This window comes from Micromonospora sp. BS32 (assembly GCF_059089345.1).
Genome location: NZ_JBSSHR010000005.1, coordinates 109,408 through 165,921, shown reverse-complemented (window position 1 = coordinate 165,921; position 56,514 = coordinate 109,408). Strand labels below are relative to the sequence as shown.

The window sequence follows — 56,514 nt, the reverse complement described above, 5'->3', positions numbered from 1 at the left end:
CCTCGGCGGTCGTGCTGCCCCGCGCGCACGGCGGGGCGGCCGGGGCGGCCGGATCGGGGGAGCACCCGACGGTGGTCATGATCGTCCTGGACGAGCTGCCGCTGGTCTCGCTGCTCGGCCCGAACGGCCGGATCGACGCCACCCGGTACCCGCACTTCGCCGAGCTGGCCGCCGGCTCGACCTGGTACCGCAACGCGACCGGGGTGAGCGGTTGGACGCCGTACGCGCTGCCGGCGATGCTCACCGGTCGCTACCCCGCGAAGCCGTACGCCCCGCACTACTCCCAGTACCCCGACAACCTCTTCACCGCCCTCGGCGGGCTCTACGACGTCCGGGCCGAGGAGAGCATCACCCGGCTCTGCCCGCCCAGCCGCTGCGAGCAGCGGGCCGCCCCGCGGCAGGGGCTCGGGGTGCTGGTGCGGGAGACGGGCCGGCTGCTCGGCCAGGTCGCCGCGCCGGTGGACGGCCGGGTCGACCCGGAGGAGTCGTACCGGGAGCGCACCCGGACCGAGGTGGGGCTGGACGCCGCCGAGCCCGTCCCGGCCGACCCGAGATTCCGCTTCGACAGCCTGGACGACAACCAGCCGGCCCGGTTCACCAGCTTCCTCGCCGCGCTGCGCCCGTCCGGCCGGCCCACGCTGCACTTCCTGCACCTGCTGATGCCGCACCCGCCGTGGGCGTACCTGCCGTCCGGGGCGCGCTACGACGCCCCGGAGGACCTGCCCAACGACGGGGCCGGCTGGGTGGACCTGGCCCGGGCCCGACACCTGGCCCAGCTGCAGTACACCGACCGGCTGATCGGCGAGACGCTGCGCACCCTGCGCGCCGGCGGCCTGTACGACAAGGCCATGGTCCTGGTCACCGCCGACCACGGGGTGAGCTTCACCCGGGACTGGCAGGGCCGCGGGATGGACGCGATCGTCCACGCCGCCGGTGAGGTCGCCTGGGTGCCGATGTTCGTCAAGGAGCCCGGGCAGCGCGCCGGCCGGGTCGACGACCGCAACTGGGAGCACGTCGACCTGCTGCCCACCATCGCCGACGTGGCGCACGTGAAGATCCCGTGGCGGATGGACGGGCGCTCGGCCCGGCAGGCCCCGCGGGACCGGACGGAGAAGTGGTTCTACGACCGGCCGGGGGAGCGGGTCGCCTTCCCCGGTGGGGTGCCGGCCCGCCCGGCGGTCGCCGCCGCGCACCCGCTGGTCGGCAGCGCCGTCGGGGAGAAGCCGACCGGCGGCACGGCGACCGTGGCGAACCTGGCCGCGTTCCGCGACGTCGACCCGGCCGCCGGCGCGCTGCCGGCGCTGGTCTGGGGGACGGTGCCCCGCGACGTGCCCGACGGCACGCTGCTGGCGGTCGCGGTCAACGGCCGGGTGGGCGCGGTGGTGCCCGTGGTGCCCCGGGACAAGGGGGGCCGCCGCTTCGCCGCCCTCCTCCCCGACGACCATCTGTTCACCGCCGGCGCGAACCGGCTGGACATCTACCGGCTCGGCCCCGGCGGCGCGCTGCGCCGGCTGAACCTCTCCTGAACCTTTCCTCCCCGGCGTCCGTCTTCGCCGCGGCCCAGCCGGCCCACCAGGGTTTCCGATCCGCCGGGTCGGGAATCGGGTGACGCATACCTCACCGCCGAACCACGGCGGGCGGTGTCCCGCAGGCCGCGATTACGGTAAAAGCGAAGGCAATTCAACGAAGATTCGCCGGCGAAGCGAGGAACCACATGACGGAAGTCAAGCTGGATCACCCCGGTGGTCAGCTTTCGATGCCGGTGCACGACGCGGTCGAGGGCCCCGCGGGCATCGGGGTGAGCAAGCTGCTGAAGGAAACCGGGATGACCACGTACGACCCCGGTTTCGTGAACACCGCGTCCTGTTCGTCCGCGATCACCTATATCGACGGTGACGCGGGCATTCTGCGGTACCGCGGCTACCCGATCGAGCAGCTGGCCGAGAAGTCCTCCTTCCTGGAGGTCTCCTACCTGCTGATCTACGGCGAGCTGCCCACCCAGACGGAGCTGACCGAGTTCAGCGAGCGGATCCGCCGGCACTCGCTGCTGCACGAGGAGATGCGTCGGTTCTTCGACGGCTTCCCGCGCGACGCGCACCCGATGGCCGTGCTCTCCTCGGCCGTCAGCGCCATCTCCACCTTCTACCAGGACAGCCTGGACCCGTTCGACTCCAACCACGTGGAGATGTCGACGGTCCGGCTGATGGCGAAGGTCCCGACCATCGCCTCGTACGCCTACAAGAAGTCCATCGGGCAGCCGCTGCTGTACCCGGACAACTCGCTGGGCTACGTGGAGAACTTCCTCCGGATGACCTTCGGCGTGCCGGCCGAGGAGTACGAGGTCGACCCCGTCATGGCCCGCGTGCTGGACATGCTCTTCGTGCTGCACGCCGACCACGAGCAGAACTGCTCCACCTCCACCGTCCGACTGGTCGGCTCCAGCAACGCCAACCTTTTCGCCTCGGTCTCGGCCGGGGTGAACGCCCTCTTCGGTCCGCTGCACGGCGGCGCCAACCAGGCCGTGCTGGAGATGCTGGAGAAGATCAAGGCCGACGGCGGCGACGTCCGGTCCTTCGTCCGCAAGGTCAAGGACAAGCAGGACGGCGTGAAGCTGATGGGCTTCGGCCACCGGGTCTACAAGAACTACGACCCGCGCGCCGCCATCGTGAAGAAGGCCGCCCAGGACGTGCTCGGCCGGATGGCCAAGCCGGACCCGATGCTGGACATCGCGATGCAGTTGGAGGAGATCGCGCTCGCCGACGACTTCTTCGTCTCCCGCAAGCTCTACCCGAACGTGGACTTCTACACCGGCCTGATCTACAAGGCCATGGGCTTCCCGACGAAGATGTTCACGGTCCTGTTCGCGCTGGGCCGGCTCCCCGGCTGGATCGCCCAGTGGCGCGAGATGATCAACGACCCGGAGACCAAGATCGGCCGCCCGCGGCAGATCTACACCGGCTCCCCGGAGCGGGACTACACCGCGCTCACCGAGCGCTGAGCCACCCGTACGACGACGAAGGCCGCCGGCCCCGCGAGGGGTCGGCGGCCTTTCGCGTACGACTCAGCGCAGCCCGGCGGCGGCCAGCAGGTTCCCCTGCGGGGTGGGAGCGGTCATCCGGCCCAGCGTCATCCGCAGCTCGGCGCGCTGCGCGGTGAACGCCGTGTCCCCGGCGATCGCCGCCGCGTACGCCGACGCCGTCCGGTGCGCGATCGCCGACCAGCCGTACTGCTCGTGCACCATCAACCGGGCCCGGCGGGCGAGCACCCGGGCCCGATCCCGGTCCGACAGCAGCGCGTCGACGGCCTCGGTGAGCCCGTCGGGGTCCTGCGGGGCGAAGGTCATCCCGGTGACGCCCGGCTCGACGATCTCGGCGAGGCCGCCGGTGTGGGACACCGCCAGCGGCGCCCCGGCAGCGGCCCCTTCGAGCGCCACCATGCCGAACGGCTCGTAGATGCTCGGTACGGCGAAGCAGTCCGAGGCGGCCATCACGGCGGGCAGGTCGGTGCCGCCGAGGAAACCCGGCATGCTCACCGCCCCGCCGAGTCCGAGCCGGTGCACCTCGGCCTCCAGGGCCGCCTTGTACGGCCCGTCGCCCACGATCACCGCGCGCAGCCCGGGGTGCCGCTCGCGCAGCCGGGGCAGGCCGGCGAGCAGGTGCTGCACGCCCTTCTCGTAGACCAGCCGGCCGGCGAAGGTGACCAGCGGACCGTCCCCGGCGAACCGGGCCCGGGCCGAGGTGACCGCCGAGGCCGGCACCTTCCAGCGGTGCGGCTCGACGCCGTTGGGCACCACGTCGACCCGGCCGGCGGGCACCCCGAACAGCGCGCCCACCTCGTCGCGCATGTACCCGGAGCAGACGATCACCCGGCCGGACTCGCCGGCCAGCCAGTGCTCGACGCCGTGGATGGTGCGGTTCATCTCCTCCGGCAGCCAGCCCTGGTGCCGGCCGGCCTCGGTGGCGTGGATCGTGCTGACCAGCGGCACGTCCAGGTGGTCGCGCAGGGTCATCGCGGTGTGCGCGACCAGCCAGTCGTGGGCGTGGATCACGTCGTACGAGCCGGACTGGGCGGCCCGCAGCGCGGCCCGGGTCAGCGTGTGGTTGAACGCCATCGTCCAGGCCAGCAGCGACTCGGTGGCCAGCGGGAAGGCCACCGGGTCCTCGGCGGCGCGGACCACGCGCACCCCGTCGGCGTACTCCTCCAGCGGCGCACCCTCGGTGTGCCGGGTGACCACGGTGACCTCGTGCCCGGCGGCTGCCAGCGCGACCGACAGCGCGTGCACGTGCCGGCCGAGCCCGCCGACCAGCACCGGCGGGTACTCCCAGGACAGCATCAGGATGCGCCGGGTCTGCGGGGGCACCCCGGCGCCGCCGCCCTGCTGCGGTACCTGGGACCAGGAGGTGGGGGTGGGCCGGCAGGGCCGGTCCGGGGCGGTAGCGAGCTGATCGCCGACCCGCAGGGTGGTCACATCAATCTCCGTCCATGCACGAAGGATCGCGCCGGCAACGGTGGCGGCGGAAAGGAGGTGGTGGGGGTGGCCGAAGGCCGAGTGGGCCCGCCCGCGGGCGCGTCCGCATAAAGCAAAGGGCATCGCGCGCCGCGGCGCATCTCGAAACGGCCTATCGTGACGGAGGACACCCAAAGGTCCAGCGGGTCTCAGGTGGGTGGATATCGGATGTCCCCCGTTCGGATGGATTGGCCGCCACGGCCGCGGGGCATTAGCGGCGTGCGCACCGGCGGCCCGCCCGTCCGGTGCGCTCACGATCAGGTGCCGAAGGAGCGACATGCAGGTCTGGCCGGGTGAGCGTTACCCCCTCGGGGCCACCTACGACGGGATGGGCACCAACTTCGCCATCTTCTCCGAGGTGGCCGAGCGGATCGAGCTCTGCCTCTTCGACGAGTGGGACACCGGCGCCGAGCGGCGGGTCGAGTTGCGCGAGGTCGACGCGCACGTCTGGCACGCCTACATCCCCGGGGTCGAGCCGGGCCAGCGGTACGGCTACCGGGTGCACGGGCCGTGGGACCCGGCCAACGGGCTGCGCTGCAACCCGCACAAGCTGCTGCTCGACCCGTACGCCAAGGCGGTCGACGGGGACGTCACCTGGGACCCGGCGGTCTACGACTACGAGGTGGGCGGCGACCCGGACCGGATGAACGACACCGACTCGGCGCTGTTCATGCCGAAGTCGGTGGTGGTCAATCCCTACTTCGACTGGGGCAACGACCGGCCGCCGCGCACCCCGTACCACCACTCCGTGATCTACGAGACGCACGTGCGCGGGCTGACCATGCGGCACCCGGGCATCCCGGAGGAGCTGCGCGGGACGTACGCGGCCATCGGCTCGCCGGTGATGATCGAGCACTTCAAGACGCTCGGGGTGACCGCGGTCGAGCTGATGCCGGTGCACGAGTTCGTGCACGACCACCGCCTGGCCGACCTGGGGCTGCGCAACTACTGGGGCTACAACACCATCGGCTTCTTCGCCCCGCACCACGGCTACTCCGCGCTGGGCCGGCTCGGCCAGCAGGTGCAGGAGTTCCGCGGCATGGTCAAGGCGCTGCACGCCGCCGGCATCGAGGTGATCCTCGACGTGGTCTACAACCACACCGCGGAGGGCAACCACCTCGGCCCGACGCTGAGCTTCAAGGGCGTCGACGCGCCGAGCTACTACCGGCTGAGCGAGGAGGACCGGCGCTACTTCGTCGACTACACCGGCACCGGCAACAGCCTCAACGTGCGCAGCCCGCACTCGCTCCAGCTGATCATGGACTCGCTGCGCTACTGGGTGACCGAGATGCACGTCGACGGCTTCCGGTTCGACCTCGCGGCCACCCTGGCCCGCGAGTTCTACGAGGTCGACCGCCTCTCCACCTTCTTCGAGGTGGTCCAGCAGGACCCGGTGGTCAGCCAGGTCAAGCTGATCGCCGAGCCGTGGGACGTCGGCCCCGGCGGCTACCAGGTGGGCAACTTCCCGCCGCTGTGGACGGAGTGGAACGGCAAGTACCGCGACACCGTGCGGGACTTCTGGCGCGGCGAGCCCGCCACCCTGGCCGAGTTCGCCTCCCGGATCTCCGGCTCCGCCGACCTCTACCAGGACGACGGCCGCCGGCCGTTCCACAGCATCAACTTCGTCACCTGCCACGACGGGTTCACCCTCAACGACCTGGTGTCGTACAACGACAAGCACAACGAGGCCAACGGGGAGGAGAACCGCGACGGCGAGAGCCACAACCGGTCCTGGAACTGCGGCGTCGAGGGGGAGACCGACGACCCGGGCGTGCTGGCCCTGCGGGCCCGCCAGCGGCGCAACTTCCTGGCCACGCTGATTCTCTCCCAGGGCGTGCCGATGATCGGCCACGGCGACGAGCTGGGGCGCAGTCAGCGCGGCAACAACAACGCCTACTGCCAGGACAGCGAACTGGCCTGGGTCGACTGGGAGCACGCCGACACCGAGCTGCTCGACTTCGTCCGGCGGCTGACCGGGTTCCGGATGCGGCACCAGGTCTTCCGCCGCCGCCGCTTCTTCACCGGCCTGCCGGTGGGCGGCCGGGCCGCCGGGTCCGGCGTGCCCGACCTCGCCTGGTACACCCCGGACGGCCGGGAGATGACCGGCGAGGACTGGGGCAACGACTTCGGCCGGTCGGTGGCGCTGTTCGTCAACGGCGACGGCATCCCCGAGCGCGGCCAGTACGGCCAGCGCCACCAGGACAACTCCTTCCTGCTCTGCTTCAACGCCCACGACGCGGCGCTGGACTTCATCGTGCCCGGCGGCGAGTTCGGGCAGCGGTGGGAGCTGGTCATCAGCACCGCGGAACCGGAACCGGAGAAGACGGCGATCGTCGAGGCGGGCGGCGCGATCTGCGTGCCGGACCGCTCCCTGGTGGTCCTGGAGAGGACGATCTGAGATGCCCGAAGCCCCCCGACCCCACGTGACCGCGGAACCGACGACGCGGGTGGGGTCGACCTACCGCGTCCAGGTCCGGCCCGGGTTCGACCTGGACGCCACCGCCGGCCTCGCCGGCTACCTGGCGGACCTAGGCGCCACCCACCTCTACAGCGCGCCCCTGCTCACCGCCACGCCCGGCTCCGCGCACGGCTACGACGTGGTCGACCACCGCGCGGTCAACCCGGAGCTGGGCGGCGAGGCCGGCCGGCAGCGACTGGTCCGCGCGCTGCGCGCGGCCGGGCTCGGCCTGGTCGTCGACATCGTGCCCAACCACGCCGGGGTCGCCCAGCCGGCGGCCAACCCGGCCTGGTGGGACGTGCTGCGCCGGGGCCGCTCCTCGGCGTACGCGAACTGGTTCGACATCGACTGGGACCGCGGCCGGCTGCTGCTGCCGGTGCTCGCCGACACCCCCGACGCGCTGGACGACCTCAAGATCGTCGACGGGGAGCTGCGCTACCACGAGCACCGCTTCCCGATCGCCGACGGCACCGCCGACGGCAACCCGCGCGAGGTGCACGACCGGCAGCAGTACGAGCTGGTCTCCTGGCGGCGCGGCGACGCCGAGCTGACGTACCGCCGGTTCTTCGCCGTGTCGGACCTCGCCGGCCTGCGGGTGGAGGACCCGGAGGTGTTCCGGGCGACCCACGCGGAGATCCTGCGCTGGGCCGCCGAGGGTGAGCTCGACGGCATCCGGGTCGACCACCCGGACGGCCTGCGCGACCCCACCGGCTACCTGGCCCGGCTGCGCGCGGCCGCGCCCGACGCCTGGCTGGTGGTGGAGAAGATCCTGGAGTACGGCGAGGAGCTGCCGGACTGGCCGGTGCAGGGCACCACCGGGTACGACGCCCTCGCCGCGGTCTGCGGGCTCTTCGTCGACGGGCGCGCCGAGGGGGACTTCACCGCCCTGGACGCCCGGCTGACCGGCCACCACACCTCGTGGCAGGACCTCACCCACGACACCAAGCTGGCCGCCGCCACCCGGCTGCTCGCCGCCGAGCTGACCCGGCTCGCCGCCCTCGCCCCCGAGCTGGACCGGGAGTCCACCCGGGCGGCGCTGGCCGAGCTGGCCGCCTGCTTCCCGGTCTACCGGGGCTACCCGCCGCTGGGCGCCCGCCACCTGGCCGCCGCGCGCGCGGAGGCCGGCCGGCGCCGCCCCGACCTCGCCGGCACCCTGGACGCCGTCACCCGGCTGCTGCGAAACTCCGAGCACGAGCTGGCCAAGCGCTTCCCGCAGCTCACCGGGGCGGTGATGGCCAAGGGGGTGGAGGACACCGCCTACTACCGGTGGAGCCGGTTCGTCGCGCTCAACGAGGTCGGCGGCTCGCCGGCCCACTTCGGCGTGCCGTCGGCGGAGTTCCACCGGTTCGCCGCCGCCCGGCAGGTGCGCTGGCCGGCCTCGATGACCACCCTGTCCACCCACGACACCAAGCGCGGGGAGGACGTCCGGGCCCGGCTCGCGGTCCTCTCCGAGCTGCCCGACCGCTGGGCCGGGCAGGTCACCGACTGGATGTCCCGGGCGCCGCTGGCCGACCCGGCCTTCGCCCACCTGCTCTGGCAGACCGTCGTCGGGGCGTGGCCGGTCGAACGGGAGCGGCTGCACGCGTACGTGGAGAAGGCCGCCCGGGAGGCGGCCGACTCGACCAGCTGGTCCGACCCGGACCTGGCCTTCGAGCGGGAACTGCACGCCCTGGTCGACCGGATGTACGACGACCCGGAGCTGCACGCCGAGATCACCGCGTTCGCCGCGGAGATCACCCCGGCCGGCTGGTCCAACTCGCTCGGGCAGAAGCTGGTCCAGCTCGCCATGCCCGGGGTGCCCGACACCTACCAGGGCACCGAGCTGTGGGAGAACAGCCTGGTCGACCCGGACAACCGCCGGCCGGTCGACTTCGCCGTACGCCGGGAGCTGCTGGCCCGGCTCGACGGCGGCTGGCACCCTGCGGTCGCCGCCGACGGGGCCGCCAAGCTGCTGGTGGTCTCCCGCACCCTGCGGCTGCGCCGCGACCACCCCGAGCTGTTCACCGGCTACCGGCCGGTGCCGGTGCACGGGCCGGCCGGACCGCACGCGCTCACCTTCGACCGGGGCGGCGCGGTCGCCGTGGCGACCCGGCTGCCGCTGAACCTCATCCGTTCGGGTGGTTGGCGGGGGACCACTGCATCGATTTCCGGCAACAGTGTTACGGACGTGTTCACCGGTCGGGTCTACAGTGGCTCTGAGCTGCTCCTCGATGATCTGCTGAGCACCTATCCCGTCGCCCTGCTGGCTCCCACCGACTCCGTGGAGGCTGCCGCATGACCGAGTTCACGGTGTGGGCGCCCGACGTCGCCCGGGTCCGGCTGCGCCTGCCCGGCGTCGCCGACCACGAGATGCGCCCCGCCCCGGGTGGCTGGTGGCGGGTCGAGGTGCCCGGCGCCGGCCCCGGCACCGACTACGCCTTCCTCCTCGACGACAACGACCGGGCCCTGCCCGACCCCCGCTCGGCCTGGCAGCCGGCGGGCGTGCACGGCCCCAGCCGGGTCTACGACCACAGCGCCTTTGACTGGACCGACCAGGGCTGGACCGGCCGGCAGCTGCCCGGCAGCGTCCTCTACGAGCTGCACGTCGGCACCTTCACCCCGGAGGGCACCTTCGATGCGGCGATCGACCGCCTCGACCACCTGGTCTCCCTCGGTGTCGACCTGATCGAGCTGCTGCCGGTGAACGCCTTCAACGGCGAGTACAACTGGGGCTACGACGGGGTCTGCTGGTACGCACCGCACCAGCCGTACGGCGGCCCGGACGGCTTGAAACGCCTGGTCGACGCCGCCCACGCCAAGGGGCTGGGGGTGATCCTCGACGTCGTCTACAACCATTTCGGGCCCTCCGGGGCCTACGCGCCGATGTTCGCGCCATACCTCACCGAGCAGAGCAACACCTGGGGCCGCACGGTCAACCTCGACGGCCCGCACTCCGACGGGGTACGCCGCTACATCGTCGACAGCGTGCTGATGTGGCTGCGCGACTACCACGTCGACGGCCTGCGGCTCGACGCCGTGCACGCGATGCCGGACTCCCGGGCCACCCACTTCCTGGAGGAGATCGCGGTCGAGGTGGAGGCGCTCTCCACCCACCTGGGCCGGCCGCTGTCGCTGATCGCCGAGTCCGATCTCAACGACCCGAAGCTGATCACCCCGCGTGAGGCCGGCGGCTTCGGCCTGCACGCCCAGTGGAACGACGACGCCCATCACGCCCTGCACACCCTGCTCACCGGGGAGCGGCAGGGCTACTACGGCGACTTCGGCTCGCTGGAGTGCCTCACCGACGTGCTGACCGGCGCGTTCTTCCACGCCGGCGGCTGGTCCGGCTTCCGCAACCGCAGCCACGGCCGGCCGGTGGACCGCCAGCGCACCCCGGGGCACCGGTTCGTGGCGTACCTGCAGAACCACGACCAGATCGGCAACCGGGCCACCGGCGACCGGATCTCGGCCAGTCTCTCTGCCGCGCAGCTGCGAGTCGGGGCGGTGCTGCTGATGACCGCCCCGTTCACCCCGATGCTGTTCATGGGGGAGGAGTGGGCGGCCAGTACGCCCTGGCAGTTCTTCACCAGCCACCCGGAGCCGGAGTTGGCCACCGCGGTGGCGACCGGGCGTAAGCGGGAGTTCGCCGCGCACGGCTGGCCCGAGGGCGACGTGCCGGACCCGCAGGACCCGCAGACCTTCCTGCGCTCCCGACTGGACTGGGCCGAGCTGGACAAGCCCGAGCACCGCGAGATGTTCGAGTTCCACCGCCGGCTGATCGCGTTGCGCAAGAGCCGCCCGGATCTCTCCGACCCGCGGCTGAGCCAGGTGGAGGTCCGCCATGGAGACCAGTTCCTGATCATGCGGCGCGGCGAGACGCTGGTGGTGGCGAATCTGGCCGGGAAGGGGCAGCGGATCACCCTGCCCGGGGCGGTGCGCAGCGTGCTGCTGGCCACCAACACCGGGGTCACCGTGATGCGGGACCGGGTGGAGCTGCCCGCCGAGACCGCCGCCATCGTCGCCCTCTGAATCGCCGTTTCGGGGTTCATCGCCCGCCGGTGTGGCGGGTCAGGGGATCGGCCACTCGTGCACCGGGCGGTTGCTGTGCATCAGGTCCACGTAGTGCCGGACCACCTCGCGCAGCGCCTCCGGCCGATCCAGGTGGTCGGCGGACTCCAGCCGGTGCAGGGTCTCCACCTGCCAGGTCGCCCCGTTGCGCCCGGTCAGGCAGCGCTGCTCGATGATGCCGAGCAGTCGGTCCCGCTCGGCCGGGTCCACCCCCCACCGATCCAGCCCGTGGTACGCCAGCGGCAGCAGCCGGCGCAGCACCAGCTCGGTCGCCGGCAGATAGCCCAGGCCGGGCCAGAAGACCTGCGCGTCGATGCCGTGCCGGGCGCAGCTGTTGAAGTTTTCCTCGGCGGCGCTGAACGACATCTGCGACCACAGCGGCCGGTCCGACTCGGCGAGGGCCCGGACCAGCCCGAAGTAGAAGGCGCCGTTGGCCACGGTGTCCAGCACGGTCGGGCCGGCCGGCAGCACCCGGTTCTCCACCCGCAGGTGCGCCCGCCCCTTGAACACGTCGTAGACCGGGCGGTTCCACCGGTAGATGGTGCCGTTGTGCAGGCGCAGCTCGGCGAGCTTCGGTACGCCCCCGGCGTGCAGCGTCTCCGTCGGGTCCTCCGGGTCGCAGACCGGCAGCAGCGCGGGAAAGTACCGCACGTTCTCCTCGAACAGGTCGAACACGCTGGTGATCCAGCGCTCGCCGAACCACACCCGGGGGCGTACCCCCTGGGCCTTGATCTCCTCGGACCGGGTGTCGGTGGCCTGCTGGAAGAGCGGCACCCGGGTCTCCCGCCACAGCTCCCGGCCGAAGAACAACGGCGAGTTCGCGCCGAGCGCGACCTGGATGCCGGCGATCGCCTGGGCGGCGTTCCAGTAGTCGGCGAACTGCGCCGGGCTGACCTGGAGGTGGAACTGCGTGCTGGTGCAGGCCGCCTCGGGGGTGATGGTGTCCGCGCTGGTGGCCAGCCGCTCCACCCCGCTGATCGAGATCCGCAGGTCCTCACCCCGGGCGGCGAAGATCTGCTCGTTGAGCAGCGCGTAGCGCGGGTTCGCCGACAGCGTCTCGGCGGTCAGGTGCTCCGGGCGCAGGGTGGGCAGGACGCCGATCATCACCATGTGCGCGCCGACCGTGCGGGCCTTCTCCTCCGCGGCGTTGAGGCTGGCCCGGACGTGCTGCTCGAACTCCGCGATGCCGGTGCCGGCCAGCCGGCGGGGCGCCACGTTGATCTCCACGTTGAACTGGCCCAGCTCGGTCTGGAAGCTCGGGTCGGCGACGGCGGCGAGCACGTCGGCGTTGCGCATCGTCGGCATCGAGTCGTCGCCGACCAGGTTCAGCTCGATCTCCAGGCCGGTCATCGGCCGTTCCACGTCGAAGCGCGACTCGCGCAGCATCTCGGCGAAGACGTCGAGGCAACGGCGGACCTTTTCGCGGTAGCGGGCCCGGTCCTCCCGACTGAACGTACGCGCGCCGACGTCCTCGCCCATGGTCACCACCCTGTCACCGTTGGTCTCCCTAACCTCGCATGCGGCAGCGGGGCGGGGAAAGACCCGAAGGACCCTTTACGTACCCAGGGCGGGCCGGGTGATCCCCGTCGCGTGCGGGTCCGCTTCGGAGCGGCGGGGCGGCCGGCCTGGCTAGCATGGCGCGATGCGCGAGAAGACGACCCGACTGTTCGTGGCGGCGGCGATCGCCGAGGCCTGCTCCTGGCTGGCCCTGCTGGTGGGCATGGCGGTCAAGTACGGCCCGCCGGCCGACGAGATCGGCGTCCAGGTCTTCGGGCCGATCCACGGCGCGCTCTTCGTCGCGTACGGGCTGCTGGTGCTGGCGGTCGCCCGGCTGCACCGGTGGCGGCTCGGCGTCACGTTCTTGGCGCTGGTCTGCGCCGTGCCGCCCTTCGCCACCCTGTTCTTCGAGCGCTGGGCCCACCGCCGCGGCCTGCTGCGTACCGACCCCGCGCAGCGGCGCACCTTGACGCCCGTCGGCTGACCCACCGTCGCCCGGGTGGGGCGGTCAGGCGGCCAGGAACGCGCCGAGCACCCCGGCCAGCTCGTCCGGCGCCTCCTCGGCCATGTGGTGGCCAGAGTCGATCGAGGCGGTGCGCAGGTCCGGTGCCCAGTCCCGCCAGATCGCGGCCGGGTCGCCGTACAGCTCGACCATGTCGTCCCGCTCCGACCAGCAGAACAGCGTCGGGCAGCCGATCCGCCGCCCGGCGGCCCGGTCCGCGTCGTCCGCCGCCCGGTCGGGGCCCAGCCCGGCCCGGTAGTCCTCGCACATCGCATGCACGGTCGCCGGGTCTTGGATGGCCCGCCGGTAGTCGGCGTACGCCTCGGCGCCCATCCGCTCCGGCGAGCCGCCGTACCAGGCGTCCGGATCCGCGTTGATCACCCGCTCGGCCGGCTTGTCGAGCTGGCCCAGGAAGAACCAGTGCCACCAGCGGGCGGCGAACCGGGCGTCCGCCCGGGCCAGCGCCTCGCCGATGGGCACCCCGTCGAGGACGGCGAGCCGGTCGACCCGGTCCGGGTGGTCCAGGGCCGTACGCATCGCCACGTAGCAGCCCCGGTCGTGCCCCACCACCGCGGCCCGCTCGTGCCCCAGCGCGTCGAGCAGGCCCACCACGTCGGCCGCCATCGCCCGTTTGGCGTAGCCGGCGTGGTCGGGGCCGCCGGGCGGCTTCGACGAGCCGCCGTAGCCGCGCAGGTCCGGGCAGATCACCGTGTGCCGGTCGGCGAGCAGCGGCGCGACCCGGTGCCAGGTGGCATGGGTACGCGGATGGCCGTGCAGCAGCACCACCGGCGGCCCGGAGCCGCCGTGCCGGACCCGCAGCCGGACCGGACCGACGTCGACCTCGGTGAGCGTGAAGCCGGGAAACACGCTCTTCCGGTGCCCGCCCGCCAGGCGGGGGAAACGCTCAGCCGGTGAGCACGGAGCAGGCGGCCAGGCCGGCGATCAGCACCGCGCCGAGCACCGCCTGGAGCAGCAGCGGCGGCCCGAGGTGCGACCAGACGGTGGCGGTACGCGGGGTGAGCGGCTGCCCGGTGGTCAGGTTGACGATCCGTTCCACCCGGGGCGGCAGGTCGTCGTCGGGCTGGCGGCGCAGGGTCAGCTGCACGTGGTCGGCCGGGTGCAGGGCGCTCTGCGGCAGGTGCCCGTGCAGCTCCACCTCGTAGAGCCAGCCGAGCTCGTCGCGGACCCGCAGCGGGGTGACCAGGAACTCCGGCCCCTTCTTCAGGTCCTTCCACTTGCGTCGCGCGCCGCCACCGCCGCCGCCGGTGGAGACCAGGGTGCGCAGCAGCAGCATCAGCAGCCCCACCACGCTCGCCGCGCTCACCACCGCCACCAGCACCGGCTGGCCAACCTCGATCTCCCGCGGGTAGCCCTCCATCAGCCGGACCACCCGGCCGGTGAGGATCCGCTGGGTCGGGCGGACGACGCGGGTGGAGACGTCGCTATCCATGATCACCACCGAGGGTCAGGTTGGGTTCACTGATGGTATCGGTCGATCGCCCCGGGTGGCGTGAATGAACCCCGGTCACGCCCGACCCGGCGGCGAGGTGACATCCCCGGCGACGCGGGTAAGCGGGCGGCCGAGCTGGAAAGGGGTCGAGCATGCAGCTGTCCTTCCTGCGCCCGCTCTACGACCGTCCCGGGCCGTGGTGCTCGGTCTACCTGGACGCCTCCCGGGACACCCACGATTCGCGTCCCGCCGTCGACCTGCGCTGGCGCGCGCTGTCCGAGCAGCTCGCCGCCGACGGCGCGGACGAGCCCACCATCGCGGCACTGGACCGGGTGGTCCGGGGCCACGACCCGATGCCGGGCGACTACGGGCTGGCCGTCTTCGCGACCCGGGGCCGGGTGGTGCTCTCCGAGTTCCTCACCGCCCCGCCGCTGCGCGACCTGGCCTCCTGGAGCCCGCTGCCGCACGTCATGCCGATGCTGGCCCAGCGCGGCGAGCAGATCGCCTGGGTCCGGGTGCTCGCCGACCGGACCGGCGCCGACGCGGTGGCGGTCAGTGCCGGCGGGGTGCCCCGCCGCGCCCAGGTCAGTGGCCGGGAGAGCTACCAGCTGAGCCGGGTCAGCCCGGGCGGCTGGTCGCAGTCCCGCTACCAGCGGGCCGCCATGGAGGCGTGGCACCACAACGCCGGCGACGCCGTCGCGGCCACCGTCCAGCTGGCCGAGAAGGTCGGCGCGGAGGTGGTGGTGGTCGCCGGCGACATCCGGGCCACCGGCATGATCGCCGCGCAGCTGCCGGAGCGCTGGCAGGACGTGGTGGTCCGCACCGACGCGGGCAAGCGGGCCGGCGGCGCCGACCCGGCGGCGATGGACGACCTCACCGTGCAGACCATCGCCGAGGTCGCCGACCAGCACGTCAGCGCCGCGCTGGACCGCTTCGGCATGCAGGAGGACGTGGGCGCCGGCCTGGCCGCCGTCGTCGCCGCCCTGCAGCGCAACCAGGTCGACACCATGCTCATCGTCGACGACCCGTCGGCGAACGGTGAGCTCTGGATCGGCCCGCAGCCCACCGACATCGCCACCGACCCGGGCCAACTGGCGGCGGTCCGCGACCCCCAGCGGGTACGCGCCGACGCGGCGCTGGTGCGGGCCCTGGTCGGCACCGACGCCGAGCTGACCGTCCTCGGGCCGGACGAGGCGCCCGACCTGACCGACGGGGTCGGCGCGGTGCTGCGCTACGTCGACGCCGGCACACCCGGGCGGGGAAATGGCTGACCGTACCGTCGCGGACCTGGTGGTGGACCGGCTGCGCGCCTGGCGGGTGCCCCGTGTCTTCGGCTACCCGGGCGAGGCGATCGCCCCGGTGGTCGAGGCGCTGGACGCCGCCGGCGGCGACCCGGAGTTCGTCCCGGCCCGGCACGAGGAGACCGCCGCCTTCATGGCGACCGGGCACGCCAAGTTCACCGGTGGGATCGGCGTCTGCCTGGCCACCCAGGGCCCGAGCGCGGTGCACCTGCTCAATGGCCTCTACGACGCCAAGCTGGACAGCAAGCCGGTGGTGGCGATCGTGGGGGAGGACATCACCGGGCCGCTCGGCGGTGCGCACGAGGAGATCGGGCTGAGCCGGCTCTTCGGCGACGTCTGCAACCAGTTCGTCCGCTACGGCCGCTCCCCGGGGCAGGTGCCGGCGCTGCTCGACCAGGCGTTGCGGACCGCCGCGGCCACCCGCAGCCCGACGTGCGTGGTGCTGCCCCGGGGGTTGCAGCTCTCCGCCGTACCCGATCTGCAACCGCAGGCGGCCGGCGTCCTCACCGCGACCCCCGGCGAACCGCTGGCCCGGGTGCTGCCGCACGAGGCCGACCTGGACGCCGCCGCTTCGCTGCTCACCGTGGGGCACCGGGTGGCGATCCTGGTCGGTCAGGGTGCCCGGGGCGCGGAGGACGAGATCGTCGCGCTCGCCGACCGGCTCGGCGCCGGGGTGGCCACCTCGCTGCTCGGCAAGCCGGTGCTCGACGAGGCGCTGCCCTTCCACACCGGCGTGCTCGGCGAGGTCGGCACCGTGGCCGCCGCCCAGCTGATGGGCGGCGCGGACACCCTGCTGCTGGTCGGCACCAACGATCCGTGGACCGACTACTTCCCGATGCCGGGCCAGACCCGCACCGTGCAGATCGACATCGACGGGCGGCGGATCGGCACCCGCTACCCGGTGGACGTGCCGCTGGTCGGCGACGCCGCCGAGACGCTGCGGGCCCTGCTGCGTCGGGTGCCGGACCAGCCCAACCGGGACTGGCGGGCCACCGTGGAGACCTCGGTCGACCGCTGGCGCCAGGAGGCCGCCGCCCGGGCGGCCGAGCCGGCCGAGCCGATCAACCCGCAGCTGGTGCTGCACGAGCTCGCGCCCCGGCTGTTCCGGGCCGGCGCGGTCGCCGTCGACGTCGGCTCGGTGATCTACTGGTACTCCCGGCACCTGCAACTGCCTCCGGGGGTCAACGCCCAGCTCTGCGGCACTCTCGGCTCGATGGGCTGCTCCCTGCCGTACGCGGTGGCCGCCAAGCTGGCCCGCCCGGACGAGCCGGTGGTCGCCCTGCTCGGGGACGGGGCGATGCAGCTCAACGGGCTCGCCGAGCTGATCACGGTGGCGCACCGGTGGCAGGAGTGGGCCGATCCCCGGCTGGTGGTGCTGGTGCTCAACAACCGGGACCAGTCCGGCATGGGGGGTGGCCGGCCGATCACCGCGGTGGGCCAACGCCGTCCCGACGTCCCGTACGCCGGCTGGGCCCGCCTGCTCGGCCTGCACGGCGTCCGGGTCGACCGGCCCGAGCTGGTCGGCGCGGCCTGGGACGAGGCGTTCGCCGCCGACCGACCGTGCGTGCTGGAGGCGGTGGTGGACCCGGCGGTGCCGCTGCGTCCGCCGGAACCCGCCCTGGCCGACCTGCGGGGGATCTTCGCCGACGGCGACGCCGCCCGACGGATCCGGGACCACGCGATGGCCGCTCACACCGCGGTGGAGGCGGAGGACGTCGTTTAGCCCTCCGGCCTCCGGGCATCACTGACCGCACCCGTTCCGCTGGAGGTCAGATGTCCGACGCCGACCGTCGCTACGGTCCCGCACCGCTGCCGGCACCTCGGGGCCCGATCTCCGGTGCGGTGCTGACGGCATTGCGCAGGCCACCGCACGACCTGCCCACCGGGCTCGGCGCGCGGTTCGCGGCCGACGGTGCGCTGACCGACGAGGACCTCCAGCTCACCCTCTTCCTCTGCTATGAGCTGCACTACCGCGGCTGGCGGGGGGTGGACGAGCACTGGGAGTGGCAGCCGTCACTGCTCGGCCTGCGCGCACGGGCCGAGCGGGTCTTCGAGGCCGCGTTGCGTCGGCTGGTGGACCCGCCGGCCGCGGTGCTGCCCGGGGGTGTCCCGGGCGCGCTGGCCGACGTGGTGGCCGCCGACGACGGCCCGTCGCTCGCCGCCGCCATGCAACGCCGGGCGACGCTGGCGCAGTTCCGCGAGTTCGTCACCCACCGCTCGATCTACCACCTGCGGGAGGCCGACCCGCACAGTTGGGGCCTGCCGCGCATCGGCGGCCCGGCCAAGGCCGCGCTGGTCGAGATCCAGATGGACGAGTACGGCAACGGCCGGCTGGACCGGATGCACGCCGAGCTGTTCCGCCGCACCATGGACCGGCTCGGCCTGGACACCGGGTACGCCGCCCACCTGGACCGGGTGCCCGCGGTCACCCTGGCCACCAACAACCTGATTTCGCTGTTCGGGCTGCACCGGCGCTGGCGCGGCGCGCTCCTCGGTCACCTGGCCGCGTTGGAGATGACCTCCTCGCTGCCCAACCGCCGGTACGGTAACGGGCTGCGCCGCCTCGGCCTGGACGAGGTCGCCACCCGCTTCTACGACGAGCACGTGGAGGCGGACGCGGTACACGAGCAGATCGCCGCGTACGACCTCTGCGGCGGTCTGGTCCGCGCCGAACCGGCGCTCGCCGGCGACGTGCTCTTCGGCGCGGCCGCCGCGCTGGCGGTGGACCGGCTCTTCGCCGCGCGCCTGCTGGACAGCTGGGCTGCCGGCCGGTCCTCGTTGCGTCCGGTCGCCGGGTCGGCCCGACCGGACCTCGGCACCGAACCGCCCGCGGCGGCCGTCGCCGCCTGACCGGCGCTCGGCTGCCCGAGCCCCTGAGACCTGCGGTCGCGGGGGCTCAGTGCTCCCGGTCGGTGCCGGCCCGGAAGTTGACCGCCTTGTGGGTGCCGTCGCAGAACGGCTTGAGCGCCGACTTGCCGCACCGGCACAGCGCCACCGTGCCGCGTCGCGTCTCGATAGGCCGTCCGTCCGGGGTGACCAGGGCGAAATCGCCCCGGACCAGCAGCGGGCCGTCCTGGTACGGGGTGATCATGGTCGCCGCGTCGGGAGTGGTGTTCTCGGGGGTCATGCGTGCGGAAGTGCCCGTGCCGGCCCCGCCGAAACCCCCGCGTGCGATGGGCGGTCCCGCCCCCTGGCATCCCGGACCGGCGTACCGCCGCAGGCCCGAGGATTGCTCCCGCCCGGTGGCGGATGCCCGTTTAGACCCCATAGGGACGGGAAGCCGGGCCGCGTGGTGAGCGAACGAGGCAAGGTGGGGCCGGTGCCCAAGGTGCAGGAGGGGCTGACGGCCGAGGGTGCCGGCCTGGCCGGGGACCGGGTGGTCGCGGTCGGCAGCACCGCCCGGGTGCTGGTGGCCGCGGCCGCCCGCGCGCTGCGCGGCGTCGACTGCGCCGACCTCGGCCACCCCAGCCCGCTGTCCCGGTTCGCCCCAGCGCCCGAGCCGGTGCGCCGGGCGGCCGCGGCCCGGGCCGCCGGGCGGGTGGCGCTCACCGAGGCGCAGGCCGCGGAGGTGGACGCCGAGCGGGTGGCCCGCTGGATCGTCGACCAGTACCCCCGTCGCCGCTACGCCGGCGTGGTGCTGGGCTCGCCGCACGCCGCCGCGGTGCACCTGGCGGTCGCGCTGGGCGTGCCGTGGCTGCCGGCCGCCTTCGAGATGAGCGCGCACTGGAAGCGGGGCGCGGTGGACCAGCCGCGCGCCGCCCTCGACCACGGCGCCGCGCTCGCCGCCCGGCTGCTCGCCGGCAATCCAAACCTGCACGTACGCCAGGTACACTGCCCGGCCAGCCGTGGCCCGCTGGCCGGCGCCACCGTCTCGCTGACGGCCCGCTGGCGGGCCCTGCCGGCGGCGTACGCGCGGTTCCTGGCCGACCGGCTGGAGCCGGACGCCCCGGTGCTGCTGATCCGGGACACCCGGACCTGGCCCGTGCTGGACGAGGGACGGGGGCACAGCTTCCAACTCGGCTGCCCGTCCAGCGGGCTGCAGCCGGTGGACTTCCACCCGGACTCGCACGCCCTGCGCCAGGTGCTCCGTTCGGCCGGCGGCGACGGCGCCCGGTGGGAGCCGCCGGAGGTCTCGTCCGCCCGGGAGGACGCCGAGCACGGGGTGGAGGAGGGCTTCTCGGCCGCCGTCCGGCAGTGGACCCAGTGCCACGGTCGCCACCTGCACCAGGTTCGCTTCCCGCAGCCGGGGGCGCTGAGCGCGGCCACCGCGGACCTGTACCGGCGGTGGCTGCGGGCGGCCGGCAAGACGGGGGACCGGTTGGTGGTGGAGTGCGGCCGGCTGCTCGATCCGTGGCAGGTGGTACGGGCGGGACTGGTGCCGTACTGGTGCGAGAACGCGACCCGGGCCAGCGTCGAGGGGGTGGAGTGGTGGCTCGCCGGCAGCGAGCCGTTCAGCTCGGTGGACGTGCTGCCGGAATCGCCCGGAATGCGGTCACCGGCCCTGGCCGGGTTGCCGCAGTGGCTGGCGGTGGCGGCCTTCGGCCGGCGGCGGCGGGCGTTGGACCGGACCGCCGCCCGGGGCTACCCGGTGGCGTCGGTGCCGACCCGGCGGGCCACCGAGGTGCTCCGCGGCCAGCCGTACGACCTGCCGGTGCCGCCGCCGCTGACGGTCGGCGCCGCCCTCGCCGGGCTGCGCGACACCGGCGCCGCGTTGGGCCTGGCGGTCTCCTGATCCGGTGACAATCGGACGTCGGGCGCGTCGGCGCCCGGCCGTCGGACCCGGCACACCGAAACATCCTCGCGAACCCGGGGTCCCGTGATTGAGTACCTGGGGAGCGGGAACATCGCTCGCTGCGACGGCCAGACCACGCTGCGCAGTGAGTTGTCACTCGCTCCCGCGCGTCCGGTGACACCGGCGCGTCACGTGACCCAACTTCCGGCCCGGTGCGTGGCCCGACCACGCGCACGACCGGCTCTCCGATTCCGGGCGGGGGACCTTCCTGAGGGAGGCGCGGATGTTCGGACAGACCACCACAACCACCACCACCACACCACCACCGCCGACCAACGATCGCGGCCTGGAGGACCTCGACGCGGCCGCGCTGGCGTACGCCGCGCGGATCGAGGGCCTGCCACCGGAGCGGCGGCAGGAGGCAAGGGACGACCTTGTCCGGTTCGCCCTGCCGTTCGCCGGTCGGCTGGCCCGACGGTACCGGGGCCGGGGCGAGCCGCTGGAGGACCTGGAGCAGGTAGCCCGGCTCGGCCTGGTCAACGCCGTCGACCGCTACGACCCGGAGCGCGGTTCGTTCACCGCGTACGCCGCCATCACCATCGTCGGTGAGATCAAGCGGCACTTCCGGGACCGCACCTGGGGGGTGCACGTGCCGCGGCGGCTGCGCGACCTGATCCTGGAGGTCGGGCAGGCCACCGCGGCGCTGACCAGCGAGCTGTCCCGGGCGCCCACCGTGGCCGAGCTGGCCGCGCGGCTGGAGACCCCGCAGGAGGAGATCCTGGCCGCGCTGGAGTCGGCCGCCGGGTACAGCCCCGCCTCGCTCAACGCGCCGGTCGGCGGGGAGAGCTCGGCGGAGTTCGGCGACCTGGTCGGTGAGTCGGACAACGCGTTGGAATCGGTCGACGACCGGGTCACCGTCAGCGGGTTGCTGCACCGGCTGCCCTGGCGGGAACGGCGCATCCTGGCCATGCGCTTCTACGGCAACCAGACCCAGGCGGAGATCGCCGCCCGGTTCGGCATCTCCCAGATGCACGTCTCCCGGCTGCTGTCCCGGGCGTTGACCTGGCTGCGTCAGGCGATGCTCGCCGACGCGCCGCCGCCCTGGCAGAACGGGGCGGCCGAGTCGGAGACCGGCCGCAACCGGATCGCGGTGAAACGCACCGGCGACCGGGTGCTGGTGGAGGTGGGTGGCGAGATCGACCGGGACGGCGCCGACCAGTTGCGCAAGGTGATGCTGGAGGCGGTGACCGGCCAGCCCCGCGAGGTGGTCGTCGACCTGGACGGCGCCGGTGGGGTCGACGCCGGCGGGATCGCCGCCCTGATGGCCGGCCGGGACGCGGCCGCGCGGACCGGGGTATCGCTGCGGCTGACCCGGGTCCAGCCGGCGGTACGCCGGTCGCTCGCCGCCGCCGGCCTGCCGGCGACGGCCGACGCCTGAGGTGTTGCACCGACCCCGGTACGACTGCCGTCGTACCGGGGTCGAGCCGTCCGCACCGCCGACCCGGGCTCAGTGGACGGCCCCCGCGTCGGCGGCGATGTCGACCCGGTGCGGACCGCGCGAACGGCACGACACGGAAGGGCCGACGCCTCGAGGCGTCGGCCCTTCCGTGTCCGTCCGGGTCAGTGTTCCTCGGTGTCGCCCTTGCTGTGCGGGTGCCGCCAGCGCTCGTTCGCCTTCGGCTGCGCCTCGGCGTCGAGCGGGTTCTCCTCCGGCTCGTCGGTCCGCTCGAAGCTGGGCCGGCGGATCTGCTCCGGCTCCGGCACCTCCACCGGACGGGCGCCGGACTGCGGCGCCGGCTGGTAGGCCACCGCCTCCCGGGCGCCGTGCGCGCCCTCGGCCGCCGGCGACTCCGGTACGTGCCGTTCGTGGTGCAGTTCCTCGCGGAACTCCTGCGGCGGACGGGTGGTGCGCTGCGGCAGGTCCCGGCCGAGGTCGGCGACGAGCTGACCGTACTTGGCGTCGAAGGCGGGGCGCTCGGACCGGATCCGCGGCATCCGGTCGAAGTTGCGCAGCGGGGGCGGGCAGGTGGTGGCCCATTCCAGGGAGTTGCCGAAGCCCCACGGGTCGTCCACGGTGACCAGCGCGCCGTACCGCCAGGACTTCCAGACGTTGTAGATGAAGAACAGCGTGGACAAGCCCAGGATGAACGACCCAAGGGTGGAGACCGTGTTCAGCGTGGTGAAACCGTCGGTCGACACGTAGTCGGCGTAGCGCCGCGGCATGCCCTCGTTGCCCAGCCAGTGCTGGACCAGGAACGTGGTGTGAAAGCCCAGGAACATGGTCCAGAAGTGGATCTTGCCCAGGCGCTCGTCGAGCAGCCGGCCGGTCATCTTCGGGAACCAGAAGTAGATTCCGCCGAAGAACGCGAACACCACCGTGCCGAAGAGCACGTAGTGGAAGTGGGCCACCACGAAGTAGGTGTCGGTCACGTGGAAGTCCAACGGCGGGCTGGCCAGCAGCACCCCGGTGAGGCCGCCGAACAGGAAGGTGACCAGGAAGCCGATGGCGAACAGCATCGGTGTCTCGAAGGTGATCTGCCCCTTCCACAGGGTGCCGATCCAGTTGAAGAACTTCACCCCGGTCGGCACCGCGATGAGGAAGCTGAGGACGCTGAAGAACGGCAGCAGCACCTGGCCGGTGCCGAACATGTGGTGCGCCCAGACGCTCATCGACAGGATGGTGATCGAGATGGTGGCGAGCACCAGACCGGTGTAGCCGAAGATCGGCTTGCGGGAGAAGACCGGAATGATCTCGGTGATGATCCCGAAGAACGGGATCGCGATGATGTAGACCTCGGGATGGCCGAAGAACCAGAACAGATGCTGGAACAGCATCGGCCCGCCGGTGGTCGCGTCGAAGACGTGCGAGTGCAGGATCCGGTCGGACGCGAGCGCGAGCAGCGCGGCCGCCAGGAGCGGGAAGACCAGCAGCACCAGGACGCTGGTGAGCAGGATGTTCCACGTGAAGATCGGCATCCGGAACATGGTCATCCCGGGCGCGCGCAGCGTGACGATGGTGGTGACCAGGTTGACGGCGGTGAGGATGGTGCCCAGACCGCCGATGACCAGCCCGACCACCACCATGTTGGCCCCGACGCCGGGGGAGTGCTCGGCCGTGCTCAACGGCGGGTAGAGGGTCCACCCGAAGTCGGCCGACCCGCTCGGCGTGAGGAAGCTGCCGTACAGCATCAGGCCGCCGAACAGGAACAGCCAGTAGCCGAACGCGTTCAGCCGGGGAAACGCGACGTCCGGGGCGCCGATCTGGATCGGGACGACGTAGTTGGCCATCCCCAGAGCCGCGGGTGTGGCGAAGAGCAGCAGCATCGCCAGCCCGTGCGTGGTGAAGAGTTGGTTGTACTGCTCGGAGGAGAGGATCTGCAGCCCTGGCCGGGCCAGTTCGGCTCGGATCAGCATCGCCTCGATCCCGGCGACCACGAAGAACAAGAAGGAGGTGGTCAGGTAGAGCAGGCCGATCTGCTTGTGGTCGGTGGTGCCGAGCAGCTTGATCAGTTGGTTGCCCGGAAGCGCCCTGCGGACCGGGCCGGGGAAGCCGCCGAATCGGGCCGGCGCCAGGATCGCCGGCCCCCGGTCTCGAGCGGGCTCCGTGGTTACCCGTCTGGGCATGGCTTCTCACCCCGTCGTGACGACAGAAAGGACGAGCGCGACTACCCGCCCCCGCGCCCATGTAACCAGGCGAGAGTGAGAATTTCGGTCAATTCGCCTGAACGAGTGCCCAGACCACCTTGCCGTCGACCAGCGGCGAACTGCCCCAGCGCTGCGCCATCTCCCGCACCAGCAGCAGGCCGCGACCGCCCTCCGCGCGCAACCCGGGACTCGCCGCGTCGGCGGCCGTCCGGCTGCCGTCGGTGACCGCCACGTGCAGGTACGGCCGGCGCAGGGTCAGCGTCACCTGCATCGGAGTGTGCGCGTGCCGGACCACATTGCCGACCAGCTCGCTGAGCACCAGCGAGGCGGGACCGGCCAGCTCCGGGACGTTCCACCGGCCACACGCGTCCGAGACCAGCTCGCGGGCCCGCCGGCAGGCGGTCGCCACCGGCTCCAACCGGGCCCGCAGCCGCGGCGCGTCGCGCCCGGCGACCCGGGTCGCCTCGGCGCAGTCCCGGTGCACCGGCACCACCCGGCAGGCGGCGGACTCGCTGAGCCAGGCGGCGGCGTCGGACGGGGGGGAGCAGAGCACCATCGGCACCGCCGGCCAGCCGGCGGCCTGCCGGGCGGCGGCCACGAAGACGGAGAGGGCCAGCCGGTCGGCGACCGTGACGCCGCCGAGGTCGACCACCAGCGCGTCCGGCTGCCGGGTGAGGCAGCGGTCCAGCACCGTGTGCACCGTGCGCATCGTGCCCAGATCGAGCGCGCCGGAAAGCCGGACGACGGTCACGGCAGACTCGTCGTGCACGTCGCAGCTGATCCGGCTCGCCATCGGTCCCTCGATTCCGCTCGCGTGCTGGCTGCCCCCCGAACTACCCGCGCCCCAGCCGGGTGAAACCGGACCGACCGGATAGTCCGTCCTGGTCAGGGGCGATTCGCGTCACTGCGGGTGAGCAGGCCGAGACCGATCATGCCCAGCCCCAGGCCCAGGTGCAGCCAGCCGTCCGCGTCGTTGACCGGGATGAAGTTGGCGCCGGTGCGCTGGTCCACTGCCAGCCCGTACAGCCACAGCACGAGGTAGGCGGCGCCGGCGCCGAACAGGTAGGCGCGGGCGCCGGACGCGGAGCGGGACAACACCAGACCGGCCAGCCCGAAGGCCAGGTGCACCAGGTTGTGCAGCACCGACACCTGGAACACCCCGAACAGCTCCGCGCCGGACTGGTGCCCGGCCAGCCGCAGGTCGGCGAATCCGGTGGTGATGCCGGGGACGAAACCGAGCACGCCGACCAGCAGGAACAGCACCCCCACGGTGGCCGCCGCCCGGCGTACCGGCGCCCGGCCGTCCGCCGGGTTGCGGCGGGCCCGGGAGTGGGCCATCGGGCCGGCCATCGCGCTGCTCCCTCCGTCGGGCTCCGCGCTTTCCCGACCCGGGACCAGACAAACCGGGCCCGGACCGTGCGGTCCGGGCCCGAAGGAAACGCGCCGTCTCAGACGGCCTGCAGCTGGCGTACGCCGGCGCCGCGCCGCACCTTCTCGTAGAGCGCGACGTACTTCTCGGCCATCACCGCCGGGGTGAACCGGGCGGCGGCCTCCCGCCGGGCCTCGTCCGGGTCGAGCAGGCTGGCCGCCAGCAGCAGGTCGCCCAGCTCCTCCTCGTCGGTGGTGAGCAGGCCGGTGCGCCCGTGGTCGATCAGCTCCGGCAGGCAGCCGCGGGCCGTCGCCACCACCGGGGTGCCCAGCGCCAGCGACTCGACCACCGCGGTGCCGCCCGGCTCCTCCCAGCGCAGCGGGAAGAGCGAGGCCTTCGCCCCGGCCAGCAGGTCGTCGCGTTCCTGCCCGGCCACGGTGCCCACCCAGCGGACCAGCTCGCCGTCCACGTGCGGAGCCACCTCGTCGTAGAAGAACCGGACGTCCGGGTTCTGCCGGGCCTCGTCGCCGGCCGCGGCGAGATCCTCCGGCCGGTGGTACGGCCCGACCGGGCCGGCCAGCACCAGCGGCACGCCGACCCGCTGGGCCAGCCGGGCGCCCACGTCCTGTCCCTTGCCCGGGTTGATCCGGCCCAGGATGATCGTGTAGTCCCCCTTCTCCGCCCGGGGCGCGCGGTCCGCGCCCACCGCGAGCGGGGTGGACAGGTACACGTGCCCGACCGAGTGGTCCCGCAGCGCCTTCGGGGCGCGGGCCAGCTGCGAGGCGGAGACGCCGTTGACCCGGACCCGGTCGCCGGCGTCCAGGTTGCCGTAGAGCTCGGGGTGCTTGGCCAGATCCCAGTGCAGGGTGTGCAGCACCGGCGGGGCGTCGGGGCCCATCGCCGCCATGGTGGCCAGCCCGACCGCCTCCACGTGGTCGTGCACGATGTCGATGTCGTCACCGGAGTGCAGCCGCCGGACCACCCCGTTGAGGTGGGCCTGGGATACGCCGCAGACCTGGTTGTACGGACGCTGCAGGGCGTGGAACTGCCCGTCGGGGAAGACGGAGAACTTCTCGTCGACCGCGAGGGTGCTGCTGTCGACCGAGGCGAGCACCACCCGCACCCCGAGCCGCCGCAGCTCCGGCACCAGGGTCGCGACGACGTTCTCGATGCCGCCGTAGCCGGGGGGCGGCACGGACAGCCAGGGACCGGAGTTCATCAGGACGGTCAGGCTCATGGTGTGGTGTTCCTTCCCTCGGCGGGGCCCCCGTCGGCCGCCCACGCTCCGCCAGCGACCGGCCCGGGGGGCCGGCCGTACCGCCGCGCTCTCATCGACCGCCTCACGCCGCCACCCGTCGCCGCGGCACCCGGTGCTGCAGCTGCGCCAGGGGCGGACGCTCCTGCACCGACACGTCGTTCACCACGATCTCCCGGTCCAGGTTGGGCAGCGCGTCGGTGCCGCCCCGGCGGAACTGGGTGAGCATGGTCGCCGGCATGGTGCCCGGGCTGGCCCAGCCGCGCCGCTGCAACCGCGACCAGGCGGTGTGCATGATCTGCGCGGACATTCGGCCCAGCGCCGCGGTGTCCTGGTGGCGGTGCTTACGCTCGCCGAGGTCCACCTGGGCGAGCGCGTCCAGGCCGACCAGCTCCAGCAGGTCGATCAGCATCGCCGTCTCGACCCCGTACCCGGAGACGAACGGCACCTGCGCCAGCACCTCCCGGCGGCCGGCGTACTCGCCGGCGAGGGGCTGGACGAAACCCGCCAGCTCCGGCCAGAAGAGGTTCAGCAGCGGACGGGCCATCAGCTCGGTCACCCGACCGCCGCCGTCCGCCTCCACGCTGTTCGAGCCGACGAGCGGCCGGTGGTAGAAGCCCTTGACGAAGTCGACCGACGGGTCGGTCAGCAACGGTCCGAGCAGGCCGGTCACGAAGTGTGGCCGGAATTCCCGCAGGTCGGCGTCGATGAACGCGACGATGTCGCCCTCGGCGGCGGCGAGCCCGGCCCAGAGCGCGTCGCCCTTGCCGGTGAGGCGGGGCAGACCGCGGGTCATCGCGTCCTGGCTGACCACCTCGGCGCCGGCGGCCCGGGCCACCTGTGCGGTGCGGTCGGTCGACCGGGAGTCGACCACGATCAGCTCGTCCACCAGGGCGACCCGGTCCATCAGGTGTTCCCGGATGGTCGCCACGATCGCGCCGACCGTGGCCTCCTCGTTGCGAGCGGGTAGCACCACGCTGACCCGGTTCTCGCCCTTGGCGCGCATCAGTCGCCGCGCCGGCCAGTCCTCGGCCGAGGTCGTCCGATATGTGGCCCACGCCTCCACGACTGGTGAGACGATCGAATCTGTATCCCGCACTGGCACACCCCCAGATCGTGGCGGAAAACGCAGAGTTGGTTTTCCCATCCGCCCGCCCTCGCTAACCGGATCATCCTTAACAGCTTGATCACGAAGGTCACACTGGACGGTTCCCGGCAGGTGAACGGTTGATTGCGTACCCGCTCGGGTTTCGCGTTCCACCGGGGCGGGGAGTTTTGTGCCGCAAGTGGTGAACAGCGTCGAGAGGGTCTGTGGAATGCGCACGTGCCGGGTGGGACTGGTAGGGGCCGGCGGGGTGGCACAACGTCACGCCCGCGTGTTGAGCGGTTTCGAGGACGTGGAACTGCTCGGGGTGACCGACGTGTCCCGGGACGCGGCGGCGGAGCTGTCCGGCGCGCACGGGGGGCAGGTCTTCACCGACATCGAGGGGCTGCTCGCGGCCGGGCCCGACGCGGTCTACGTCTGCGTGCCGCCGTTCGCCCACGGGCCGGTCGAGGAGATGGTCATCGCCGCCGGGGTACCGATGTTCGTGGAGAAGCCGGTCGCGGTCGACCTGGACACCGCCGAGCGGATCGCCGCGCTGGTCGAGCAGAAGGGGCTGCTGACCGCCGTCGGGCACCACTGGCGCTACCTGCACGTGGTGGAGCAGGCCCGCGAGCTGCTCGCCGGCCGCGAGATCCGGATGGTCAACGGCGCCTGGCTGGACAAGGTTCCGCCGGTGCCGTGGTGGGCGGTGCGGGACCGCTCCGGCGGCCCGGTCGTCGAGCAGGCCGCCCACGTGCTCGATCTGGTCCGCGTGCTGGTCGGCGAGGCGACCGAGGTGACCGCGTACGGCAACGGCACCCCGCCGCCGGTCGAGGGGGCCGACATCGACTCGGTCACCGCGGCCACCATGCGCTTCGCCGGCGGGGCCGTCGGCACCCTCGCCGCCGCCTGCGTCCTGACCTGGAAGCACCGGGCCGGGCTGGAGATCCTCGCCGACGGCCTGGCGCTGTCGCTGGCCGAGGACGGCCTGACCGTCCGCGACGCCGACGGGGAGCGCCGGATCGAGTCCGATCCGGACGGTGCCCGGGTGGCCGTCGACCGGGCCTTCATCGACGCGGTCACCGGAGTCGGCGACGACGTCCGGGTGCCGTACGCCGAGGCGCTGCGCACCCAGCGGCTCGCCCTCGCCGTCTCCGAGTCGGCCCGGACCGGTCGCAGCGTGACGCTGCCCACCGGCCCGGCCGCCGCGCCGCTGGCCGCGGCGGGGGTGAGCGTCGATGCGTGACCGGGTGGTGGCGGTCAGCGGCCCCGGCAAGGTCGAGCTGATCGAACAGGACGCGGGGGAACTGCCCGAGGGCAGCTTCCGGGTGGAGACCCTCTACAGCGGGGTCTCCGCCGGCACCGAACTGAGCTTCGTCAAGGGCACCAACCCCTACCTGAACGTCACCTGGAACGCCGACCTCGGGCTCTTCCAGCCCGGCGAGGCGAGCACCCCGTACCCGGTGACCCGGCTCGGCTACATGCAGGTCGGCCGGGTGGTGGAGAGCCGTACCCCGGCCATCGCCGTCGGCACGGTCGGCGCGATGACGTACGGCCACCGCAGCGGCTACGTCGCCGATCCGCTCGCCGAGCGGTTCGTCCCGCTCCCCGAGGACCTCGACCCGCTGCTCGGCGTCTACGTCGCGCACATGGGTCCGATCTGCGCCAACGGGGTGCTGCACGCTGCCGCCGACCTGTGCGGCGCGGACGTGCGCTCGCTCGGCGACGGGGTGCGCGGCCGCCGGGTCGCGGTGGTTGGAAGCGGCGTGGTGGCCCTGCTCACCGCCCTGTTCGCCAAGCGGCACGGCGCCGCCTCGGTGGTGGTGCTCGACCCGACGCCGCAGCGGCGCCAGGTGGCCGAGGCGCTCGGCCTGGAGACCCTCGACCCGGAGGCCGACGACCCGGCGGTGGTGCTCAAGACCCGGTGGAACCACTCCGCCGGCGACCGGGGCGCCGACGTGGTGTTCCAGTGCCGCGGCCAGGCCTGGGCGATGCAGCTCGCGCTGCGCCTGCTGCGCCCCCAGGGCACCGTGATCGACCTGGCCTTCTACCAGGGCGGCGCGGACGCCGTCCGGTTCGGCGAGGAGTTCCACCACAACGGGCTCTCGCTGCGCTGCGCCCAGATCGGCCGGGTCCCGCGCGGGCTCGCCCCGACCTGGGACCGGGAGCGGCTGTCCGCGGAGACCATCGACCTGCTCCGGCAGTACGGCGACCTGATCCGCAAGCACCTGGTGTCGGCGGTGGTCCCGCTCGAGGAGGCCCCGACGCTGCTCACCGAGCTGGCCGAGCGGCGCCGCTCGGAGCTCCAGGTGGTGTTCACCGGCTGACCACCGCCGGCTGGCGTACGGGAAGCGGACGGCGACTACCGTTTCGTCCATGACCACCGGAGCCGCCCGGCGCGGCGGCCTCGCCGCCCTCCTGCCCTACCTGCGCGCCCACCGCGGCACCCTCGCCGTGGTGGGCGCGTTGTCGCTCGCCGGCGCCGGCGCCTCGCTGGCCCAGCCGCTGCTCACCCGCGAGGTGCTCGACGCGCTGAGCGCCGCCCGGCCGGTGGCCGGCATCGTCGCCGTGCTGGTGGTGCTGGTGGTGCTCGGCGCGGCCCTCGGCGGACTCCGCGACTACCTGCTGCAACGCACCGCCGAGGGGGTCGTCCTCGGCACCCGCCGGCGGCTCGCCGGGCACCTGCTGCGGCTGCCCATCGCCGAGTACGACCGCCGCCGCACCGGCGACCTGCTGTCCCGGGTCGGCTCGGACACCACCCTGCTGCGCGCGGTGGTCACCTCCGGGCTCTTCGAGACCGTCACCGGGGCGGTGATGGTGGTCGGCGCGGGTACCGCGATGGCCCTGCTCGACCCGGTGGTGTTCGGGGTGACCCTGCTCGGGGTGGCCGCCGGCATCGGCTTCGCGGTCACCTTCGCCCGCCGGGTGCGCGGGCTGTCCCGCGCCGCCCAGGAGCGGATCGGCGAGATGACCTCCGCGGTCGAGCGGGCCATCTCCGGCGCCCGGACCATCCGGGCCGCCCGGGCCGAGGACCGGGAGGCGGCCGCGGTCTCCGCGAGCGCCGAGGAGGCGTACGCGGCCGGGCTGCTGGTGGCCCGGGTGCAGGCGTTCGTCGGGCCCGCCAGCACGGTCACCATCCAGGGGGCGTTCCTGCTGGTCCTCGGCGTCGGCGGGGCCCGGGTGGCGGCCGGGGCGATCACCGTCGGCGACCTGGTGGCCTTCGTGATGTTCCTGTTCTTCCTGGTGCTGCCGCTGGGTCAGGCGGTGCACGCGTACACCCAGCTGCAGACCGGGCTGGGCGCCCTGCAGCGGATCGAGGAGATCCTCGACGTACCCGTGGAGGGGGGCGCGGGCGCGGACGCCGCGGCGCCGGCGGCGCCCCCGCCGGCCCGCGGTCCGGCGGTGATCGAGTTCGACGGGGTCGGGTTCGGCTACCCGGGCGGCGAGGCGGTGCTGCACGAGGTGAGCTTCACCGTGCCGGCGGGCACCCGCACCGCCCTGGTCGGCCCCTCCGGCGCCGGCAAGTCGACGCTGTTGGCACTGGTCGAACGCTTCTACGAGGTCACCGCCGGGTCGCTGCGTCTGGACGGCGTCGACGTCCGCCGGCTGCCCCGTGACGCGCTGCGGGCCCGGCTCGGCTACGTGGAGCAGGAGGCTCCCGTGCTGGCCGGCACGCTGCGGGAGAACCTGCTGATCGGCGCCCCCACCGCCACCGACGCCGCGCTGCTCGCCGCCCTCGACGACGTCAACCTCGCCCATCTCGCCGAGCGGACCGCCGACGGGCTGGACGTCCAGGTCGGCGAGGGCGGGGTGTTGCTCTCCGGCGGGGAGCGGCAGCGGCTGGCGATCGCCCGGACGCTGCTCGCCGGCCCGCCGGTGCTGCTGCTCGACGAGCCGACCAGCAACCTGGACGCCCGCAACGAGGCAGCGCTGCGCCGGGCCATCGACGCGGTGGCCCACCGGCGCACCCTGTTGATCGTGGCGCACCGGCTCGCCACGGTGGTCGACGCCGACCAGATCGTGGTGCTCGACGCCGGCCGGGTGGTCGCCGTCGGCACCCACGAGGAATTGACCGTCACCAGCCCGCTCTACCGCGAGCTGGCCGCCCATCAGCTGCTGGTGAGCTGACCGATCACGGCTGCCCTGAGCTGCGTAAACGTCCGGCGGTTCGGATATCGGGCCGGCCCTCGACGAGCCGGGCAGCGATCTGCGGGTCGATTCGCGTACCGTTGCCGCTCATGGGTGTGTCGCAACGGTTCAAGAGCAGGTTCCGGCGGTTCCTCCAGCGCCCGGGGACGACGGTCGACCTGGCCCCGCTGGAGAAGCTGCTGCCGCGGATCGCGGCGCGCGAGGATGAGCTACAGGCGCTCGACGACGCCGCGCTCACCGAGGCCGCCGGCACCGCGACCGAGTACGCGGAGATCTGCGCCATCGGCCGCGAGGCCGCCCGCCGCGGCCTGGACCAGCGGCCGTACGACGTGCAGTTGCTCGGTGCGATGGCGCTGCTCTCCGGCAAGGTCGTCGAGATGGCCACCGGTGAGGGCAAGACCCTCACCGCCACCGTCGCCGCCTACGGGCACGTCCGGCTGGGCAACGGGCCGGTGCACGTGCTCACGGTCAACGACTACCTGGCCCGCCGGGACGCCGAGTGGATGGCCCCGGTCTACCGGCTGCTCGGGCTGACCGTCGGCTGGGTCAACGAGGCCTCCACCCCGGAGGAACGGCGCACCGCGTACGGCTGCGACGTCACCTACGTCTCGGTCAGCGAGGCCGGCTTCGACTTCCTCCGCGACCAGCTCGTCACCGACCTCGCCGACCGGGTGCAGCCGCCGCTGAAGACCGCCATCGTCGACGAGGCCGACTCGATCCTGATCGACGAGGCCCGGGTGCCGATGGTCCTCGCCGGCGCGGTCGCCGGCGAGCAGGACCCGGTGCACGCCGCGGCTGCCCTGGTCCGGGGCCTGCGCAGGGGCAAGCACTACACCGTCGCCGAGGACGGCCGCAGCGTCGCTTTCACCACCGAGGGCCTGGCCACCGTCGAGGCCAGGCTCGGCGGCATCGACCTGTACGACACCGAGCACGTCGGGCAGCTCTCCGCGGTGAACGTGGCGCTGCACGCGCAGGCCCTGCTGCACCGCGACGTCGACTACATCGTCCGGGAGGGTTCGGTCGAGCTGATCGACGAGATGCGCGGCCGGGTCGCCCAGCGCCGCCGCTGGCCGGACGGTCTCCAGGCCGCCGTCGAGGCGAAGGAGGGGCTGGACGCGACCGCCGAGGGCGAGGTGCTCGGCACCATCGCCGTGCAGGCGTACATCGCCCTGTACCCGACGGTCTGCGGGATGACCGCGACCGCGGTGCTGGTCGGCGACCAGCTGCGGGAGTTCTTCGGCCTGGAGGTGGCGGTGATCCCGCCGAACACCCCCTGCGTCCGGGAGGACGAGCCGGACCGGATCTACGCCACCCGGGCGGAGAAGGAGGAGGCGCTGATCGACGAGATCAAGCGCTGCCACGCCGCCGGCCGGCCGGTGCTGGTCGGCACCCTCGACGTCAAGGAGTCCGAGGGGCTGGCCGCCGGCCTGAACGCCGCCGGGGTGCCCTGCGTGGTGCTCAACGCCAAGAACGACGACGAGGAGGCGGCGATCATCGCCGAGGCCGGCGCGTACGCGGCGGTCACCGTCTCCACCCAGATGGCCGGCCGGGGCGTGGACATCCGCCTCGGCGGCAGCGACCAGGCCGACCAGGAGCGGGTCGCCGAGCTGGGCGGCCTGTACGTGATCGGCAGCGGCCGGCACGACAGCCGCCGGGTCGACGACCAGCTGCGCGGCCGGGCCGGCCGGCAGGGCGACCCCGGTGGGTCGGTCTTCTTCGTCAGCCTGGAGGACGACCTGGTCGTCCGGCACGCCGGTGACACCATCCCGGCATCGCCGCGGATGAACGCCGACGGCCTGGTCACCGACGAGCAGGTCGACTACGCGGTGGAGCACGCCCAGCGGGTCGCCGAGGGCGTCAACCACGAGATCCACCGCAACACCTGGCGCTACAGCGTGGTGATCGAGCAGCAGCGCAAGGCCCTCGCCGAACGGCGGGAGCGGCTGCTCACCTCCGACATCGCGGCGCTGATGCTGCTCGACCGGGTGCCGGAGAAGGCCGGCGAGATGGACGAGGACCTGCTCGCCAGGGTGGCCCGCTCGATCGCCCTGTTCCACCTCGACCGGCTCTGGGCCGAGCACCTGGCCGAGCTGTCCGAGGTCCGCGAGGGCGTGCACCTGCGGGCGCTGGGCCGCCTGGACCCGCTGGACGAGTTCCACCGGGCCGCCGTCCCGGCCTTCAACGACCTGGTCCCGGAGATCGAGCGGCGCACCATCGCCACCTTCGAGGAGACCGAGTTCGAGGAGGACTGGGAGCCGGACGCCGCCAAGCTGGTCCGGCCCACCGCCACCTGGACGTACCTGGTGCACGACAACCCGTTCGGCTCCGAGCTGGACCGGCTGATCGCCTCCGTGGGCCGGCGGCTCTCCGCCGCTCGCTGACCGGGTAAAGGGGGCCCGACCGGCGTCGACCGCGCCGGTGGGGCCCCCTTTACCGGTTTCGGTCCTGGTTTGCGAGGGTAGTAGGCCGGGGCTCATGACACGGGGGAGAGATCACAACGATGGCACAGGCAATGGCGCCGGTGACCCGCAGCTGGTGGTGCGCGGGAGCGCTGGGCCGGTGAACCTGGATACGCGGGAGCCGATGACCGACACCCTGGGTGTGCTGGAGACCGCCGCCCTGCTGCGGGAACTCACCGCCGGCCTGATCGCGGTCGACAACTTCGACGAGGCCCTGACGCAGCTCGTCCGGATCGCCCGGGACGCCGTGCCGGAGGTCACCTGGTGCGGTTTCACCGCGCTGCGGGCCGGCGAGCCGGCCGGGGTGGCGGCCTCCGATCCGCGCCTGGCGGAGCTGGACGACCTGCGGCTCGGCCCGGAGTCGCCGGCGATGAGCGCGATCCGTCGCCGCGAGATGACCATCGCGGAGGACCTGGCCGCCGACGACCGGTGGCCGGCCTGGACGGCCCGGGCCGCGGGCCTGGGCGTCCGCGGGGTGATCTCCGCGCCGGTGGACGTCGACGAGCAGGTGATCGGCGCGATCAACCTGTACGCCGACGCGACCGGCCGGCTCACCCCCCGCCACCAGCTCACCGCGATGCTCCTCGCCGAGCACGCGGGTCTGCTGCTCGCCGCCGTCAGAGACCGGGCCCGGCAGGCCGCGCAGGCCGGCGAGCTGGACGGCTCACTGCTCGGTGAGGGCGTCGTCGGGCAGGCCATCGGCGTGATCATGACGCAGCGCGGCTGCCCGGCGGCGGAGGCCCTCGACGTGCTGCGCACCGCCGCGTCGTCGCTGGACATCCCGCTGCGGGAGGTGGCCGAGCGGCTGGTCGCCACGGTCTCCCGTCCCCGGGTGGGTTGAGCCCCGACCGGCCCCGACCGGCCGGTCGGTTGCGTCACGCCGGTCGGGCGCGTCGTTTCGTCCCGGTGGCGGCCGGGTAGCACCCTGGACTCGTGCGCTGTCCGATCCTGGGGAGGAACTGATGGAGAGCCGCCTACGCGTGCAGGGACATCCCATCCAACCGATGCTGGTCACGTTCCCCTTCGGGTTGTTCGTCAGCGCCACGCTGTTCGACCTGGCCGACGTGGCCGGCGGCCCGGCCTTCCTGGGTGAGGTGGGCTACTGGACGGCGGTCGCCGCCCTGGTCGCCGCCGCGCTGGCCGGGGTGGCCGGCATGGTGGACCTCTGGGACGTGCGTCCCAGCCGGGGCCGCCGCACCATGGTCACCTTCAACATGGTCAATGCCGGCATGGCGGCGCTGTTCCTGCTGGCCTGCCTGATCCGGGCCGACGCCCCGCAGCGCGGCGCCACCGGCGTGCTGGTGGTCACCGAGCTGGTGGCCCTGGTCGTCGGCGCGGTGGGCGTCCGGCTCGGCGCCCGGCTGATGCGGCAGTTCGACGCCGGCCGGCGCGAACCGAGCGGCTTCGAGGCGCTGGACGGGGTGCCGGGCGGCGCCACCGTGGAGATCGTCCGCCCCCGCGCCTGAGCCGGTCGCCGCCGCCCGGCGGGACGCGGAATCCGGTTGCCGGTGCGGCGCGGGGCGGCCACGCTGGCCGGATGTCCGAGCGCGCCTTCACCGAACTGGTCGCCGAGGCGGCCGCCGCCCCGGTCGACGGCTGGGGCTTCTCGTGGTTGGACGGCCGGGCCACCGAGGAACGCCCGCCGTGGGGTTACACCCGCCTCGTCGCGGCCCGGATGGCCGAGGCGAGCGCGGCCCTGGACATCGACACCGGCGGGGGAGAGGTGCTGGCCGAGGTGCCGCACCCGCCGAAGCTGCTGATCGCCACCGAGGCCTGGCCGCCGAACGTCGCGGTGGCCCGACAGACCCTGGGCACCCTCGGTGCCCGGGTGGTGCAGGTCGGCACCGCACCGCCGCTGCCCTTCCGCGACGGCGTCTTCGACCTGGTCACCAGCCGGCATCCGGTGGAGACCTGGTGGGCCGAGATCGCCCGGGTGCTGCGCCCCGGCGGGCGCTACCTCTCCCAGCAGATCGGCGCGGGCACCATGCGGGAGCTGAGCGAGGCGATCCTCGGTCCGCTGCCGCCGCCGGCCCACCGCCACCCGGAGCAGGCGGTGGCCGCGGCCCACGCCGCCGGGCTGCGGGTGGTCCGTCTGGAGCCGGCCACCCTGAGCGCGGTGTTCCACGACATCGGCGCGGTGGTCTGGTTCCTGCGCAAGGTGGTCTGGACCGTGCCCGGCTTCGACGTCGAGCGGTACCGGCCGGAGCTGGAGCGGCTGCACGCGCGGATCCGCGCCGACGGGCCGTTCGTCGCCCACGCGCGGCGGTTCCTGGTCGAGGCGGTCAAGCCGGGCTAGCCGGCGGCCACCGCCGCCACGGTTCGCCGGGCCCGGCGGCCGCGTCACCGAAGGTGGGCGTGTCGCAACGAACCGGGTGCCACGCCGAGCGCGGGGTACCCGAACGTGGGCGCGCCGGCGACGGCCGCGTCGGTGCCCCCGGTCAGCGGTGGGCGTCGGCGTGGTGCGCGGCGAGTACGTCCGCGCCGAAGTCGCTGGCCGGTCGGCGCAGCACGGTGTGCGCGTGGTTGCCGTCGTCGGTGGTGTTGTCGTACTCGATCAGCAGGTCGTCGCCCTGGACCCGGTAGTAGTGCCGGCCGCCCGGTCTGGTCGACCCGGCCCAGGCGAAGTGCCGTTCGGCGCCGGCGAGCCGGTCGGCCTCCTTGGTGGCCAGCTCGGCGGGGAGCCGGTCCAGGTAGAGCGCGACCAACTGGTCCAGCAGCGCCCGGCCGGTGGGACCGAGCCGCCCGGCCGGCACGCCCAGCGGGGTCAGCGGCGCGGCGACCGACGGCCGGGTCGCGCTGATGATGTCGGCGGGCGCCTCATCGGCGACGATCGCCGCCGCCCGGCCCGCCGGGCCGATCGCCGCCAGCAGCTCGCGGGCCAGGTCCTCCTCCACCCCCAGCGGACGGGAGACCGGCCGCCCGGCGTGCCGCACGGTGGCCGGGTTGGCACCGAGGAAGACCGGGGCGGGGGAGACCTGGTCGTCGGCCACGGTCATGGTGACCGACAGGTGGTGCCCCTCGAACCGCCACGTCCACCGATCGTCGCGGGCCGGGTCGCCGAAGACGGCGACCCAGTAGTCGCCGCTGTGCCGGCCGCGCCGCCAGCCCTCCGCCCGGTCCAGCACCTCCTCCAGCGCCACCACGGTCATGGCCTGGGCGTACGCGGCGGGGCTGAGCGCGGTGGCCAACAGCCGGTGGGCGGCCTTGCGGCCGGCGACGTCGAGGTCGGCGAGGCACACCCCGGGCCGGGGGCGCGGTCGGTACTCCAGCCAGCGCCGCCGGTCGTCGTCGAACGCGTGGGTGGCGGCCGCGCGCGCCGGCTCGTCGAGGGCCGTCAGCAGCGCGGTGGCCGCCTGGCGCATCTGCTCGGGTACGGGATCCTCCACCGCCCCTGTATACCGGCTGACGGCGGCCCCCGCCCGGGTTGTGCGTCAGCGCGACGTCAGCAGGGTCAGCATCTCGGGCAGGTCGAAGAAACGGGCGGTCTTCGCCGCCGACGGACCGCCGTGCTCGGGGTCGGCGCCCGCGTCGAGCAGCGCCCGTACCGCCTCGAGGTTCTGCCGGAACACCGCGGCGGCGAGCGCGGTCTGGCCCCGGTCGTTGACCCGGGTGTGGTCGGCGCCGCGGGCGAGCAGGGCCGCCACCGTGTCGGGATGGGCGTGGTACGCGCCGGCGGCCGCTCCGCCGTGGACCCGCGCGTCCCAGCATTCGGTATTACCTACTAAACCTATAGGCTTTACCTCCTAAACTGGACCCCGCAGGCGCCATCCGGGGAGACACCATGACCAGCACGCACGCCACCGACCTGCTCGCCGTCGCCGACCGGTACGCCGACCCGACCACGTGGACGGTCCCGCTCCGCTTCGACCGGGCCACCCGCTGGTACGCCCGGCTCGCCGTCGCCGTCGACCACGAGGTGTGGGCGCTGAGCTGGCTGCCCGGCCAGGGCACCGACCTGCACGACCACGGCGGCTCCTCCGGGGCGTTCCTGGTGGTCGCCGGTGAGCTCACCGAGGAGACCGTCTCCGCCGGCCGGCTGCGCCCGCACCGGCTCGCGGTCGGTGCCGGCCGCCGGTTCGGACCCCGCCACGTGCACGTGGTCACCAACCGTGGTGAGCAGCCCGCGGTGAGCGTGCACGTCTACCGCCCGGCGCTGCGCCGGATGACCCATTACCGGCTGGTCGACGGCCACCTACGGGTCGCCGAGGTGGCCCGGGCCGGCGTCGCCTGGTGACCACCGACCCCCGACCGACCCGTCGGCACGCCCATGGAAGGACCGCGAGGATGCCGCAGCACGCCACCCGTACCGAGAACTGTCCGGCGCCGCCGCCCGGATCGCGCGGCATCGATGAGATCCTCGCCGCCGCCCGGGCCCGGCTGCGCCGGCTCGACCCCGAGCAGGCGCACCTGGCGTACCGTCGGGGCGCGCTGATGGTCGACATCCGGCCGGCCGCCCAGCGGGCCGCGCACGGCACCGTGCCGGGGTCCTTGGTGATCGAGCGGAACGTGCTGGAGTGGCGGCTGGACCCGCGCTGCCCGGCCCGGCTGCCCGAGGCGGTCGGCTACGACCGGCCGGTGCTGGTCATCTGCCAGGAGGGCTACACCTCGTCGCTGGCCGCCGCCGCCCTCCAGGACCTCGGCCTGCACCGGGCCACCGATGTGGTCGGCGGCTTCGTCGCCTGGCGGATCGCCGGCCTGCCCACGCTCGGCCCTACCCCGACGCACCGTTCCCCGTCCGTCGCGCCCCCGGTGACCGCCGGCCGGGCGCCGTACTGACCGCCGCGCTCCACCGGGCGCGGCGGACGGCACCGCTGATCCAGGAGGCTCCCATGCCCGTCGTCGCCATCACCTCGCGCCCGCACCCGCCGGGCCGCCCCGACCGGGTGCCGCCGAGCCGGCCCCGGTCCACCCCGGCGCTGACCATCACCATCGACCTGGCCGCGGCGGCGCTGTCGCCCCGGCTGGCCCGCCTGGTCGACCTCCTCGGCGAGCTGGCCGAGACGGGGGAGGGGATGATCCGGTCGACGGAACCCGCCCCCGGCCGGGTCGTCGCGGCCCTGCCCGGTCCCCGCCCGGCGGCCGTGCCGCCGGAGGACGAGGACCCGGACGTGCTGCGGGTGCTCGCCGGCTCCCGGGTGGTCCGCCAGGGTGACCGGGAGATCCCACTCACCCGCATCGAGTTCGAGCTGCTGCTCTTCCTGGCCGAGCACCCGCGCCGGGTGTTCACCCGGCTCCAGCTGCTGGCCAGCGTGTGGGGGTACGAGCACGCGGTCGCCCGGACCGTCGACGTGCACGTGCGCCGGCTGCGCGCCAAGCTCGGCCCCGACACCCCGCTGGTCACCACCGTGTACGGGGTGGGCTACCGGCTCGCCGACGACGCCCGGGTACGCGTCGACCGGTTCCGCTGAGTACCGGCGCCCGGGCTGTCCGGCCGGACAGCCCGGCCGACCGTCCTGTCCGGACCGCTGACCAGCCACTGTGACCGGGGTGGGGACCCCCGGGGGTCGGACGGTCGGATGGTTCTGCTGTAATCATCTCGCTCGTACGCAGAGCGAGGGTTCGGCTGCGATGTGTTCGCCAATTGTCACATTCATGCAACGCGGCCGCCCCTTGACCCTCGCTCAGGGGCCGGGAAGCATCGATGAAGCGGCGTCCCGGGCCGTGGGATTACCCGGACCAGCCAAGGAGGACCATGTCGGTCAGCCCCGCCTCGTCGCGCGCCGGATGGCATACGTCCCAGCCTGCGGTCCCCGGTCGTCCCCCCGGTGGCCAGCGTCGTCCGGCCAACACGGCCGCGCCCGTGCTCACCGTGACCCTCTCGATCCCGCTGGCCTGCGAGGAGTCGCTCACCCCGCCGGCCCGCCGGTTGCTGGAGGCCGCCCGGGAGATGCTGGAGCGGGGCGAGGGAACCATCTCCACCAGCGGCGTCCCGGCCGAGCGCCGACCCGAACAGGTCCCCGCCGGCCGCTCCCCGGGCCGGGCGCTCGCGCCGACCATCCCCGCCCTGCACATCCTGGCCTCCTCCCGCTCGGTGCTGCGCGACGGTGAGCCGCTGCCGCTGACCCGGCTGGAGTTCGACCTGCTGCTGCACCTGGTGGCGCACCCGCGCCGGGTGTTCACCCGGCTGCAACTGCTCAACGCCGTCTGGGGCTACGAGCACGCCGGGGTGCGTACCGTCGACGTGCACGTGCGCCGGCTGCGCGGCAAGGTCGGTGTGGACGTCCCGCTGGTCACCACCGTCTACGGGGTGGGCTACCGGCTCGCCGACGACGCCCGGGTCACCATCGACCGCACCGGCTGAACCGACCGACGCCGCGCCGTCGCCCGGCAGCACCGGGACCGGTCGGGGCACCATGGTCGGATGCGCGTCCGTCCCATCTCGCCCGACCGGCTCGTCGACGAACTGACCGAGCGGCTGCTCGCCGCCGCCAAGGACCTGGCCGCCGCCGGTGACGACGCGGGCGGCCGGCTGCGGGTCGCCGTGGACGGCCCGCCGGCCGCCGGCCCGGAGCGGCTCGCCGCCGCGTTGGTCGACCCGCTGCGCGCGCTCGGGCGCCCGGTGCTGCACGTACGCGCGGAGGACTTCCTGCGTCCGGCCTCGATCCGCTTCGAGCACGGCCGGACCAACCCGGACTCGTACTACGAGGGCTGGACCGACGAGGCCGGGCTGCGCCGGGAGGTGCTCGACCCGGCCGGCCCCGGCGGCTCCGGACGGGTCCTGCCGTCGCTCTGGGACGCCGCCAGCGACCGGGCCAGCCGGGCCGGCTACGTCGAGCTGGCGCCCGGCGGCGTGCTGCTGGTCAGTGGGGCGCTGCTGCTCGGCGGGGGCCTCCCCTTCGACCTGACGATCCATCTGCTGCTCTCGCCGGCGGCGCTGGCCCGGCGGACCGACCCGGAGCAGCGGTGGCGCCTGCCGGCCTTCGACCGGTACGCCGACGAGGTGGCGCCGGCCTCCTTCGCCGACGTGGTGGTCCGCGCCGACGACCCCCGTCACCCCGCGCTGATGGAGTCGGACGAACCGGCCGAGTGAGGACGGAAATTCGTCGGTTTGATCGACTCCGGGGGCGGGTAATCGCCCGGCTCACAGGGCACGGGTGATCTCACCCGTGCGGACCGTATTCCCGGGGCCGGCAGCTCCCGGAGAGCCGAGGCTCCACGAAAGGCAGGCAGCGATGCTCGTCCACGACACGGTCGGTACGGGCCGATCCCAGGCGGAGATCGACCAGATCCGGCTCTCCCTGCAGGCCCGCTACGACGAGCTGTCCGCGGAGTACGAGCAGGCGGTCACGCAGAGCCACGTACTGCGGCTGGTGGAGGTCGGCGACACCGCCGGCGACGACCAGGCCGACAGCGGCACCAAGACCGCGGAGCGGGACACCGCCCAGTCGTTGCTGCGGACCATCCTCGACCGGCGGACCCAGTTCGAGCACGCGCTCTCCCGGCTCGACGAGGGCACCTACGGCTTCTGCGAGGGGTGCGGCGCACCCATCCCGGTCGAGCGGCTGGAGATCTTCCCCTCGGCCACCGCCTGCGTGACCTGCAAGCAGAACCGGGAGCGCCGGGCGGCCTGAGCGGGCGTTGCGGTTGCCGGTCGGGCCGGGGCGGGGTGGACTTGCGCACATGGGCGAGATCAGAGTGGGCACCGCCTCGTGGACCGACCGCACCCTGCTCGACTCGGGCTGGTACCCGCAGACCGCCGACACCCCGGAGAAGCGCCTGGCGTACTACGCCCGGCGCTTTCCGCTGGTCGAGGTGGACGCGACCTACTACTCGCCGCCCGCGGAGCGGACCGCGCGGCTGTGGGCCGAGCGCACCCCGCCCGGGTTCACCTTCAACGTCAAGGCGTTCAGCCTGCTGACCGGGCACCCGACGAAGGTCTCCGCGCTCTACAAGGACCTGCGCCCGGAGACGGAGAAGAAGAACCTCTACCCGGACGACCTGCCGGCGCAGGCGTACGAGGAGGTGTGGACCCGGTTCCTCTCCGCGCTCGACCCGCTGGTCGAGGCGGAGAAGCTCGGCGGGCTGCTGTTCCAGTTCCCGCCGTGGTTCACGATCAAGCGGGAGAACAAGGAGTACCTGCTGGAGGTGGAGCGGCGCTGCCGCCCGCTGCGGCCGGTATTCGAGTTCCGGCACGCCTCCTGGTTCGACGGGGCCAATGCCGACGAGACGCTGGCGTTCCTGCGCAAGCACGAGCTGGCGTTCGTCTGCGTGGACATGCCGCAGGGGTACCGCAACTCCGTACCCCCGGTGCTGGCCGCCACCGCCGACCTGGCGGTGGTGCGCTTCCACGGGCACAGCGACAAATGGACCAGCAAGGACATCCACGAGAAGTTCGGCTACCGCTACTCCGACCGGGAGCTGACGGACTGGGCGCCGAAGCTGCGCGAGCTGGCCGACTCCGCCGAGCAGACCCACGTGCTGATGAACAACTGCTACCGGGACTACGCGCAGACCAACGCCGCCACCCTGGTCGACCTGCTCGCCGAGTGAGCCGTTCTCACCCGCTAGGGGTGAGGCCGGCTCACCCCCCCGCCCGGCAGCATGGACGGTGCCGGTCGCGAGGCGACCGGGAACACCGATGACGGTACGGAGGTGACCGGATATGGCGGTGCGGGTGGTGGCGGATCCACGGCGGGGTGCGGTGCTGCACGTCGTCGGCTCCGGCGGGGACACCCGACGGGCGGCGCGGACCGAGCGGGCCAGCAGTCCGGCGCGGCAGTGGCGGGGTCCGTCGGGGCCACCGCGACGCGACGACGACCGACGGTGGGAGACCGACACACGGGGGTGGCGCGATGGCTGAGCAGTTGAACTCGGCGTTCGAGTCCTCGCTGGACAAGACGAACCTGATCCTCAAGGACATCGAGCAGGCGTACGGCTGGCCGAAGGAGCAGCGCAACCAGTCGTACGCGGCGCTGCGGACCGTCCTGCACCTGTTGCGGGACCGGATGACGGTGCAGGAGAGCGCCGAGTTCGCCGCGCAGTTGCCGGTGCTGGTCCGGGGCATCTACTTCGACGGCTGGCAGCCGGACAATGTGCCGATCAAGCTGAACCGGGACGACTTCCTCTACGAGGTCCGGCAGGGCTTCCCGTACGACGTGGAGGGCGGCCCGGAGCGGGTGACCCAGGTGGTGCTGGACACCCTGCGCCGGCACGTGACCCAGGGCGAGTGGCAGGACGTGAAGTCCACCATGCCCAGGGATCTGCAGAGGATGATTCCCTAGCACGGGCGCCCGGCGGCCCGCCCCACCGCAACCGGTGGGGCGGGCCGCCGTCGTACCGCTTCAGCCCGCCGCTGTGCGGCTGACCTCGTCGCCGAGCTGGCCCGCCGGGCCAGCTCGGCGAAGGCCACCGCGTCGACCACCGCGGCCCCACCCGGGTCGTTGTTGAAGTACACGTACGCCGGCGTCGCGTCGTCGAACGTCGTGCCGAGGCGGCGTACCCAGGAGGCCAGTGCGGCCCGGCCGTAGCGCGGCCACGGCCGGGCTCGGCCCTCGTGCAGCCGCAGGTACCCGAAGTCGGTGGTCCGCCACAGCGGGGTGACCGGCCGGCTCAGCCGGTCCGCCCAGACCAGCGCGGCCCGGCGGCGTTCCAGCACCCGCCGGGTTTCCGTCGTCCACCAGGACGGATGTCGAGGTTCCACCGCCACCCGCACCTCGGCGGGGAAGAGTCGCAGCGTCGCGTCCAGCGCGTCGACGTCGGCCCGCAGGTTCGGCGGCAGCTGCACCAGCACCGGCCCGAGCCGGTCACCGAGCGCGGTGGCCCGGCCGAGGAAGCGGGCGACCGGCTCCGCCGGCTCCCGCAGCCGCTTCACGTGGGTCAGGTAGCGGCTCATCTTCACCGCCACGCAGAAGTCCGCCGGGGTCCGCTCCCGCCAGGCGGCGAAGACGTCCCGCTCGGGCAGCCGGTAGAAGGCGTTGTTGACCTCGACCGTGGCGAACCGGGAGGCGAAGTGCTCCAGCCAGAGCCGCTGCGGCAGCTTCGCCGGATAGAACCGGTCCCGCCAGTCCCGGTACTGCCAACCCGACGTGCCGACCAGGATCACCACGGCCCACCCGCCCGGGGCGCCAGGGGTGTGGTCTCGGCCATGCCCGCCTCCGTCGTCGGCTGCACCCATCCTGTCACCGCCCGGCGGATACGGCGCGCCGTCCCGTCCGCACGTCGAGGACCGGATCCGTCCGGTGGATCCGGTCCTCGGGCATGGTGCGGTGGCGGGCGCGGCGAACCGCGCATGTCGCCCGGCGCCGACGTCTACGGTGGGGTTAGAGAAGATCGCACGTGGGGTACCACCCGCTGCACGACGAGCCCCCGACCTACGGCGGGGCGGCACACCCGAGGGAGCACCCATGGCACTCAACGACGACGACATGCAGACCACCAGCGGCGGCGGCCTCGAAGGCCCGGCCGACGGCGGTGCGACCCCGGGCCAGCAGGACGGTGGCGCCGACGGTGGCGCGGACCGTGGTGCGGAGCGCGGCGCCGACCAGGGCGCGGACCGTGGCGCCGAGGGTCCGGCCGACGGCGGTGCGACCCCGGGCCAGCAGGACGGTGGCGCCGATGGTGGCGCGGAGGGTCCGGCCGACGGTGGCGCGACCCCGGGCCAGCAGGACGGTGGCGCTGACGGCAGCGCGGCCTGACGGACCGTCGTGACGATCATCGACCCGCCGGGCGGCCACGGCCGCCCGGCGGTTCCGTCCACCGCCGCCGAGGCCCTCGCCCGCTGCGTCAGCGTCGAGCCGGCCAAGTTCGCCGCCGCGTACTGGGGGAAGGCCCCGCTGCTCTCCCGCGCCGACGAACTGCCGAACCGCGCCGGCTTCACCGACCTGCTCAGCCCCGACGACGCCGACGAGCTGCTCAGCCGGCGCGGCCTGCGTACCCCGTTCCTGCGGGTGGCCAGGGACGGCCAGCTGGTGCCGGCGGCGCGCTTCACCGGCGGCGGTGGCGCCGGCGCCGAGATCGGCGATCAGGTCCTCGACGAGCGGATCCTCGAGCTGTACGCCTCCGGCGCCACCCTGGTGCTGCAGGGCCTGCACCGGATCTGGCCGGCGCTGGTCGACTTCGCCCGCGACCTGGGCACCGCGGTGGCCCAGCCGTTGCAGGTCAACGCCTACCTGACCCCGGCCGGCAGCCAGGGCTTCGCCACCCACTACGACACCCACGACGTCTTCGTGCTCCAGGTCGACGGCCGCAAGCACTGGCGCATCCACCCACCGGTGCTGCCCGACCCGCTGGAGAAGCAGCCCTGGGGCGGCCGGGCCGACGAGGTCTCCGCCACCGCGCAGGGCCAGCCCGCGCTCGACGTGGTGCTCGCCCCCGGCGACGCGCTCTACCTGCCCCGCGGCTGGCTGCACAGCGCCCAGGCGCAGGAGTCCAGCTCCCTGCACCTGACCGTCGGCATCCGCGCGCTCACCCGGTACGCGCTGGTCGAGGAGCTGCTCGCGCTCGCCGCCGAGGACTCGCGGCTGCGCGCCGGCCTGCCCTTCGGCACCGACGTCGCCGACCCGGACGCCATCGAGCCGGAGCTGACCGAGACGGTGGAGGCGCTGCGGGACTGGCTGCTGCGGGCCGACCCGGCCGCCGTCGCCGCCCGGCTGCGCGCCCGGGCCTGGCCGGCCGCCCGGCCGGCGCCGATCCGGCCGCTCGCCCAGGCCGCCGCGCTCGCCGCGCTCGACGCGGACAGCCGGATCGCGCCCCGCGCCGGGCTGCGCTGGCAGCTCACCCCCGCCGACTCCGACCGGGTGGCGCTGCGACTGTTCGACCGGACGATCACCCTGCCCGGCCAGTGCGAGGCGGCGCTGCGCGCGCTGCTCGCCGGCGCGGCCATCCGGGTGGGCGACCTGCCCGGCCTCGACGACGACGCCGACCGGCTGGTGCTGGCCCGCCGACTGCTCCGCGAGTCCGTCGCCGTCTCGGCCTGACCGCCGCCACTGCCCGCCCCGCTCACGGGGGTGGGCGGTGCCGTTCGTCGGGCCGGTGTGCGGTCAGCGGGTCGCGACCAGCAGCGCCACCGTCGTCACCACGCCGGCGATCAGCACGATCGCCATCGGCCGGGGACCGAGCAGCGCGTGTCGCCGGTCCGCCAGGCGCTTCGCCGGCGCCAGGCCGGCCACCGGGCCGAGCAGCGTCACCACCAGGGCCAGCACCGGCATGCCGACGGCCAGGTCGCCCCCGTAGCGGTGGCCGACCGCCCGGGCGCCGGCCCCCAGGGCGTACGCCACCACCGCGCCCGCCACCCCGCAGAGCACCAGCAACGGGTTCACCGCGCTCGGCAGCTCCCCGCGCCGGCCCGTGCGGTCCAGCAGTTCCCGCACCCCGCGCAGCAGCGGCACCGGATCGCCGGCGGTGTCCCGGGCCGGCCCGGGCGGGTCGCCGAGCCGCCGGGCGCCGAGCCGCGCGCGCAACTCGCCCCAGAGGTGACCCGCCTCCGCGTCGACCCGTTGCAGCAGCGAGCGGGCGGCCGTCACCTCCTCCTCGGCGCGGCGCAGCTCGTCGTCCGCCTCGGCCACCGCCCGCTCGGCGGCGGCGCACTGCTGGTCGTGCCAGGCCTGCGCCTCGGCCCGCTGGGCGTGCACCCGGCCGGTCAGTTCGGCGAGCCGGCGGACGTGGGCGGCGTACGTGTCACTGGCGACCGGTTCGTTCATCGGGAGGGACCATAAGGGATGATCACCTGTCCGGTGCGGTGCACTGCCCGGTCGAAGAAGAGGCCCCGCCACGGCCGGGGATACCAGTCCGGGCCGCCGCTGCCCGGGTAGAGCGCCGAGCCCAGCTCCCCGCCCTGCACGTCGAGCGCCACCCAGGCGCCGATCTGGTCGGTCCGCGACGCCGGGCCGCCCAAGTCGACCCGCATCCGGGCCACCCCCCGCCACCAGGCCAGCACGTGGGTACGCCGTTCCGGCCCGTCGTGCAGGATCCGGCGCAGCCGGTCCAGCCCGGTACGCCCGGTCGGGCCCGTCGACAGCGCCCCGGTGGCCGCATCGACGGCGAAGAGCAGCAGGTAGTGCGGGACGGTCGGGGTGCCCGGACGGCCCAGCGCCTCGGCCGTCTCGGCCATCAGCTCGGGCACGGTCTCCTCGTCGTACCAGGCGGCGTCGTCGGCCAGGTCCTCGTAGAGGGCGCGGGCGGCCGGGTCGGCGTCCGGGTCCAGGCAGGCGATGGAGAACCGGGCGGTGCCGGGGCGGTGCTGCCGCGCGAGGGACCGGGCGGCCGCGTCGAGCACCGCGCAGGCCTCGTCCACCCGGGTGCCGAGGACGGCCAGGTTGCGGCCCGGCGCCCGGGGCAGCCGCAGCGCCGCCGACCGGGACTGCACGTCGATGATCTCGCCGAGCAGGGCGACCGGCCCGCGCGCCGGGGCGTCACCGGCCGGGGCGGTGAGCGCCCGGTAGTCCGGGGCGTCGACCAGCCGGGGGACGGCGTCACCGTCGAAGAGCCGGGCCGGCGCGGCGTCGGCCGGGCGCATCCGCCACAGCCCGTGCTGCAACTCGCTCCAGGTCTCCCAGTCGCCGGCCGACGGGATCCGGGCCACCTGGTTCCCCTCGGTCATCCCGGACTCGGCGTTGACCACCGCGTGGTACTTGGGCAGGGCCTGCGCGGCGTCGTTGCGTTCGGCCAGGATGCGCAGCGCCTTGGGCAGCGCGATGCGCAGGGTGAACTGGGCGACCAGTGCGGGCCGTCCCCACAGCGCTTCGATGCCGCGCACGTCCTGTGAGGCCAGCACCAGGTGGATGCCCTGGGAGCGGCCCCGCCGGGCCAGGTCCTCCAGCAGGTCGGCGGCCTCCCGGGCGACCACGTCCCGGCCGGCCAGCAGCGCCTGGAACTCGTCGACCACCGCGACGATCCGCGGCCAGTGCCCGGTCGGGTCGACCGCCCGCAGCTCGGCGAGCTTGGTGACCTCGAACTTCTTCGCCGCGTCGGCGCGGCGGCGCAGCTCCTCGGCGAGGAAGCGCAGCAGCGCCAGACCGAACTCCCGGTCGGTGTTGACGTTGATGCCGACCAGCCGCATGTGCGGCAGCCAGCTCGGGTCGCGCCGGCCCTGGGCGAACCGGGCGAAGGACACCCCCTCCTTGAAGTCGAGCAGGTAGAACTCCAGCTCGGCGGGGGAGTAGCGGGCGGCCAGCGCGCCGATCCAGGCGAAGATCAGGTTCGTCTTGCCGGTCCCGGAAGGGCCGCCGATCAGCGCGTGCGGCGGGTAGTCGCCGAGGGTGAGCAGCACCGGCCGGCCGTGCGGGCCCTCGCCGATCGGCGCGGTCAGCCCGTGCGCCGAGTCCTCCTTCCACATCTGCTCCGGCGGAGGGAGCAGGTCGGTGAAGGGGGTCGGCGGCGGGCCGGCGTTCACCCGGGAGGCGATCTCCCGGCAGGTCTCGGTGACCAGCGCGCCCGGTGGCGGCGGGTCGAGGCGTACCGGCAGGCCGGCGGGGGCGCCGACGCGGGCGTCGCCGGGTGCGGAGACGATCCGGGTGACCGTCGGGCCGTCGGGCAGCGGGATGCCCCGGACCACCAGATGCACCCCGCAGGCGGCGCCCGTGCGGACCACCCGGTCCAGTTGCCCGCGCTCGTGCCGGGACAGCTCGTCACCGCCGAGCAGCACCGCCACCCGCCACGGCTCGGGCCGCCGGCCGGTCGCCGCGGCCAGTTCGCGCAGCGAGCCGTACTCGCCGGCCAACACGGTCTCGTTGATCCGGCGGATCTGCTCCACCAGGTCGTCCAGGAGCCGGCCCAGCCCGCCCGGGCCGACGAAGGTGAGCAGCCCGGCGGTGCCGAGCGGGGCGAACCCGGCCAGCCCGCCGCCGAGGTGCTCCGGGTCGTAGCCGTACAGCCGGACCGTGCCCGGGTCGGCCCGGCCGACGCCGCGCAGCAGCAGCCCCGCCACCACCGCGTCGCCGCCGTGCCGGTCCTCGCCGCTGAGGTGCACGTGCCCCGCGTCGAGCAGCGGCACCAGCGCCGGCACCGGCTCGGCCCCGGCGATGCGCAGGGTGCCGACCCGCACCGGGCCGACTGGCTCGCCGCGCCCGGCCGGCGCGGCCCGCCAGTCCGCCCAGTCCGCGGACGCCGCCCCGGGCGCCTCGCGCAGCGCCGCCGCGCCGGCCCGCCGGGCCAACTCGGCGATCCGGGCCGCGTGCCGGTCGTCGATCTCGGCCAGTCGGCGGTCGCGTTCCGCGCCGACCTTGCCGGGTACGGCGGCGGCCGCCCGCCGGATCCGGGCCCGGCGTTCCCGGGCGGCGGTCAGCTCCGTCTCGGCGGTGGCCAGCCGGGTCCGGGTGGCGCCGAGCGCCTCGGAGAGCATTCCCCGCACCCGCGACACCAGCTGGGTGCGCAGGTCAGCCATGCCGACCGCCGTCGCCCCGGTGGTTGCCGGGCGCCGCCGCCCACGGTGACGCTGGTCGTCCCGCCGACGGGCGGCGCTCCGGCGCCGGAGGCCGCGGTGCCCCTCGTTCGGCGGCGGGCGGCGTCGGTCGCGGTGCCGGGCGATCGACGGTGGGCGCCGGACGGCGCGGCGCGGCCCGCTCCGGCCCGGGTGCGGCGGGTCGCGGCGCCGGCCGCCCGGCGGCGGGCTGCGGGGGTCGTGCCACCGGCCGGTCCGGCTCGCCGGGGAGGTCCCGGCCGAGCCGGGCCAGCAGCACCCCGGCGACCACCCCGGCGGTCACCGCAGGGTCGGCGGCGTGCGGCTGCTCCGCCTCGCCGCGTCGCGGCGGGGGCATCCGGCAGACCCGGGTCAGCAAGGTCTCCAGCACCGGTGGCGGCAGCCCGGGCAGCAGGTCGTGGACCCGCCCGCCCAGCTCGCCGCGGAGCCGGCCCAGGTCGTCGGAGCGGGGCGGATGGCCGAGCAGTTCCCCGGCGAGGTCGCGCAGCAGCGGCGGGGCGATCGCCGCCAGGCCCAGGCCGACGTCGGCGTGCGCCCGCCGCAGCTCCCGGTGCAGCCGGTCCCGGTCGCCGGAGCGGATCCTGGTGACCACCCGGCGTAGCAGCTCGCGGGAGTCGCCGACCCGCTCGTCCGGCTCGTCCGGCGGGCCCTCCCGGCCGCCGGTCAGCTCGGCCACCCGCACCGACCACCAGCGCTTCACCTCCGGGTCGGCCTCCCGCTCCGGCGGCGGACCGGCCGGCGGCACGGTGCCGGAGCGCGGCGCGTCGTGGGCCGGCCCGCGGGTGGCCGCTCGGGGCGGCGGCGCACCGTCGGGGGCCAGCCCGATCGCGGCCAGGTACGCCGAGAGCTGTTCCTGGGCCACCCGCAGCGCGTGCCCGGCCGATTCGGCGTGCTCGACGGCGGCGGAGAGCTCCGGCACCCCCATCGGGTTGGCCGACTCCTGGCGGACCCAGCGCAGCCGCTCGGTGGCCTGGCCGAACTTCTCCAGCGCCTGGGCCAGCGGGGCCAGCGGCAGTTCCTCGGCGGCGGCGCGGACCTGCGCCCCGACGTCCTCGATGATGGACACGGTGGCGGCTACAGCGACGCGACGTAGAGCTGCGCCTGCTCCACCGCGACGAGGGTCGCGGCGAGACACTCCTCCAGCTCCTGCCCGGCCTGGGTGAGCGATGCCTGGGCGGCCTCGACGGTCTCGTGCCCGCTGCCCTCCAGCGCCCCGGCGAGGGTCTGCTGGGCCTCGGAGAGCTTCTCGCCGGCGGCCTGCACGGCTGTCTGCCCGTCACCGATCTGTTGGAGCGCGACATCGATCGCTGCCTTCAGCTCGGCGACGCTCGCCACGGTGACCTCCTGGGGGCGGGGAGATCTCCATTACAACGTATCCCCGGCGGGTAGAGAACATCCGCCCTGTCGGTGTTCCTGCCGGGGTGTCCGATTACCGCCCTGACGTGCGGCGCAACGCTCTGACGGCGTGCCGTGGTCCCGTACCTGAGTCGGCCGGTCCCGGCCACGGGACCGGCTCAGCCGGCCTCCCCGCGCAGCCAGCGCGGGCCGTGCACCTCCGCGCCGAGCGCGCCGACCCGCACGCGCAGCTCCCGGTCGGCGGTGACCACCAGCCGCCGCCGCTGCGGATCGGCCGCGACCAGCTCCACGATCGTGTCGTCCCCGGAACCGGGCGCGCCGACCGTGCGTACCCCGGGCACCCCCGGCACGTCCCGGGCCGCCCCCTCGACCACCAGCACCACCTCGACCGGGGGCAACAGCTCCGGCGGCAGCCCGTGGTCGGCCAGCGGGACCAGGCGGTCCCGCAGCCGGGCGGCCGCGCCGGCCCGGTCCCGCCACCAGCCGTCCGGGCGGGAGCCGACCACGTTGGCGCCGTCGACGATCAGCAGCGGCTCAGCATCCATGCCCCCACCCTGCCACCCGGCCGCGTTTGTCGCGCCGACCGCCGGGTAGCCACCGCCGACCGTGCCGCGCCCGTGTCGCCCCCGGCGACCGTGCCGCGCCCCGACAGCGGAGGACAGAGATGATGGGACCCGGTGACTTCGGCTCCGACCCGTGGGACGAATTCCTGGCCCGGTACTTCGGCCGGGGTGAGGGTGGACGCCGACCGGCCCACCGGGTCGACATCACCCGGCTGATGACCGCCGACGCCCGGGAGATGCTGGCCGACGCGGCCCGGCGGGCCGCCGAGAAGCGCAGCAACGACCTGGACACCGACCACCTGCTCTGGGCGGCGTTGCAGCGGGAGCCGCTGCGCGACCTGGTACGCCGCGCCGGCGCCGACCCCGACGCGCTGGTCAACGCCCTCGGCGGGCGGGGCGAAGGGGCCCCGCGGGGGGAGGTGCCGCCGAACCTCTCGCTCACCCCGGCGGCCAAGCGGGCGCTGCTCGACGCCCACCAGCTGTCCCGGGCGATGGGGGCGAACTACATCGGCCCCGAGCACATCCTGATGGCGCTGCCGCTCAACCCGGAATCGCCGGCCGGGCGGATGCTCGCCGCCGGCCGGATCCAGCCGGAGTCGTTGCAGGCGGCCAGCGCCGAACGCGGCCCGACGTCCGGCCCGAAGCCGGACCGCGGCACCCCCACCCTGGACCAGTACGGCCAGGACCTCACCGAGCTGGCCCGGATGGACCAGATCGACCCGGTGATCGGCCGGGCCGACGAGATCGAGCAGGCGGTGGAGATCCTGTCCCGCCGGACCAAGAACAACCCGGTGCTGATCGGCGAGGCCGGCGTCGGCAAGACCGCCATCGTGGAGGGGCTGGCCGAACGGATCTGTGACGGCGACGTGCCGCAGACCCTGCTCGGCAAGCGGGTCGTGCAGCTCGACCTGGCCGGCCTGGTCGCCGGCACCCGCTACCGGGGCGACTTCGAGGAGCGGCTCAAGAAGGTGATCGACGAGATCCGGGCCCACCGGGACGAGCTGATCGTCTTCCTGGACGAGATCCACACCCTGGTCGGGGCGGGCGGCGCCGGCAGCGAGGGCGGCATGGACGCGTCCAACATGCTCAAGCCGGCGCTGGCCCGCGGCGAGCTGCGGGTGATCGGCGCGACCACGCTGGACGAGTACCGCAAGAGCATCGAGAAGGACGCCGCGCTGGCCCGCCGGTTCCAGCCGGTGCTGGTGCCCGAGCCCGGCGTCGAGGACACCGTCGCCATCCTGCGCGGCCTGCGCGACCGGTACGAGGCGCACCACCAGGTGCGGTTCACCGACGAGGCGCTGGTGGCCGCCGCCGAGCTCTCCGACCGGTACGTCACCGACCGGTTCCTGCCGGACAAGGCGATCGACCTGATCGACCAGGCCGGCGCCCGGGTCCGGCTGCGCACCCGTACCCCCGCCGCTGACGTGCGGGAGCTGGAGCAGCAGCTCGACGACGTGCGGCGGGACAAGGAGCAGGCGGTCGCCGACGAGCAGTACGAGAAGGCGTCCAGCCTGCGCGACCGGCTCGCCGAGATCGAGGAGCAGGTACGCCGGGCCAAGGGCGACGAGGGCGGCAACCACGTCCCGTCGGTCGGCACCCAGGAGATCGCCGAGGTGGTGTCCAGGGCCACCGGAATCCCGATCGCCCAACTCACCGAGGAGGAACGGGACCGGCTGCTACGGCTGGAGGGCCAGCTGCACGAGAAGGTGGTCGGCCAGGACGCCGCGGTCAGCGCGGTCGCCGAGGCGGTGCGCCGCTCGCGGACCGGGCTGGCCGACCCGAACCGGCCGATGGGCAGCTTCCTCTTCCTCGGCCCGACCGGCGTCGGCAAGACCGAGCTGGCCCGGGCCCTGGCCGAGGCGCTCTTCGGTGAGGCCGACCGGATGATCCGGGTCGACATGAGCGAGTTCCAGGAACGGCACACCGTGTCCCGGCTGGTCGGGGCGCCGCCCGGCTACGTCGGGTACGAGGAGGCCGGCCAGCTCACCGAGGCGGTGCGCCGCCGCCCGTACGCGGTGGTGCTGCTCGACGAGATCGAGAAGGCGCACCCGGACGTCTTCAACATCCTGCTCCAGGTGCTCGACGACGGCCGGCTCACCGACAGCCAGGGCCGGACGGTGAACTTCAAGAACACCGTCCTGATCATGACGAGCAACCTGGGGTCGGAGCTGATCACCGGCACCCAGCGCACCGTCGGCTTCGGGGTCGGCGCGCCCGGCGGCCAGCAGGAGGCCGACGAGCTGCGCGAGCGGCTGATGCGCCGGCTCCAGGAGAACTTCCGCCCGGAGTTCCTCAACCGGATCGACGAGACCATCATCTTCCAGCGGCTGGAGGCCGAGCAGCTGCGCCAGATCACCGAACTGCTGCTGGAGGACACCCGACGCCGGCTGCACGCCCAGGACATCCAGGTGGAGTTCACCACGGCCGGCGTGGACTGGCTCGCCGAGCACGGCTACCAGCCGGAGTTCGGGGCCCGGCCGCTGCGCCGGGTGATCCAGCGGGAGCTGGACAACCGACTCTCCCGGATGCTGCTGGAGAGCCGGATCTCACCCGGGCAGAAGGTCACCGTCGACGCGCGGGACGGACAGCTCACCTTCGACGTGGGCGCCGGCGAGCGGGGCTACACCGCCGCCACCACCTCCCATCCCCGTTGAGCCGGAGGGCGGACATGACCGAACGCGAGCAGACCGAGGAGCATGCCGAACGCAGCGAACCGATCCTCTCGCCACCGACGGCGAACCCGGCCCGGGTCAAGGTGCCACCGGAGGGCCTGAAGCAGCAGACCGACGACGGGGACCCGGCGCCGCCCGGGCCACCGGAAGAGGAGGCGTGATGGCACGCGAGCAGCGAATCGACCCCGAGGTCGAGGTGATCTGGGACGACTTCCACGCCGAGGTGAACGTCCCCTCCGAGCAGCTGCGCCAGTGGCTGTTGACCCGCGGTTCGGGGGAGGAGTCGTTCGGGCCGAACCCGGACCTCAACCTGCCCGAGCCGGGCCGGCAGATCCTACGGGTGCTCAGCAAGCGCAAGGTGGACCTGACCCCGGAGGACATCGAGGTGATGCGGGAGGCGATCGACCGCATCCGTGCGCTGTCGGCGGAGAAGCCGCGCCGCGGCAACGCCGACGACGAGTGGCGGCACTCCCTGCTCGACCTGGGCCACGACGTCCTGGTCGAACGCTGAGCGACGGCCGACGGCACCCGGGACCACCGCGGTCCCGGGCGCCGTCGTGGGTGGGCCCTACTGCTCGGTGCCGACGCTGGGCAGTTGAAGCCCGGCGCCGTCGGCGGTGGCCTGCCGCTCGCCGCGGGTCTGCTCCTCCCGGGCGAGCAGGGTGGCGTACTCGGTGATGGCGGCCGCGTCGGGCACCTCCGGCAGCCGGCGCAGGAACGCCTCGACGTCCCGGACGGCGGCGGAGTGTGCGGCAGCCGCCTGACGCAGCAGCTCCCGCTGGTCGGCGGCGGGGTAGAGATCGGTCATGCGCCCGGCGTACCCGCCGTCAGGCGATTCGCACCCCCACCGGCCGGCCGGGCCCCGAACCCGGGGTGGCGCAGCAGCCAGGCCAGGTAGTCGGGGTGCGGCGCCAGCGAGTCGGTGTACGCGGCCACCGCCGTCTCCAGCACCAGCTCGGCGACCCCGGCGGCGGGGGAGTCGGGGTGCCAGCCGAGCAGCAGCCGCCAGCGCAGCGGCACACCGGTCAGCCGTCGGGTGACCAGGCCGTCGACCGGCCGGAAGGTGGCCTGGCAGAGCGCCACCGCCTCGCCGGCGTCGACCAGGTCCACGCACCCGCGCACGTCCGTCTCGTACACCTTGCGCGGGGTGAAGCCGGCGCGGGCGCAGGCGGCGGCGAAGCAGTCGCCGAAGCAGCCGTCGCCCGGCGCGGCGACCCACTGCTCGCGGCGCAGCTCCGCCAGGTCGATCTCGTCCCGCCCGGCCATCGGGTGGCTCGCCGGCAGCAGCACCAGCACCGGGTCGACGGCCACCTCCTGCCAGCAGAGCCCGAACTCGGCCGATGGCGTGGCGTCACCGCAGACGCCGGTGAGCGCGAAGTCGAGCCGCCCGCCCGCCACCAGCGCGGCCAGCTCCCCGGCCGACCAGGAGGCGTACGTGGTCAGCTGGGCCTGCGGCTGCTCGGCGGCGAGCCGGTGCACCAGCCGGCCGAGGATCGGGCTGTTCACCCCGCCGAAGCGGTACCGGCCGAGGGTGTCGTCGGCGCCGGCCAGCCGGGCCGCCTCGTCCTGCAGGCCCTTCATCGCCGGCAGCAGCACCCGGGCCCGGGCGAGCACCAGCTCGCCGAGGGCGGTCGGGCGCGCGCCGCGCCGGTCCCGTTCGAACAGCGGCCCGCCGAGGGTCCGCTCGATGCGCTGCAGCTGGGCGGTGAGCGCCGGCTGGGCCAGCCCGAGGGTCGACGCCGCCTTGGTCACGCTCCCCGTCTCGGCGATCGCGCAGACCACCCGCAGGTGCCGCAGCTCGAGGTTCATACGGTGACGGTAGGACCACGCGCCGGCCGGCGGAAGGGCCCGATCGGATCGGCGTTCGCCGATGTCTTAGTCGCGGGTACGCCGCTTCAGGTCGGCCAGGTACGTCCGCCGCCCGGAAACCGCGTCGCGCACCTTGTCCAGCACGCCCACCGCCGGCTCGACGATCCGGTTCCACGGCGGGGCGGACGGGGTGCCCGGGTGCGGCCGGGTGGGGGCCGCCTCCTCGGCGATCTCCCACCGGTTGCCCAGCCGGATCAGCTCGGCGTCGGTGGCCACCTCGCGCAGCGGGGTGATCAGCGCGGCG

52 protein-coding genes (2 of these 52 cut by a window edge) are annotated in these 56,514 nt (G+C 74.1%); 31 read left to right on the top strand and 21 right to left on the bottom strand.

The genetic code is table 11. The annotated features are described in order from the left end of the window. Positions 1-1,526, top strand: the 3' portion of a protein-coding gene (locus AC5RWQ_RS10480) for a sulfatase-like hydrolase/transferase (protein WP_494282532.1). 529 nt of this gene lie to the left of the window's left edge; the window shows 1,526 of its 2,055 coding nt (coding positions 530-2,055); the start codon falls outside the window, past its left edge; the stop codon is at positions 1,524-1,526. A gap of 188 nt (positions 1,527-1,714) precedes the next feature. Further along, positions 1,715-2,998, top strand: a complete 1,284-nt coding sequence (locus AC5RWQ_RS10475) for a citrate synthase (protein WP_494282531.1) — start codon at positions 1,715-1,717, stop codon at positions 2,996-2,998. Positions 2,999-3,061: 63 nt separating this feature from the next. On the opposite strand, the gene AC5RWQ_RS10470 is transcribed toward AC5RWQ_RS10475, so the two are convergent. Continuing rightward, entirely contained in the window at positions 3,062-4,468 is a 1,407-nt protein-coding gene (locus tag AC5RWQ_RS10470; protein ID WP_494282530.1) for a glycosyltransferase family 4 protein, read from the bottom strand. 316 nt (positions 4,469-4,784) lie between these two features. Between AC5RWQ_RS10470 and glgX the strand changes: the two genes are divergently transcribed. Genes glgX through treZ form a run of 3 tightly spaced genes read left to right on the top strand, consistent with a single transcriptional unit; the run spans position 4,785 to position 10,973 of the window. Further along, positions 4,785-6,905: a glycogen debranching protein GlgX gene (glgX, locus tag AC5RWQ_RS10465; protein WP_494282529.1), complete on the top strand. Its 2,121-nt coding sequence runs from the start codon at positions 4,785-4,787 to the stop codon at positions 6,903-6,905. 1 nt (position 6,906) lies between these two features. Continuing rightward, positions 6,907-9,243 (top strand): malto-oligosyltrehalose synthase, encoded by a 2,337-nt coding sequence (treY, locus tag AC5RWQ_RS10460; protein ID WP_494282528.1) that lies wholly within the window; start codon positions 6,907-6,909, stop codon positions 9,241-9,243. Then, positions 9,240-10,973: a malto-oligosyltrehalose trehalohydrolase gene (gene treZ / locus AC5RWQ_RS10455; protein WP_494282527.1), complete on the top strand. Its 1,734-nt coding sequence runs from the start codon at positions 9,240-9,242 to the stop codon at positions 10,971-10,973. Before treY ends, treZ begins: the two co-directional genes overlap by 4 nt. 39 nt (positions 10,974-11,012) lie before the next feature. On the opposite strand, the gene AC5RWQ_RS10450 is transcribed toward treZ, so the two are convergent. Next, positions 11,013-12,491, bottom strand: coding sequence for a glutamate-cysteine ligase family protein (locus tag AC5RWQ_RS10450; protein ID WP_494282526.1), 1,479 nt, complete (start codon positions 12,489-12,491; stop codon positions 11,013-11,015). Positions 12,492-12,654: 163 nt separating this feature from the next. Here AC5RWQ_RS10450 and AC5RWQ_RS10445 point away from each other — a divergent pair, with 163 nt between their 5' ends. Beyond that, on the top strand, positions 12,655-12,993 hold the full coding sequence (locus AC5RWQ_RS10445) for a DUF3817 domain-containing protein (RefSeq protein WP_494282525.1): 339 nt from the start codon (positions 12,655-12,657) through the stop codon (positions 12,991-12,993). A gap of 24 nt (positions 12,994-13,017) precedes the next feature. Here the strand turns inward: AC5RWQ_RS10445 and AC5RWQ_RS10440 are convergent, their stop codons facing one another. Next, entirely contained in the window at positions 13,018-13,878 is an 861-nt protein-coding gene (locus AC5RWQ_RS10440) for an alpha/beta fold hydrolase (RefSeq protein ID WP_494282524.1), read from the bottom strand. Between the two features lie 37 nt (positions 13,879-13,915). Further along, entirely contained in the window at positions 13,916-14,470 is a 555-nt protein-coding gene (locus AC5RWQ_RS10435) for a hypothetical protein (protein ID WP_494282523.1), read from the bottom strand. 143 nt (positions 14,471-14,613) lie between these two features. Here AC5RWQ_RS10435 and AC5RWQ_RS10430 point away from each other — a divergent pair, with 143 nt between their 5' ends. Genes AC5RWQ_RS10430 through AC5RWQ_RS10420 form a run of 3 tightly spaced genes read left to right on the top strand, consistent with a single transcriptional unit; the run spans position 14,614 to position 18,612 of the window. After that, on the top strand, positions 14,614-15,732 hold the full coding sequence (locus AC5RWQ_RS10430; protein ID WP_494282522.1) for a baeRF2 domain-containing protein: 1,119 nt from the start codon (positions 14,614-14,616) through the stop codon (positions 15,730-15,732). Continuing rightward, entirely contained in the window at positions 15,725-17,485 is a 1,761-nt protein-coding gene (locus AC5RWQ_RS10425) for a thiamine pyrophosphate-binding protein (protein WP_494282521.1), read from the top strand. The genes AC5RWQ_RS10430 and AC5RWQ_RS10425 overlap by 8 nt, the downstream gene beginning before the upstream one ends. A gap of 50 nt (positions 17,486-17,535) precedes the next feature. Next, the gene (locus AC5RWQ_RS10420) at positions 17,536-18,612 is read left to right on the top strand and encodes an iron-containing redox enzyme family protein (RefSeq protein WP_494282520.1); all 1,077 of its coding nucleotides are present in this window, start codon (positions 17,536-17,538) and stop codon (positions 18,610-18,612) included. Positions 18,613-18,658: 46 nt separating this feature from the next. On the opposite strand, the gene AC5RWQ_RS10415 is transcribed toward AC5RWQ_RS10420, so the two are convergent. Further along, entirely contained in the window at positions 18,659-18,889 is a 231-nt protein-coding gene (locus AC5RWQ_RS10415; protein WP_494282519.1) for a CDGSH iron-sulfur domain-containing protein, read from the bottom strand. A gap of 201 nt (positions 18,890-19,090) precedes the next feature. Between AC5RWQ_RS10415 and AC5RWQ_RS10410 the strand changes: the two genes are divergently transcribed. Further along, positions 19,091-20,494, top strand: coding sequence for a hypothetical protein (locus tag AC5RWQ_RS10410; protein ID WP_494282712.1), 1,404 nt, complete (start codon positions 19,091-19,093; stop codon positions 20,492-20,494). Positions 20,495-20,777: 283 nt separating this feature from the next. Next, positions 20,778-21,932, top strand: coding sequence for a SigB/SigF/SigG family RNA polymerase sigma factor (locus tag AC5RWQ_RS10405; RefSeq protein WP_494282518.1), 1,155 nt, complete (start codon positions 20,778-20,780; stop codon positions 21,930-21,932). Positions 21,933-22,114: 182 nt separating this feature from the next. On the opposite strand, the gene ctaD is transcribed toward AC5RWQ_RS10405, so the two are convergent. From ctaD to AC5RWQ_RS10380, 5 genes are all read right to left on the bottom strand, one after another. Next, positions 22,115-24,118 carry an aa3-type cytochrome oxidase subunit I gene (gene ctaD / locus AC5RWQ_RS10400; RefSeq protein ID WP_494282517.1) on the bottom strand — a complete coding sequence of 668 codons (2,004 nt, stop codon included), beginning with the start codon at positions 24,116-24,118 and terminating at the stop codon, positions 22,115-22,117. A gap of 88 nt (positions 24,119-24,206) precedes the next feature. Then, entirely contained in the window at positions 24,207-24,932 is a 726-nt protein-coding gene (locus AC5RWQ_RS10395; protein ID WP_494282516.1) for an ATP-binding protein, read from the bottom strand. Between the two features lie 92 nt (positions 24,933-25,024). Further along, positions 25,025-25,489, bottom strand: coding sequence for a DUF4383 domain-containing protein (locus AC5RWQ_RS10390; RefSeq protein WP_420884034.1), 465 nt, complete (start codon positions 25,487-25,489; stop codon positions 25,025-25,027). A 98-nt stretch (positions 25,490-25,587) separates the two neighbouring features. Next, positions 25,588-26,745 (bottom strand): glycosyltransferase, encoded by a 1,158-nt coding sequence (locus AC5RWQ_RS10385; RefSeq protein ID WP_494282515.1) that lies wholly within the window; start codon positions 26,743-26,745, stop codon positions 25,588-25,590. A gap of 103 nt (positions 26,746-26,848) precedes the next feature. Further along, the gene (locus tag AC5RWQ_RS10380) at positions 26,849-27,829 is read right to left on the bottom strand and encodes a glucosyl-3-phosphoglycerate synthase (RefSeq protein ID WP_494282711.1); all 981 of its coding nucleotides are present in this window, start codon (positions 27,827-27,829) and stop codon (positions 26,849-26,851) included. A 250-nt stretch (positions 27,830-28,079) separates the two neighbouring features. Between AC5RWQ_RS10380 and AC5RWQ_RS10375 the strand changes: the two genes are divergently transcribed. From AC5RWQ_RS10375 to AC5RWQ_RS10345, 7 genes are all read left to right on the top strand, one after another. Continuing rightward, on the top strand, positions 28,080-29,093 hold the full coding sequence (locus AC5RWQ_RS10375; RefSeq protein WP_494282514.1) for a Gfo/Idh/MocA family protein: 1,014 nt from the start codon (positions 28,080-28,082) through the stop codon (positions 29,091-29,093). Further along, positions 29,086-30,174, top strand: coding sequence for a zinc-binding dehydrogenase (locus tag AC5RWQ_RS10370; RefSeq protein ID WP_494282513.1), 1,089 nt, complete (start codon positions 29,086-29,088; stop codon positions 30,172-30,174). Before AC5RWQ_RS10375 ends, AC5RWQ_RS10370 begins: the two co-directional genes overlap by 8 nt. A 49-nt stretch (positions 30,175-30,223) precedes the next feature. After that, on the top strand, positions 30,224-31,975 hold the full coding sequence (locus AC5RWQ_RS10365) for an ABC transporter ATP-binding protein (RefSeq protein WP_494282512.1): 1,752 nt from the start codon (positions 30,224-30,226) through the stop codon (positions 31,973-31,975). A gap of 110 nt (positions 31,976-32,085) precedes the next feature. Next, the gene (secA2, locus tag AC5RWQ_RS10360) at positions 32,086-34,377 is read left to right on the top strand and encodes an accessory Sec system translocase SecA2 (RefSeq protein ID WP_494282511.1); all 2,292 of its coding nucleotides are present in this window, start codon (positions 32,086-32,088) and stop codon (positions 34,375-34,377) included. 178 nt (positions 34,378-34,555) lie between these two features. Then, complete coding sequence (locus tag AC5RWQ_RS10355; RefSeq protein WP_494282510.1) at positions 34,556-35,296, top strand: GAF and ANTAR domain-containing protein; 741 nt, start codon at positions 34,556-34,558, stop codon at positions 35,294-35,296. A gap of 121 nt (positions 35,297-35,417) precedes the next feature. After that, positions 35,418-35,921 (top strand): DUF2231 domain-containing protein, encoded by a 504-nt coding sequence (locus AC5RWQ_RS10350; RefSeq protein WP_494282509.1) that lies wholly within the window; start codon positions 35,418-35,420, stop codon positions 35,919-35,921. 71 nt (positions 35,922-35,992) lie between these two features. Further along, positions 35,993-36,751, top strand: coding sequence for a class I SAM-dependent methyltransferase (locus AC5RWQ_RS10345; RefSeq protein ID WP_494282508.1), 759 nt, complete (start codon positions 35,993-35,995; stop codon positions 36,749-36,751). 142 nt (positions 36,752-36,893) lie between these two features. Here AC5RWQ_RS10345 and AC5RWQ_RS10340 read toward each other — a convergent pair whose 3' ends face one another. Both AC5RWQ_RS10340 and AC5RWQ_RS10335 read right to left on the bottom strand, forming a co-directional pair. Beyond that, a complete protein-coding gene (locus tag AC5RWQ_RS10340; RefSeq protein WP_494282710.1) occupies positions 36,894-37,817 on the bottom strand; it encodes a DUF3500 domain-containing protein in 924 nt (307 codons plus the stop codon). Between the two features lie 69 nt (positions 37,818-37,886). Continuing rightward, positions 37,887-38,186, bottom strand: a complete 300-nt coding sequence (locus AC5RWQ_RS10335) for an ankyrin repeat domain-containing protein (protein ID WP_494282709.1) — start codon at positions 38,184-38,186, stop codon at positions 37,887-37,889. A 50-nt stretch (positions 38,187-38,236) separates the two neighbouring features. Between AC5RWQ_RS10335 and AC5RWQ_RS10330 the strand changes: the two genes are divergently transcribed. The 8 genes from AC5RWQ_RS10330 (at position 38,237) to AC5RWQ_RS10295 (ending at position 43,676) form a co-directional block, all read left to right on the top strand. Continuing rightward, the gene (locus tag AC5RWQ_RS10330) at positions 38,237-38,689 is read left to right on the top strand and encodes a cysteine dioxygenase (protein WP_494282507.1); all 453 of its coding nucleotides are present in this window, start codon (positions 38,237-38,239) and stop codon (positions 38,687-38,689) included. Between the two features lie 50 nt (positions 38,690-38,739). After that, a complete protein-coding gene (locus tag AC5RWQ_RS10325; RefSeq protein WP_494282506.1) occupies positions 38,740-39,231 on the top strand; it encodes a rhodanese-like domain-containing protein in 492 nt (163 codons plus the stop codon). Positions 39,232-39,371: 140 nt separating this feature from the next. Then, positions 39,372-39,863 carry a winged helix-turn-helix domain-containing protein gene (locus tag AC5RWQ_RS10320; protein ID WP_494282708.1) on the top strand — a complete coding sequence of 164 codons (492 nt, stop codon included), beginning with the start codon at positions 39,372-39,374 and terminating at the stop codon, positions 39,861-39,863. 284 nt (positions 39,864-40,147) lie between these two features. Then, entirely contained in the window at positions 40,148-40,756 is a 609-nt protein-coding gene (locus AC5RWQ_RS10315) for a winged helix-turn-helix domain-containing protein (RefSeq protein WP_494282505.1), read from the top strand. Positions 40,757-40,816: 60 nt separating this feature from the next. Beyond that, positions 40,817-41,485, top strand: coding sequence for a nucleoside/nucleotide kinase family protein (locus AC5RWQ_RS10310; RefSeq protein ID WP_494282504.1), 669 nt, complete (start codon positions 40,817-40,819; stop codon positions 41,483-41,485). Between the two features lie 142 nt (positions 41,486-41,627). After that, entirely contained in the window at positions 41,628-42,026 is a 399-nt protein-coding gene (locus AC5RWQ_RS10305; protein ID WP_494282503.1) for a TraR/DksA family transcriptional regulator, read from the top strand. 49 nt (positions 42,027-42,075) lie between these two features. Further along, a complete protein-coding gene (locus tag AC5RWQ_RS10300) occupies positions 42,076-42,945 on the top strand; it encodes a DUF72 domain-containing protein (protein WP_334490015.1) in 870 nt (289 codons plus the stop codon). 302 nt (positions 42,946-43,247) lie between these two features. Further along, positions 43,248-43,676: a DUF2267 domain-containing protein gene (locus AC5RWQ_RS10295; protein WP_494282502.1), complete on the top strand. Its 429-nt coding sequence runs from the start codon at positions 43,248-43,250 to the stop codon at positions 43,674-43,676. On the opposite strand, the gene AC5RWQ_RS10290 is transcribed toward AC5RWQ_RS10295, so the two are convergent. After that, a complete protein-coding gene (locus AC5RWQ_RS10290) occupies positions 43,673-44,500 on the bottom strand; it encodes a DUF72 domain-containing protein (RefSeq protein WP_494282501.1) in 828 nt (275 codons plus the stop codon). The genes AC5RWQ_RS10295 and AC5RWQ_RS10290 overlap by 4 nt on opposite strands. Before the next feature lie 298 nt (positions 44,501-44,798). On the opposite strand from AC5RWQ_RS10290, the gene AC5RWQ_RS10285 reads away from it, so the two are divergent. Further along, on the top strand, positions 44,799-45,089 hold the full coding sequence (locus tag AC5RWQ_RS10285; protein WP_494282500.1) for a hypothetical protein: 291 nt from the start codon (positions 44,799-44,801) through the stop codon (positions 45,087-45,089). A gap of 9 nt (positions 45,090-45,098) precedes the next feature. Then, entirely contained in the window at positions 45,099-46,370 is a 1,272-nt protein-coding gene (locus tag AC5RWQ_RS10280; RefSeq protein WP_494282499.1) for a cupin domain-containing protein, read from the top strand. 63 nt (positions 46,371-46,433) lie between these two features. On the opposite strand, the gene AC5RWQ_RS10275 is transcribed toward AC5RWQ_RS10280, so the two are convergent. The 5 genes from AC5RWQ_RS10275 to AC5RWQ_RS10255 form a co-directional block, all read right to left on the bottom strand. After that, positions 46,434-47,093, bottom strand: a complete 660-nt coding sequence (locus tag AC5RWQ_RS10275) for a hypothetical protein (RefSeq protein ID WP_494282498.1) — start codon at positions 47,091-47,093, stop codon at positions 46,434-46,436. Continuing rightward, entirely contained in the window at positions 47,090-49,774 is a 2,685-nt protein-coding gene (locus AC5RWQ_RS10270) for an FtsK/SpoIIIE domain-containing protein (RefSeq protein ID WP_494282497.1), read from the bottom strand. Before AC5RWQ_RS10270 ends, AC5RWQ_RS10275 begins: the two co-directional genes overlap by 4 nt. Next, on the bottom strand, positions 49,767-50,876 hold the full coding sequence (locus tag AC5RWQ_RS10265) for a hypothetical protein (protein WP_494282496.1): 1,110 nt from the start codon (positions 50,874-50,876) through the stop codon (positions 49,767-49,769). Before AC5RWQ_RS10265 ends, AC5RWQ_RS10270 begins: the two co-directional genes overlap by 8 nt. Positions 50,877-50,884: 8 nt before the next feature. After that, complete coding sequence (locus tag AC5RWQ_RS10260) at positions 50,885-51,145, bottom strand: hypothetical protein (protein ID WP_334491927.1); 261 nt, start codon at positions 51,143-51,145, stop codon at positions 50,885-50,887. 179 nt (positions 51,146-51,324) lie between these two features. Next, on the bottom strand, positions 51,325-51,711 hold the full coding sequence (locus tag AC5RWQ_RS10255; RefSeq protein WP_494282495.1) for a hypothetical protein: 387 nt from the start codon (positions 51,709-51,711) through the stop codon (positions 51,325-51,327). Positions 51,712-51,830: 119 nt separating this feature from the next. Here AC5RWQ_RS10255 and AC5RWQ_RS10250 point away from each other — a divergent pair, with 119 nt between their 5' ends. From AC5RWQ_RS10250 to AC5RWQ_RS10240, 3 genes are read left to right on the top strand one after another with little or no spacing between them, the layout of a single operon-like run. Continuing rightward, on the top strand, positions 51,831-54,383 hold the full coding sequence (locus AC5RWQ_RS10250; protein ID WP_494282494.1) for an ATP-dependent Clp protease ATP-binding subunit: 2,553 nt from the start codon (positions 51,831-51,833) through the stop codon (positions 54,381-54,383). A 14-nt stretch (positions 54,384-54,397) separates the two neighbouring features. After that, complete coding sequence (locus tag AC5RWQ_RS10245) at positions 54,398-54,562, top strand: hypothetical protein (protein ID WP_334491930.1); 165 nt, start codon at positions 54,398-54,400, stop codon at positions 54,560-54,562. Then, positions 54,562-54,912, top strand: a complete 351-nt coding sequence (locus tag AC5RWQ_RS10240) for a DUF3140 domain-containing protein (RefSeq protein ID WP_494282493.1) — start codon at positions 54,562-54,564, stop codon at positions 54,910-54,912. The genes AC5RWQ_RS10245 and AC5RWQ_RS10240 overlap by 1 nt, the downstream gene beginning before the upstream one ends. A gap of 57 nt (positions 54,913-54,969) precedes the next feature. Here the strand turns inward: AC5RWQ_RS10240 and AC5RWQ_RS10235 are convergent, their stop codons facing one another. From AC5RWQ_RS10235 to AC5RWQ_RS10225, 3 genes are all read right to left on the bottom strand, one after another. Next, positions 54,970-55,209, bottom strand: a complete 240-nt coding sequence (locus AC5RWQ_RS10235) for a hypothetical protein (RefSeq protein WP_494282492.1) — start codon at positions 55,207-55,209, stop codon at positions 54,970-54,972. Beyond that, positions 55,206-56,210 (bottom strand): LysR family transcriptional regulator, encoded by a 1,005-nt coding sequence (locus AC5RWQ_RS10230; RefSeq protein ID WP_494282491.1) that lies wholly within the window; start codon positions 56,208-56,210, stop codon positions 55,206-55,208. The genes AC5RWQ_RS10235 and AC5RWQ_RS10230 overlap by 4 nt, the downstream gene beginning before the upstream one ends. Before the next feature lie 66 nt (positions 56,211-56,276). Beyond that, a protein-coding gene (locus AC5RWQ_RS10225; protein WP_494282490.1) for a hemerythrin domain-containing protein crosses the window boundary here: on the bottom strand, positions 56,277-56,514 show its end. It continues 380 nt past the right edge of the window; 238 of the gene's 618 nt are visible here — the last part of the coding sequence; the start codon falls outside the window, past its right edge; it ends in the stop codon at positions 56,277-56,279.

Bases quoted from the DNA above. Each gene is read 5' to 3' on its own strand.
- AC5RWQ_RS10475 (WP_494282531.1), top strand. From the start codon at position 1,715: ATGACGGAAGTCAAGCTGGATCACCCCGGTGGTCAGCTTTCGATGCCG.
- glgX (WP_494282529.1), top strand. From the start codon at position 4,785: ATGCAGGTCTGGCCGGGTGAGCGTTACCCCCTCGGGGCCACCTACGAC.
- treY (WP_494282528.1), top strand. From the start codon at position 6,907: ATGCCCGAAGCCCCCCGACCCCACGTGACCGCGGAACCGACGACGCGG.
- treZ (WP_494282527.1), top strand. From the start codon at position 9,240: ATGACCGAGTTCACGGTGTGGGCGCCCGACGTCGCCCGGGTCCGGCTG.
- AC5RWQ_RS10450 (WP_494282526.1), bottom strand. From the start codon at position 12,491: ATGGGCGAGGACGTCGGCGCGCGTACGTTCAGTCGGGAGGACCGGGCC.
- AC5RWQ_RS10445 (WP_494282525.1), top strand. From the start codon at position 12,655: ATGCGCGAGAAGACGACCCGACTGTTCGTGGCGGCGGCGATCGCCGAG.
- AC5RWQ_RS10430 (WP_494282522.1), top strand. From the start codon at position 14,614: ATGCAGCTGTCCTTCCTGCGCCCGCTCTACGACCGTCCCGGGCCGTGG.
- AC5RWQ_RS10425 (WP_494282521.1), top strand. From the start codon at position 15,725: ATGGCTGACCGTACCGTCGCGGACCTGGTGGTGGACCGGCTGCGCGCC.
- AC5RWQ_RS10420 (WP_494282520.1), top strand. From the start codon at position 17,536: ATGTCCGACGCCGACCGTCGCTACGGTCCCGCACCGCTGCCGGCACCT.
- AC5RWQ_RS10415 (WP_494282519.1), bottom strand. From the start codon at position 18,889: ATGACCCCCGAGAACACCACTCCCGACGCGGCGACCATGATCACCCCG.
- AC5RWQ_RS10405 (WP_494282518.1), top strand. From the start codon at position 20,778: ATGTTCGGACAGACCACCACAACCACCACCACCACACCACCACCGCCG.
- ctaD (WP_494282517.1), bottom strand. From the start codon at position 24,118: ATGCCCAGACGGGTAACCACGGAGCCCGCTCGAGACCGGGGGCCGGCG.
- AC5RWQ_RS10395 (WP_494282516.1), bottom strand. From the start codon at position 24,932: ATGGCGAGCCGGATCAGCTGCGACGTGCACGACGAGTCTGCCGTGACC.
- AC5RWQ_RS10390 (WP_420884034.1), bottom strand. From the start codon at position 25,489: ATGGCCGGCCCGATGGCCCACTCCCGGGCCCGCCGCAACCCGGCGGAC.
- AC5RWQ_RS10385 (WP_494282515.1), bottom strand. From the start codon at position 26,745: ATGAGCCTGACCGTCCTGATGAACTCCGGTCCCTGGCTGTCCGTGCCG.
- AC5RWQ_RS10375 (WP_494282514.1), top strand. From the start codon at position 28,080: ATGCGCACGTGCCGGGTGGGACTGGTAGGGGCCGGCGGGGTGGCACAA.
- AC5RWQ_RS10370 (WP_494282513.1), top strand. From the start codon at position 29,086: ATGCGTGACCGGGTGGTGGCGGTCAGCGGCCCCGGCAAGGTCGAGCTG.
- AC5RWQ_RS10365 (WP_494282512.1), top strand. From the start codon at position 30,224: ATGACCACCGGAGCCGCCCGGCGCGGCGGCCTCGCCGCCCTCCTGCCC.
- secA2 (WP_494282511.1), top strand. From the start codon at position 32,086: ATGGGTGTGTCGCAACGGTTCAAGAGCAGGTTCCGGCGGTTCCTCCAG.
- AC5RWQ_RS10350 (WP_494282509.1), top strand. From the start codon at position 35,418: ATGGAGAGCCGCCTACGCGTGCAGGGACATCCCATCCAACCGATGCTG.
- AC5RWQ_RS10345 (WP_494282508.1), top strand. From the start codon at position 35,993: ATGTCCGAGCGCGCCTTCACCGAACTGGTCGCCGAGGCGGCCGCCGCC.
- AC5RWQ_RS10340 (WP_494282710.1), bottom strand. From the start codon at position 37,817: ATGCGCCAGGCGGCCACCGCGCTGCTGACGGCCCTCGACGAGCCGGCG.
- AC5RWQ_RS10330 (WP_494282507.1), top strand. From the start codon at position 38,237: ATGACCAGCACGCACGCCACCGACCTGCTCGCCGTCGCCGACCGGTAC.
- AC5RWQ_RS10325 (WP_494282506.1), top strand. From the start codon at position 38,740: ATGCCGCAGCACGCCACCCGTACCGAGAACTGTCCGGCGCCGCCGCCC.
- AC5RWQ_RS10315 (WP_494282505.1), top strand. From the start codon at position 40,148: ATGTCGGTCAGCCCCGCCTCGTCGCGCGCCGGATGGCATACGTCCCAG.
- AC5RWQ_RS10310 (WP_494282504.1), top strand. From the start codon at position 40,817: ATGCGCGTCCGTCCCATCTCGCCCGACCGGCTCGTCGACGAACTGACC.
- AC5RWQ_RS10305 (WP_494282503.1), top strand. From the start codon at position 41,628: ATGCTCGTCCACGACACGGTCGGTACGGGCCGATCCCAGGCGGAGATC.
- AC5RWQ_RS10300 (WP_334490015.1), top strand. From the start codon at position 42,076: ATGGGCGAGATCAGAGTGGGCACCGCCTCGTGGACCGACCGCACCCTG.
- AC5RWQ_RS10295 (WP_494282502.1), top strand. From the start codon at position 43,248: ATGGCTGAGCAGTTGAACTCGGCGTTCGAGTCCTCGCTGGACAAGACG.
- AC5RWQ_RS10285 (WP_494282500.1), top strand. From the start codon at position 44,799: ATGGCACTCAACGACGACGACATGCAGACCACCAGCGGCGGCGGCCTC.
- AC5RWQ_RS10275 (WP_494282498.1), bottom strand. From the start codon at position 47,093: ATGAACGAACCGGTCGCCAGTGACACGTACGCCGCCCACGTCCGCCGG.
- AC5RWQ_RS10270 (WP_494282497.1), bottom strand. From the start codon at position 49,774: ATGGCTGACCTGCGCACCCAGCTGGTGTCGCGGGTGCGGGGAATGCTC.
- AC5RWQ_RS10255 (WP_494282495.1), bottom strand. From the start codon at position 51,711: ATGGATGCTGAGCCGCTGCTGATCGTCGACGGCGCCAACGTGGTCGGC.
- AC5RWQ_RS10250 (WP_494282494.1), top strand. From the start codon at position 51,831: ATGATGGGACCCGGTGACTTCGGCTCCGACCCGTGGGACGAATTCCTG.
- AC5RWQ_RS10245 (WP_334491930.1), top strand. From the start codon at position 54,398: ATGACCGAACGCGAGCAGACCGAGGAGCATGCCGAACGCAGCGAACCG.
- AC5RWQ_RS10240 (WP_494282493.1), top strand. From the start codon at position 54,562: ATGGCACGCGAGCAGCGAATCGACCCCGAGGTCGAGGTGATCTGGGAC.
- AC5RWQ_RS10235 (WP_494282492.1), bottom strand. From the start codon at position 55,209: ATGACCGATCTCTACCCCGCCGCCGACCAGCGGGAGCTGCTGCGTCAG.
- AC5RWQ_RS10230 (WP_494282491.1), bottom strand. From the start codon at position 56,210: ATGAACCTCGAGCTGCGGCACCTGCGGGTGGTCTGCGCGATCGCCGAG.